This window comes from Pseudomonas sp. E102, assembly GCF_052660185.1.
This window is the reverse complement of the sequence record NZ_CP084025.1, coordinates 2,521,580-2,578,212: the sequence shown is the minus strand read 5'-3', so window position 1 is coordinate 2,578,212 and position 56,633 is coordinate 2,521,580. Positions and strand designations below refer to the sequence as shown.

Here is a 56,633-nt window from a genome sequence, read left to right as displayed (position 1 = left end):
GGTTGATCCAGGGGCCGAGCAGGCAGACGTCAAGCGGCGCCACCTCTGCCGTCTTCGCGAAATAAGCACAGGGTGGTGTCTTCATGTAGGGGGAATACCTGGATTCCCCATTAAACAGCGTCCTTTCCTTCGCTTTTCAGCCACAGGGTGATCCTTAGCGATCAGCCGTGACGTTTGAAGCGGGGAGGGAAGCCGCAGAATACCGTCCCACTGTATTCTTGAGTCAGTACCCAGCTTGCAGTGCCCGCTGACCCTTGTTCGCAAACTTCCTTCCTGGATCATCACTCCCTCAACCTACTGCTGCCGCGAATTCTTGAACTGCGACCAAGTGACGTCATAGCGCGTGTGGTAGCCGTGAGAGCGCAATTTACTGAAGGTTTCGGAGTAGGGCGTGAAGTAGTACACCAGCTCCTGGTGATGAGCTTGGTGAACACCGATCCGATAGCCGATATAGGAGCCAGGTACCAATGTACCTTGGTGCGAGTCCAGCTTAGAAATTCTCCTTCTCGTCAGGTCGCTCAAGGAGACCGCATGTATAAGAACGTGAGTTTTACGGCTCGCGAGCTATTCGATCGAGCCTGGTCTACGCCGGTTCTGAGGCTGGCGCGGGAGATTGGTGTTTCAGATGTCGCGCTGAGCAAGGCATGCAGGAAGGCTGGCATTTCACTGCCGGCTCGTGGACATTGGGCCAAGCCCGCCGAGAACCGCCCCAGCAAGCCCGCTCCGCCGAACTCTACCGAGCTGATTACGTTTCGCGTATTGGACAGGACGATGCTACCTCCAGCGCCGCCCAAACCGCCCAGCACTCCCAAGCTAGAGAAACTCAGTGTGCCGGACAAGTTAATAGACCCCCACCCGCTGGTGCGTAAATGGCTCCAGACGGTCAGGGCTGCGAAGGATGTTGAAGGACGGGTGGAGCTACGGCGCGAGCGGGTGTTGTATACCCGTATTTCGCGTGACATGGTCGATCGCGCTGCATTGCTTCTGGACGCCTTGATAAAAGACAGCTCAAAACGCGGATGCATTTGGACGGTGGATGATCACAACCGAACCACGGTAACGTTCGACGGGGAGATGGTTTACGTGACCCTGCGAGAGCGTATTGCAAAAGCAGTGAAACCTTCGCCACCCCCAGAGCCCCAGCCCAAGCGGCGCCGGATGCGTGAGCCGGTGATGTGGTTGGGGCGACGGGAAATCTACGTCTATAGCTCGACTGGAGAATTGACGCTGATTGCTCAAGAAAAGCCAGACGTAGGGTCGCAGAGGAGCTGGACAGACAGTAAGACGGGCCACCTGGAAGACAAACTTCATCAGTTCTGCACAGGTCTCGCCAAAGTAATAGAGCGGATGAGGGCGTATCGGGCGAGCATGGAGGAGTGGCGCCGTCAGCGTGAGAGTGAAGAAGCCATTCGACGCCAAGCCATCATGAAAGCAGAGCACCAGCGAGCGCTGCAGCTGCGTTTAGTGGAGAACATGGAGAAGTGGGAGCAAGCGGTACGCCTGAGAAGGTTCATTGATGCCGTAGCAGCTGGCATTGGCGAGGTCAGCGAGGAGGAGGGGCGTCATGTGAAGGCGTGGGTGGAGTGGGCGAGGGAGCACGTCGATGTACTCGACCCTCTGGGCAAAGACGCCACCACCTCGCTTGACTGAGCAACCCAGAGGGCCGCTGCTCTTTTGAAAGAGCGCTCATAGGTGGCGCCCTCAGGCGGCCGAGCTTGCTCCGCGCCTGGTTAGGATGATTGTCGGAATGGCAAGTCAGATTGACTGTAAACCACTTTTTCACACTGTAAACCAAGCTGGTTAACAGTATAGAAAGCAGGTTTACAGGTCTACGATTGGCTTCGGTTCACGGGTGGCTTGGCGGGCCGGCTAGCATCGCCTATCTGCGAAAGAGCTCCAGTACCGACTCATCGCAATCCGCAGCATCTGGTCGCAAAGCAGTCGACGACAATCAATGCTAGGCACAACCTCATGCCACGAGCTGAGATACAGCCAGAAAGAAGCGATCTTGCACGGCTCGTGCCGGCGAAGGGCAAACACCGATGTTCAAACTCAGGTCGGCGCTGCTACAACACCCGCTAGCGCAGCCTCGGCCGGTCTCCCATGGCCGACTACGCGACGCCCAACAGCTTTTCCAGCTGCGCATGTTCCCAGGTGCTCAGCAGCTCTACAGGATCAGTGCTGTACGACTGCATCGAGTCGAAAACGTAGGCTCGCCCCTCTGGGCTGTAACAGCTGTCGCAATAGTCAAGCGTGTCGCAGTCGTTATAGAACGTGAGCACCCAGCCATCGGCCTCGACTGTCATCAAACCGCAGTAGATTTCAGGCCACGACTGCTGACCTAGTCGTCTCATGCTACGAACCCCGAGAGCGATGTCCCGCAGGATCTGATAAGCCTCGCGGGCTGTCAGTGGTTTTGCTTCCAAAAGAACGGTACCTGTATCTGGGTGTTGTCGGTCTATTCGTGTCCGACCTGGGCTGACCGAATGGTAAATGAAACCTTGCGTGTTGAGCGTGTTGCGAGGGCATCACATGGAGTGTTGGGCTGCGAAGGAACGCAACATACCGGCCCAAAGGTGCTCAGCAGGTACGTACATGACGAATCGCTCAGTTCTCCGTAATATGTTGGCACAACGCCATACAGGAGTTTCAGCGTAATGCCTACAGCCTCCATCCCCGCATCTAAGGCAGTTTCCCCCCTGCTCGCAAGAAACGCTGTGCCAAGAACAGGTACCGATAATCTGCCAGGCTATTACTCGACTCAGCACGATATGTGGGTTGTTGAGACACCTAATGGTACTCAACCCGTTATTGCTCGTGGAGCGCTGGACGAGCTTCTCACCAAGACGAAGGTCAATAGCGAAGAGGATGACGACTCGTTCGTGACGCTCGAAACGCTCACAAAAACATACTCCAAGCCCGAAAGTGACGACGATCTCACCTCCAATGGGCAGGCCTCTCATCTGCTCCAATTGATGACCAAGACTGATACGGTGATCGAAGAGGATGACCCGGGCGACAGCTACGCCATGCTGGAGCTGATGACCAAAACCGAGGCAGAGCTTGAGCACGATGATCCAGGGGATATGCAATTTGGCCTCGATGAGCGCTTTTACCTGGATTGAGGCTTTCCACCATGTTTCTACTGGTCACTAATCGCCGCGACATAACGATGGACTTCGTCGTCGCAGAGCTCCAACGGCGAGGCTTGCCTTATTTCAGGCTTAATACTGAACTGCTCCCTCTGTCCCGAAGCACGTTGGGCGTGAGTGCCATGGATGATTGGGCAATTGAGCTGGAAGGGAAACGAATTACGGGGCGTGACGTTACCGCTGCCTATTTTCGCAGGCCTGGCGCGCCACAAGCACCTGAGGCAGTCTTGGACGCGGGTGAGCGTGCCTACATTGAGGCGGAATGGAGCAGCTTCCTGAAGAGTCTCTATTTCCGATTGGAGGGTTGCTGGTTCAGTGACCCTACTCAGATCTTTCTGGCTGAAGATAAACCGCGACAGCTCCTAATTGCGCGGCATCTCGGTTTCAATATCCCTGATACCGCCATCACTAACGAGTTGAAGCCAGCCGAGTTACTGACAGCAGAGGGAAGGGCAATTGGGAAGCCTCTGCGGCAAGCGGTATTGCCGGGCGCGCTGGAGAAGGTGATGTTCACCTCACGGCTGCAGCCATTGACCGAAGCAGATGCGCCAGCCCTTGGCCTTGCCCCGTTGATCATTCAGGCTGAAGTGCCAAAAAAATATGATGTTCGCGTCACTGTCGTTGGCGCTCAGGTATTCGCCACTGCCATCTGGTCTCAGGATAACGAAGAAACCGAAGTTGACTGGCGACGGGGTAGCCGCCCTGACTTACGACACGAAGCTATTAGCTTGCCCGATCGAGTGGCTGCTCAATGCCGAGAGTTGGTACACCGTCTGAACCTGCGGTATGGCGCTATTGATCTGGTGTGCGACACAGATGAAAAACTGTGGTTCTTGGAAATCAATCCAAACGGTCAGTGGGCCTGGATCGAAAATCAAACCGGATACCCAATTGCTGCGGCAATCGTTGATGAGCTGGAGGTGATCCGAAATGGCCCGCTTTGATAGGCAGTTGTTTTGGCCGACCCTGGCTCCACCTACGCCTGAACAGGTTGTGGCAAATGATCAAATGCGCGCCGGATGGAAAGCATCCGTCAACAACGGCAATTGGGATCTGCAGAGCGAAATAGCGCTGGAAGAGGCGCGCCGGATGTACGACGCCGAACAGGAGCGTCGTAAAGGTGCTGACACGAAAGCAGGGGTCTATCTTGCGGCAGTAACCGCACTTATCCCGGTGTTGGTGTCGTTATTGCCGACCCTTTGGAGCGACAAGACCAGTAAAACCCTTGGCGCCGTGTCACTGGCGGTGTTTGCGCTTGCAGTGGCGTATGTCCTTCGAGCGGGGTACAGCGCGTTCTGCGTACTGCGCGTGAGCAATGCCCACACGGTGGGAGCCGCCGACATTTCGCGTTGCTGGAGCACGCAACAACCCGCCGCGAGCTTGGCAAAGTCTATCGCTATCACAGTCATCGAAAACTACCCGGGCACCAACGCCAAGGTGAGCCATATCAAGCTGGCGCATGACTACCTCCTGCGAGCGTTTTTCGTTTTCACCGTGCTGCTGGCTGTACAGGCATTGTGGCCTTGCGCGGCATGGGTGGTAGAAGAGATTGCCAGGCTTATGGCACCCGAGGTGAGACGACCGTTAATGATGTGCTTTTCCTGACCAAGCACTGCAAACGAGCAGACCTGACTCTATGTCACTGTGATAGCACAGGTGGCGCGGCTCAAATCCGGCTATCTAGCAATTTATGAAGAAGGGATGCTCATGTATTTACGTACGCTGGACGTTCAGGGATTCAAGTGCGTTGGGGAGACGTTCTCGATCGACCGTCCATGACGGCCTGAACGTTCTGATCGGAGAAAACGGGGCCGGCAAGACTGGCGTCGTCAGCGCGAAAAGGTCTTGGGGGAGGGCGACCTGACAGACGAGCGCATGCTGGAAGTCCTGACCGCTATACAGCGTGCCCGTACACTCGGTGCAGATGAAAACCCTGCCTTCCAAGGGCTTGCACACAAGCAATTGGGCCAGCTTGCCGAAGCACTCCAGGTCTATGAGGAGGCGCTGGCTTTGAATCCATTGGCTTCTTCCGGGAATGGCCGATCCTACTGTCGTAACTATCATCCTCCACGATTCAAGTAAGGTTGAATAACATTGAGCAGTTCCTACACCAAGATCCTTGATGAAAAACAAGCTAAAGACTCCGCCATTCAGGCTCTGTTCGGCGTGACCCTGGTGGTCTTCGTCATGTTTTGCATCGCAATTTCATGTAATAGCGGCGATGATCCTGAACCCGAAAAATTTGCCATTTTTATGTGTGGCGTCTTGCTAGGCTCGATTTATGTGTTCTTGGGCTTGGTAGAAGTCACTTTAATGCATCGCATCATGAATCTGAAATCAAGCTTGTTGTTGTGGGCCTTCTTCGTGGCATGCCTAGGCTACGTCGCTAGGACAAAGGCATCAGTGGACATCAACACCATATTCCACATGGAAGCCAACGCTTTTCCGATGACCTTGATAGCAGCCACTTTGTTGCATATGATCAACTCTCTGTTTTGGTTTTTCTTTATCTCAGGAATTGTGTGCTTCCTTCTGACCGGTAGCTCGGCCATGGAGGGGCTTCATCGTGGCAAAGGGGCCATGCTCATAACCTGCCAAGTCGTGACAGGGCTAGCATTTATGATCATTGCTTGGTTTTCGTATTTCAAGATTGACAAAGAGGGTGCGAGACATCAAATAATTTACAGAGTCGCCCACTCCGTAGATTTCAATACACACTCTCCCTGTGCAAATATAGACAGCTCCACGGCAGGCATGGTGTTTTTGGATGCCGACAAGCGCTTGGCTCTAATTGCCCCGACCATAGACGAGTTTGCAGGGTTCGAGTGGAGAATAGTGCCTTATCTGCGCTCGGTTCCTATTCCAGAAAACTTCAAGACCGTTGCATGTGAATATTCGGTCTCAAGCGAAAACCCGACAGCGGCTTGGAACATCGAACGGCATCAGTAGAGTATTTTTTGGTTTGAGCCTGGTCGGTCACTGCATTTCGCGGCCGGCCAAAGCTTAGAGCTAGGCTCGGCGCTAGGAGGTGGGGCTTTGGCCCCCATCGCGCATCATTCCGCCACGCAGTGATTGACCGAGCTCCTGGGCGTGCGAGTGGTTGCAGAGGTTATGGGTTGTGCTCAGGACGCAAGTCCATCTAGAAATCTGTTAGGCGCGTAACGCGGAGTCGAACGTTTCAAGGGCATGTTGGAACCAGTGTGAATCAGTTGCCTCTACGCCGTTCTTATGAGTTTTACCATCCCCTCACCGTGCGTTCGCACCACCGTCTTATCGAATACCGACTAGAGGAGGGTGCGCACTTGCCGGCAGGCCAACCTGAATGACCTCGCAGACTTAAGCAAAAGCGCCAGGTTATTCAAAGGCTCTCCAGCGTGGTTCAAATGCATGCAAGCACTGTCGCTGCGTGAGAGCAGCAAGGCCAGTCTGGCAAACAACGGGCGTGGAGCCGTAGCGAAGGGTGATGAGTGTTTTCTTCAATTTATAACCCAAACCTGAAAGACTGACGCTATTGCGGCAGCCAACACCTACCGCGGCGCGGTTGGGGAATAAGAGTTAAATACACTTAGTAGACTAATTTCTTTGCGCTCGAACAATGCGGTGGCAATGCGTTGATTTTCGGATGGTTTGCCATGACTTCAGGAAAGTACACTAAGTAGACTGTTTCATTAACTGAAATTTAATTGAATCAACCTAATTTGTGCCAGGCATAAGGAGACCTCACTAGTTGTGCTGAGCCCTTCTGGATATATAGCGAAAGCCACCTTGACAAGCCTTGCTATTGATCTACCCTCAAGACCGCGACGGGAAAATCAAACTGTCCACATAAACTCGGCAAGTACAGGGCTAAGATTAGATGAAAAACCATCAGAAAACCAGGCAAGTCAAAGGCTTGAATTTCTCAGGGAGGTCGGTAGAAAAAGAATTCAATAACCTTAACAGCGGACAAGCATTCAAATACCGTCATTTTGGTCAAAGGAGGCAGATGACCTTGGATAATGCTGGCGACCTTGCCACGAAAAATTTCGTGAAACTTCTTTTGGCTGAAACCAGAAGGAAGCGATAGCGATCCTGTCAGCGAGCGCATTTGCCCTCGCCCAGTAAACGGCGGGCGAGACACTATGTTGCGCCTAAGCTTTACTAATCAAGCTCAAGAGGCGATCCCATGCACACTTTTATGGAGGCACCAGTAATTGAGATGGGCCCCTTGGGAGTTATGGCGTATGAAAAGGATCGCGCGACAGAAATTGGCCGCCCGATATTAGTTTTCATGATTGACCCGATTTGTGGGTGTGTTATTCGTGAAGCGTTAAGTACATCCCGGAAACCGGCCGATGCTTTGATAGAGGCCCTGCGATCATGGCCGCCGTCAAAATCGGAGGTCGGGAAACTAACGGTTATGGCAGCAGGCTTTGGAAAGGAGTTGCGTGCCACCGCCGTTACGAGGGCCGCTAGAAGCGCAGGCTATGAAATTCAACATGGGTGCCTGCCTTGTTCGGGCACTGTGGAACGTGTTTTTTCAAACTTAACCCGATGGTGCGAGATGAGGTCAAGGCCGGGGCTAAAACTAAACAGCAAGCTCACCCTTGTTGAAATGCGACAGATCGTCTCGATCTCCGCTGCTATGTATAATCAGCGAAAATGGAGTATTACGGATCTCAACCAGGCAACCAATGCCCATAAGCCCCCTGGCTCCGGCATCCCACTTTTAGTTCGTAGTCTCTATTTCCGTGTGCAGCAGTCTTCCCTGAAGCACGGGTTCGACACTGAACAGGTGAGTTTTATCTGGCGAGCCGCGAGCTCAGTGTATTCTGTCCAAGAGATATCTTCGACGTTTGAAGGCATATTGGAAAAACTCTCATCGACAGAAAACTATCACGATTGCCTACGAGTTGATCCCATGTCGTTCTATTCAGCCTTTAATCAGCCAGAGGTTATGCTTGAAGGGAAGGGCGCAGTCGCAATAAGAACGCTGGCACATCTTAAAGTACAACGCGATCAACGGGCATTCCTCTGGTTTCCTGGCATGGATTGGAATTGTTCAGCCACCTCATGGGTCGACTTTACCTACGCACTATTGGAAAAGCTCGTAAAAGATGAACTGGTAACAGATACACTTCGTTGCAAGCTATTCGCGCGAGATCTTGGCCTGTAGTGCCAACAGCTCATTGTAAACAGCCGAATTCGACTGGTCGATTCAGGGCTTCACCAGGATCAGCTCGTCCTCTTCCGCTAGCGGATTTACATAGAGCTGGGGTATATGAGCCTCATCGGGGTATTTCATCTCTAGCTGCGTGGTGGCCCTATCAAATGCTTCGCGAACGTCCTGTCCGAAACCGATCGACGCGTAGAATCGCGCCGCGAAGTCTTTTGCTGCCACATCGGCGATAGCGCGATCCATGCCAATAGCGGCGAGAATGTGCTCGGAGCATTGCTGCGCCAATTCATGGGAGTGGCAGCAGTTGAACACGGCGACCTTTAGGTATCGCTTGCTTCCGACAACCGCGCGCAGCATCCCTTGCAACGGCACCACGTGGGGCTCACCGGTCGGTGTCTCCACCACTAGGTGTCCACCAGGGGTGCCATGCCCACTGAAGTGAATAACAGCAGGCTCGCTCTCATCCAGAGCTTGAAGTATGTCCTCAGCCTGCACTGCCCAGTGCGAATCTACCTTTAGGGCGTCGCGATGTTTCGACGCGCGAATATGGGCGTTTACCTGACGAATCTCGTTCTGCAGATCCAACGCTTTCTGAGATTTACGGCCGGGATCAGCACCGAAGAACAGAATCTGGATTTGCTCAGGCAGCTCCTGGAGCTTCGCCAGCTCCCGTTCAAGCTCATCAGCACGAGCCACTTGGTAGGCCAGGCCGACTTGAAGAGAACCGAGCTGGCGATTCTGCGCCTGGGCGTCCTGAAGAGTTTTCCGTTGAGCACGCGCCTGCTCAGCCTTGAGCTTACGAGCCTCGTTAATCTGCTCACGCTCCAGGGCCTTGTCTAGCCGCTGCTGATCGGCAGTGAGGCGAACCATCTCACGGTTAATATCAGCGACGATTTTTGCAGCATCGGTCTCGGCCTTGGCCCTTTGACCGTCGTACCGTTGAGCCTGCTGTTGCTTTGTTTTGGCGGTCGCAGCAGACTGAGCCCGGGTTGCATCCACCGCGGCCTTCCGTGCGGCTTCACTATGCTTTGCCGCTTCATGGATTTTTCGCGAATGCGCCTCTCTCAGGCGAGCGATTCGCTGCTGGTGGCCACGCACCAAACTGCGATAGTGATTTGAGCTCATGACTTTCCCTCAGCCCCATGGCTTTGTAGCGGCAGCTTGGCTTATCAGCGCTTCGCTTGACCAGTAGTTTTGAGACTCGCCGACCTTCAAATTGAAGGCGGCCAGACGGACACATTCATGGACGACACCCTGGCTTACCTGAAAGATCGCTACAAGGACGAGCAGGCCCGGTTCGATCACTTCGAGAACAAATGCGCTAAGTTTCTGACCGCTGTTTCGGTGGTGATCGCCGCATTGACGGCGCTCGTCAGCGCCAAGGGGAGGGTGCTCTTCACCCTTGACGGCCCTTGGGACTTCATTGCGCTTGGGTGCTTTTTTGCTGCAGCCTTCTGTGTAGTGTGCTCCTGGGGCCATGCCCTGAGCGCTCTGAGGATTCGGGACTGCCCAACGCTGCCATACAGTCGTCAGACTGTAGAATGGATGAAAGCTGCTGATGCACCAGATCACCAGCAGCATGTCTACAACTGCTACATAGATACGTTGGAAAAGCTGAAGTCGGCCATCGACGAGAAATCCATACCTCTAGATTTTGCCTACAGTGAGATGGTCTACGCCGCTTGGGCGTTGTCGCTGTTGGCAGTAATCAGCATCGGCAAGGAGCTATTTGTATGAGTAACGACCAGAAACCCAAGAATCAGGAAAACAAGACACCACCGCCGCCGACCACTGAGTATCACCGACGCTCCGAGGAGCGCCCGGTGAACCGAAAAGATCAGACAGACAGGCGTTGATCAACGTTTTGCGGTGAATGAGAGGCTGTGGGGCAGGAGGGCTTAGCCTGGGTCAGATGCACAAAAACCTGCCGGCGACTCGGCTGATTGAGGGGTGCTGCCGAGACTGCGGGCATCATGGGTTACGTAGTCGCCTCCTTGACTGCGATAGCAAGCGGAGCGCGCAGGCGTGAGGATGGAAGCCCGCCAGGGTCAAGACGCGCGCTCAGCGGGCGTCTTGATTCACGACAGCCGTGCTCGAAGAGCCACGCCCATGGCCGGTCGCCTGTACGCCAGGCTCGTGACTCAAAGCTAACTACTCGTGCGAGTGATGCACCACAGAGCCTCAAGTCCCGGGCGCAGCGCAGGTTGAATCCTTACATGAAGCGATTCGGCACAAAATGGGTGAGAGCGCTTGCACTAAAATCAGGGCTCAGACTTTTCAAGCGAAGACTTTGACAGCATGACCGCAGTCAGACGCCAGATGTCATCAGCCGCTTGGGTAATATTCGGGTTATCCGATGCCTTGGCTCGATCCGCGAGGCTCACCCGGATCGAGCACATCATGCGCCAGAGGCTTCTGAGGTCATGGCCGCTAGTCGAGTGCTCGTTAGGGAATAGATATGACGCAGGCAAAGGCTGCCCAGGATCAATATTCAGGTAAATCAGGTATCGATCAAACGCCTGGCCAAATGCCGACGGCAATCGGACTGGGCTGGCGGTCTTGGGATGGGGCTCCAACCATGTGCCGTGTCCATCTCGCGTGAACTGGTCGACGCGTCCTGGGTTTGATGAGCTCCCCAGCACTTGCCACAAGGGACGGACTGAATACCTCGCGATCAATAGGTACATCTGCAAGAGACGGCCGACATGCGGGCTTGTGGAGAGATCAGGGATGGTCTTGAGCATCCATTCAAGCACCTCATCGGAGATGGAGCCTCGGGCTTCTGGGCGCTTAAACACTAAGGATTTCGGCGTTTTCAATGCGACGTTTGCCCGGGAGACCTCAATGTCCTTAAGGTAGAAATCCATGAACTGCTTGACGCAGAGGATCTCGCGTTTCCACACGTTCCTGTCGATTTCTTCGGAAGAATCACCGTCAGAACTGGCACCACGGCTTCCTTGGAAAAGTGTCCAATTCGGGTTGATAGGCCAATCCCGGAAATCCATAGCTGCGCTGCCTAGGAATCGAGTTTGTTTGCTTGGAGCAACCCAGGCGCTAGTTGGGTTGAGGATGAAGGCCGCGTAATCCTCGAAATCGGCACGCGTCCAATCAAGCAAACAACGATCGCTCGCGAAGCTCCAGTTGAGCATCTTTTCCAAACCTTGGATGCAGGTGTTGTATTGCCGGTGGGGATTCAACGGGCTCCAGTTGTGGGCGATCCAGTTGATGAACCGGTCGGCGTACCAGGCACTAATGAACGGCTGGCTCTGAGTGTTGACTTCGCTCAGGCGTGCGGAGACCTGAAGGTTGCCGGGGAAACTGGTTGCACTTTTAGGGCGCCAGTGACTGTAAGGAGGAAAGATCGGGAATGGGATGAACGGCCGCGTCATTGGTGAACCCGCGCGCTAAGATCTCTGAGTGGTGTATCTACGTTTAGCAGACGTACCTGGTGCTAGCCAGTTTTCAGCGCGCCAGGTGTAGAAACGGATATTCGTGACAGGCAGACCTAAGGAAGGATGTGAGGATGGTAACGCAAGAGGCTGATTTTTCACCGTCCGGGGTTTTGTGCAAAACCGACCGGGGGTTAGTGGAAGTGGACAACAGGAAGGGAGCGGATACGTAAACATCGTGTTTAACATAATATACATTATGTGAACCTTCGTATGGAGTTACCTGGGGCGTGGGCAGACAGATTTGAAGCCACGATCGCCACCTCAGCACGTTCACACTGAGCATGAACGGTCACAGCGTCATGCAACCGGACAGCAACTGTAATGAGCTGCATTGCAAGGACTGCGGACTTGAACAGTCAGGATTTTCGACGACACATGACACGCACTGGTCGGCACATGGATCTGCTCGGTCCACAGTACGAGCCCCATCGGTCATGCTCGGCCTGCGTTATTCGCTCTGACGCAACAGGATGTAGCAAGCGACTATAGCCATTTACCTGATCACCGGAAACGATCAAAATCGCCCCCATTCGTCTACCCTCACAACGCGCCCGGCAAGAATGCCAGGTGATTGAACCTTTTTGCTTTCACGCACCGGAGATTTCCATGCTCAAGCGTTCCCTGGCTTTGGCCGTCGGTTTCACCCTGACCCTGAGTTCTGTCCTGGCGCAGGCCGCCGACACCCTGAAAGTCAGCGCGATTCCCGACGAAGCGCCGACCGAATTGCTGCGCAAGTTCAAGCCGCTGGGTGCTTATCTGGAGCAGCAGATCGGCATGAAGGTCGAGTTCGTACCGGTGAGCGACTACCCCGCGGTGGTCGAGGCATTGGCCACCGACCGCATCGACATGGCCTGGCTGGGCGGTTTTACTTTCGTCCAGGCTCGCCTGAAGACCGGCAACGCCATTCCATTGGTGCAACGTGAGCAGGACGCGCAGTTCACCAGTAAATTCATCAGTGCCGACCCGGCCGTCAAATCCCTGGCCGACCTGAAGGGCAAGAGCTTTGCCTTTGGCTCTGTTTCGTCTACCTCCGGCAGCCTGATGCCGCGTTACTTCATGCTCCAGGATGGCATCAAGCCGGAAACCTACTTCAGCCGCGTGGGCTACTCCGGTGCCCATGACGCGACGGCCGCGTGGGTCCAGGCCGGCAAGGTCGACGCCGGCGTGCTCAACGCCAGCGTCTGGGAAAAACTGGTGGCCGCCGGCAAGGTCGACACCAGCAAGGTCAAGGTCTTCGCCACCACCCCAGCGTATTTCGACTACAACTGGACGGTGCGCGGGACCCTCGACCCGGCGGTGGCCGCCAAGATCAAGGCCGCGTTCCTGGCGCTCGATCCGGCGAACCCAAAGGACAAGGAGATCCTTGATTTGCAAGCCGCCAGCCGCTTCATCGAAACCAAGCCCGAGAACTACAAGGGCATCGAAGAAGCCGCACGCGCCGCTGACCTGCTCAAATGACATTGCGTTTGACCCAGGCCAGCGTCATCCACGCCAACGGCGCCCAGGCGTTGCGCGGCGTGGACCTGCACCTGCGCGCAGGGGAACAGGTCGCGATCATCGGCCCGTCCGGCGCTGGCAAGTCGAGCCTGCTCAACGTCCTTGCCACCGCGCTGCGGCCAGGCAACGGTGAAGTAGAAGTGCTGGGCGAGCGGGCCTGGCAGCTGTCGGCGCGCCAGCGCCAACGCCTGCGTGCGCGCATTGGCTTGATTCATCAAGCGCCTCCCCTGCCCCCGCGCCAACGTGTGGTCACCGCAGTACTGGCTGGCAAGCTGGGACAATGGGGTATCGGTAAAAGCCTGCTGAACCTGTTCCATCCGCTGGACGTGCGCGGGGCTCGGGCAGCCTTGGCCCGTCTGGACCTGGGGGAAAAACTGTTCGTGCAATGCCAGCAATTGTCCGGCGGGCAGCTGCAACGCGTCGGCATCGCCCGCGTGCTTTACCAGGCGCCGGAGGTGTTGCTGGCGGATGAACCGGTATCGGCGATGGACCCGGTGCTCGCCGAGCACACGCTCTCGGTGCTCTGCCAGCATGCCCGGGAGCAGCAGGTCACCCTGGTGACCAGTCTGCATGCGGTGGACCTGGCACTTGCGCATTTTTCGCGAATCATTGGTTTGCGTGACGGCCAGATTCTCTTCGACTTGCCGACCGAAGCGGTTGATCGCAAGCAGCTCGATGCACTTTATGCCAATGAGCAACTGGAGTCGCTGTCGAGCCCACCGCCGCCGTCGAGCGTGCAGATTCCCCGATGCTGACGCGTGACGCTCGGGACCCCGCCGCCCTCCCTCGCCTGTTCCTTGGCCTGCTGGCCATTGCGCTGCTGTGGCCGGGTATCCATTTCAGCGAATTGGACCTGGGTGTGCTGCTGGCCAGCGATAGCCAAAGCGAGATGGGCCGGTTCGCCGCCGCGTTCTGGCCGCCGGCCCATGACGAAACGTTTGTCGAATTGCTGCTGCAAGCCACACTGCAGACGCTCGCCATCGCTACCGCCGGCATGACCTTGGCACTGCTGTTGGCGGTGCCCGCGAGCCTGGTCGCCAGCCGGGCGCTGTCGTTGTCCGCCGCGTACCGCGCAGGCAGGCCTGGCCTTTGGGGTCAGTGGCTGCGTTGGCCGGTCCGTGGCCTGCTCATCTTCCTGCGCAGCGTGCCGGAGATCGTCTGGGCGTTGCTCTTCGTCCGGGCCGTCGGTCTTGGCCCCACCGCCGGGGTATTGGCCATCGCCATCACCTACAGCGGCATGCTGGGCAAGGTCTACGCGGAAATCTTCGAGTCGGTTGACCAACGCCACGCACACGCGCTGATGCAAGCCGGAAGCGGTCGGCTCGCCGCCTTCTGCTACGGCATCTTGCCCAACGTCGCCGCCGAGCTGCTGTCGTACACCGTGTACCGCTGGGAATGCGCCATCCGCGCCTCGGTGGTGATGGGCTTCGTCGGCGCTGGTGGACTGGGCCAACAGATGGACCTGTCGTTGCGCATGTTCGCCGGCGGTGAAGTCGCCAGCCTGCTGCTGACTTTCCTGATATTGGTGCTGCTCGCCGACCAGCTCAGTCGCGTGCTGCGCTGGAGGTTGGCATGAGTCGCCTGCTCAACGCGCTGTTGCTGCTGTGCATCGGCGCGGCCGTGGTTGCCTCGTTCGTCTATCTGGGTATCGACCTGGACGCCCTTGGCGATCACTCGAATCTCAGGCAAATGGCCGCTTATGCCCAGCGTTTCCTGACCCCTGACCTGAGCCCGACCTACCTCAAGGCGATCGGCCATGGCGCGCTGGAAACCATCGCCATGTCCGCCCTTGGCACACTGCTCGCGGCAGTGCTGGGTTTGGCCTTGGCGCTGCCCGCCGCCGGGCGCCTTGGCTGGCCGTTGCAGAGCGTGTCGCGCCTGTTGTTGAACGCCTTGCGCGCGGTGCCGGAGCTGGTATGGGCCGCGCTGATGGTGCTTGCCGCCGGGCTTGGCCCCAACGCCGGTACGCTGGCGCTCGCCCTGCACACGGTCGGCGTGCTCGGTCGATTGTTTGCCGAAGCCTTGGAAAACACTCCGTCGCAACCCGCCGATGCCCTCCGCCTGCAAGGGGCCAGCGCCCTCTGGGCGTTCTGCTACGGCACGCTGCCCAACCTGATGCCGCAACTGTTGGCCTACACCTTGTACCGCTGGGAAAACAACATCCGCATGGCCAGCGTTCTAGGGTTCGTCGGCGCCGGCGGCCTGGGCCAGATGCTCTACGTCAGCCTCAGCCTGTTCCAGGAGGCGCAAGGCAGCACGGTGATCCTGGCGATGTTGCTGCTGGTCTTCACCGTCGATACGTTGAGTAGTTGGAGCCGTCAGCGATGGGTCAAGGCTTGACGGCCTGGGGACTCACCACAACGCCATCGTATAGCTGACGATCAAACGGTTCTCATCCAGGTCATTGCCGAAGTTCGAACGCACCGTTGCATTGCGCCATTTGAAACCCAGCCCTTTCAATGTGCCGTCCTGGATCACATAGGCAATGTCGGTGTTGCGCTCCCATTCCTGGCCCTCCCCTGGCGCGCTGCGTTGCACATTGTCGCCACTGATGTAGCGGGTCATGAATGTCAGGCCCGGCACACCGAGGGCGCCGAAGTTGTAGTCGTAGCGGGCTTGCCAGGAGCGTTCGTCGGTGTTGGCGAAGTCGCTGATCTGCACGAAGTTGACCAGATAGGGATCGCTGCGGGAGATGTAGGGGAACGGATCGTCGCCGTTCATGCGCTGATAGCCCAGCCCGAACCCGTGGCCAGCGAGGCTGTAGGTGAACAGTGCGCCGAACGCTTGGTTATCGATCCTGCGGAAACTGCCGTCCTCGGTGCTGCGCGAGTAACGCACGTCGCTTTTCAGTGACTGGCCATCGCCCAGGTCCAGGGTGTGGACGAAGCCGAGGTAGTTCTGCTGGTAGATATCCTCGAGCTTGCCGTAGCGGTACTGCGCCGTGAGATTGGGCAGAAGCTGATAGTCCGCCCCGGCGAACTGGAACCTGTCGCTGGTGCCGCCGATGCGATTGGCGGTCATGTCTTGATAGTCGGTGGAATCGACGAAATTGATCTGGGAGAGCTGCCCGGCGGTGAGCTTGAGGCGGTCAATTTCCTGCACGTTCAACAGCCCGCCCTTGAAGGTGCTCGGCAATAGGCGCGTGTCGTTGGAATTCACCACCGGGTCCTTGATCTGGAGCGTCCCGGCTTTCAGCGTGCTGTTGGACAAGCGCATTTTCGCGGTGAGGCCGACTTCGCCGTAGCGATCCTGGGAGCCGCCGGACAGGTCCGCCGGCAAAAGATTGGTACCCGCCGTGCCGCCGCCCGAGTCCAGCTTGATGCCGGCCATGGCCAAGGCGTCGAGACCAAAACCCACGGTGCCGGCCGTGTACCCCGACTCCAGGCGCAACAAGAACCCTTGCGCCCATTCCTCGGCCTTGTCCCGAGCGCCCTCCTGCCTGAAATCGCGGTTGAAGTAAAAATTGCGAGCTTCCAGGCTGGCCTTGCTGTCGCCAATGAAATCGGCGTGGGCCACCGGCGCGCCGATCAGGCCCAGGCCGAGCAAGGGACCAATGGGCGAACGGCTCCAGTGGGTATCGATGAAACAGGGCATGGCGTGCTCCTTTTTGTGAGCGCGAACGATCCCTTCGGGGACGGCGTACGCGCCTCGCTTATTATTTGGGGCAGTGCGGATACTGTGGCGAGTGAGCTTGCTCCCGCTGCGCCGGTCCGACGCCTCGGGCGCAGCGGCCCCATTCACGGTGAGCGCTGCGCGCTTGAGCGAGCAAGCTCCCTCGCCACGGGGCGGATTCTTCGCAGTGGCGCGATACAGCGTCAAACGGGAAAAACCCAGGCGCGTACATAAGAAAATTTGATGCGCGCCGAAGCCCTATCTGGAGTAACAATTGCAACGATAAGAACGATAAACGCCAAGAGAGCCACCATGAACCTCAAGTTCCTCGAAACCTTCGTCTGGGTCGCTCGCCTGCAAAGCTTCAGCCTGACCGCCGAAAAGATGTTCAGCACCCAGGCCGCGATTTCCAGCCGGATCGCCTCGTTGGAAGACGAGCTGGGCCTGCGCCTGTTCGTGCGTGATTCACGGGGCGTGTCATTGACCCCGGAAGGCACCAAGGTCCTTGAATATGCCGAGCGAATGCTCGACGTCCAGCGCGAGTTGAAGCAGTCCCTGGACAACAGCACCCCACAGCAAGGCCTGGTGCGCATCGGTGTGATGGACACGGTGATTCACACCTGGCTGAGCCCGTTGATGTCGATGCTGATGCAGGCGTTTCCCGCCGTGGAGATCGAAATCACCGCCGACGCGGCGCGAAATCTTTGTGAGCAGCTGCAAAAAGGTTACCTGGATATCGCCTTCCAGACCGACCTGGTCCGCCACGAAAGCGTGCGCAATCTCGAGCTGGGGCATTACCCGATGCACTGGATCGCCGCCAGCCAATCGATTTACGCCCGGCCCTACGCCTCGCTGGCGGAAATGGCGAGCGAGCGCATCATCACTTTCGTCAAGCATTCACGGCCTCACCAGGATGTGCTCAACCTGCTGTATGCCCATGGCGTCGGTACGCCGAGGGTCAGTTGCGTCAATTCGGTATCGGCGATGACGCGACTGATACGCGACGGTTTCGGCATTGGTGCGCTGCCCGCGGCGCTGGTGACCAAGCCGCTGGCCCGTGGCGAGTTGATCCAGCTGGAACCGGGCGCGCCCCTTCCCCAGCTCGATGTCGTCGCATCGTGGCGGGCCGGCGTGGGGCTCGAACTGATCGAAAGCATCGTGCACATGAGCCGCCAAGTGGTCTGCCAGTACGCCACGGACGTCGGACCGCAACGCATGGTCGCGGCACCGGGGCTGTCGACGGTCGAATAACTTTTACTTGTCAGGGGGTAGCAATTTTCCTTGTTGGACGCCATCGCCGGGATTTTCTAAAAAGGACTCACTCAGAAAAAGAACCCAACGGAGCCCCTGCGATGAGTCCATCAGCCCTGTCCCTCGAGCAACTGCAGCAGTGTTCACCGCAAGCCTTGCGCCAGAAAATCGCCGCCGGGCAATACCACGGCCATACCAGCGGCCTGGGCCAGGGTCGGGTCCAAGCCAATATTGTGATCCTGCCGGGAGACTGGGCCGACGAGTTCCTGCGCTACTGCACGCTCAACCGTCAGGCTTGTCCGGTGCTGGACGTGACGGAACCGGGTGACCCCTTCCTGCGCAACCTGGGCGCTCCCATCGACATCCGCCACGAGGTCCCAAGCTACCGGGTCTTTCACCACGGAGAGATAAGTGAGCAACCTTCGGACATCGAACACCTTTGGCGCGATGACCTGGTGACTTTCGCCCTCGGCTGTTCGTTTTCTTTCGAGCAACCGTTGCTTGAGGCCGGCATTCGGATGAGGCACATCGACCTGAGTCGCAACGTCGCCATGTTCCGCACCAACATCGACACACGCCCCACCGCGCGACTGTCGGGCAAAATGGTCGTGAGCATGCGCCCGATGAAAGCGGCGGCGGCGATCCAGGCGATCCAGATCACCGGGCGCATGCCCGGCGTCCATGGCGCCCCGGTACACATTGGCGATCCATCGCTGATCGGCATTGAGTCCCTGGAGACGCCGGACTACGGCGATGCGGTACCGGTCGAAAGCGATGAAATACCGGTATTCTGGGCCTGTGGCGTGACGCCGCAATCGGTGGTCCAGGCGTCGCGTCCGCCGCTGTGTATCACTCACGCGCCGGGTTGCATGCTGGTCACCGATCTATGGAACAGCGCATTGTGATGTATCGACCCGGAGACGGAGATTTGATGAACAGCCCGCGACGATCGATCGAGCAGTACATCCGCGCCAAGGACGGCAACCGCCCCCACCTGCTGGACCAGGCGTTTACCAATGACGCGACCCTGGACATGGTTGTTTGCACCGGATCCATTTCATTCCCCGATCATGTCGAAGGCCGTGGCGCCATCGGTGATGTGCTGGTGAGCCGTTTCAACCAGACCTTCGAGAACGTCTACACGTTTTGCCTGGACGCTCCTCCTGCGTCCAACGCCGAGACGCTACAGTGCCGTTGGATGGTCGCCATGGCGGACAAGCACAGCGGTGAAGTCCGGGTCGGGTGTGGCCGGTATGACTGGCGATTCAGGCCCCAATCGTGGTTGGCTGAGGGACTCACCATTACCATTTCACACATGAAAACCTTGCCTGCAGACGATCTATCGGTAGTCATGGCCTGGGTGTCGCGTTTGGCGTACCCGTGGTGCAGCGTTGATGACGCCATGGATGCGGTGCCGGATTCAAGCGCGCTCAAAGACGTGATCCAATACCTGTCAGTCAGGCGTGATCGAACGGTTTGATCTCCCTTGGATTTCCCTGCCTCTTCGTTTCAAGGAGCTGCCCGACATGAATATCAAGTTCCTGGAAACCTTCGTCTGGGTCGCCCGCTTGAAAAGCTTCCGGCTGACGGCGGAAAAGCTCTTCACCACCCAGGCGTCGATTTCCAGCCGTATTGCGGCCCTTGAAGATGAAATGGGCGTGCGCTTGTTCGTCCGCGATCCCAAGGGCGTGTCGCTGACATCCGAAGGCCTGCGGGTGCTCGAATATGCCGAGCGCATCATGGAAACCATGCAAAGCATGAAGGCGGTGATCAAGGATCCCCGTCAGGTGCGCGGTCGGATCCGCATCGGCGCGATGGACACGGTGATCCATACCTGGCTCAGCCCGTTGGTGACACGGCTGATGGAATGCTACCCGGCCCTGGAAATCGAGTTGTCGGCCGATACCGCGAGCAACCTGTGCTCGCAGCTGGAAAAAGGCTATCAGGACATCATCTTCCAAACCGACATCCTGCGCCTGGACAGCGTGCGCAATACGCTTTTGACCCGTTATCCGATGCATTGGGTGGTGCGCACCGGCTCCGCCTATGACCGCGATTATGCTTCGCTGGAAGAATTATCCCAGGAGCGCATCGTGACCTTTTCGCGCAACTCGCGTCCGCACCAGGACATCCTCAATTTGCTGCACTCGGCCAATATCGTCTCGCCGCGCATCAATTGTGTGAATTCGGCGTCGGCCATCACGCGGCTGGTGCGCGACGGCTTTGGCATAGGCGCCATGCCCGCGGCGCTGGTTCAAGGCGAACTGGCCCAGGGCACGTTGAGGCTGGTGGATGGCGTGCCGCTGCCCTCGGTGATGGACGTGGTCGCCAGCTGGCGCACCGGCGCGGGCATGGAACGGGTCGAAGACATCGTCACCCAGACCCGGGAGGTGGTTGAAGAATTCAGCGCGCAACTGCCTGCCCAATACCGGCTGGCGGCGGACCCTGCCCCGGCAGGCTGTCAGTGAACTGCAACATCCCCGCCCTATCCTGAAACGAGCGCACCGCGGTGTACCGCTGGGTGCGGCGGCTCGGGATGGTCCAGGGAGTTCGCCATGAAGATCAGCGTGTTCGGCAGTGGTTACGTTGGATTGGTGCAAGCCGTCGTGTTGGCCGAGGTCGGTCATGACGTGGTTTGCATGGACATCGACGAGCAAAAGATCGAGAACCTGCGCCAGGGCCAGGTGAGTATTTTCGAACCCGGCCTGGCGACGCTGGTACGCGAGGGGCTCGATGCCGGGCGCCTGCGTTTTACCAGCGACGAACAAATGGCCGTCCGGCATGGGCAGGTCGTGTTCATCGCCGTCGGCACGCCGTCCAGGGAAGACGGCTCGGCGGACTTACGCCAAGTCCTCGCCGTCGCTGAAGCCGTTGCCCGCTACGGCGAACAGCCGCTGGTGGTGGTGGAAAAGTCCACCGTGCCGGTGGGCACTGGCGATATCCTGCGCGCCCACATCGATAAGTGCCTGCTCAAGGCCGGGCGCCTGCTGCAATTCGATGTCGTGTCCAATCCCGAATTTCTCAAGGAGGGCTCCGCGGTCTCCGATTGCCGGCGTCCCGATCGCATCGTGATCGGCTGTGAGCGCGAGGAAGTTCGGGAAACCATGCGCGAGCTGTATGCGCCATTCAACCGCAACCACGACCGGATCCTGTTCATGGACGTGCGCAGCGCCGAGCTCACCAAATACGCGGCCAACGGCATGCTGGCGACCAAGATCAGCTTCATCAACCAGATCGCCGAACTGGCCGAACACCTTGGTGCCGACATCGAGTCGGTGCGCCAGGGCATAGGGGCCGACTCGCGCATCGGCTATCACTTCATTTATCCCGGTTGCGGCTACGGCGGTTCGTGCTTCCCCAAAGACATGCGGGCCTTGATCCATACAGCGCAGCAAGCCCATTGCGCCAGTGACCTGCTGCAGGCGGTGGAGTCCATCAATCTGCGGCAGAAACACAAACTGTTCGAACGCATCAATGCTTACTACCAGGGCGACTTGCACGGCAAGACCTTTGCCCTGTGGGGCCTGGCCTTCAAGCCCAACACCGACGACATGCGCGACGCCCCCAGTCGCATGCTCCTGGAAGCGTTGTGGGCGGCTGGGGCCAACGTCCGCGCGTTTGACCCCGAAGCAATGCAACAGACCCAGCTGCTCTACCCCAACGAGCCGAAACTGATGCTGATGGGAACGCCAGAGTCAGTCCTGGCCGGCGCCGATGCGTTGATCATCTGCACCGAATGGCAGTCGTTCAAGGCCCCCGATTTCCAGCTGATCCGGCAGCGCCTGAACGCACCGGTGATTTTTGATGGGCGAAACCTCTATGAACCGGAACGCATGGCGGACAGAGGTTTCGTCTATTTCCCGATGGGCCGCGGACAGTCATGCAGCTTGCCCATTGCCCATTGCCCACCAGCCTTGGTTACAAGCCAGAAGCGCTTGATCAAACTGCAAAATAAATGAACTCAACCAGCATTAATATGAATTTGTAAGCAAGAGAGCCGAGCGGCACACTGTGCTCCGTTCCTCCCCCAAATGTTGGAACAGTTAAAGGGCTTTCTGGGATTCTCCCGTAAGCCCCTTTTTTTGTTGGCTTTTTGGATCTCCGCTTAATGTTTTTTCGCTGGTTCCCCGCTGCTATCAATACCCGTCCCACCGAATGGAGCCGTGCCGCGATCGGCATGGCTTTAGGAACAATGTTCAGTGTCTGGCTCTGCGGCCAGGTGTTTGGCCTCGAAGTGGCGCAACACCTGATCGGCCCTCTCGGGGCCTCGGCGGTATTGCTGTTCGCCGTGTCGTCGGGCGCCCTGGCCCAGCCTTGGTCGATTTTTGGCGGTTACCTCTGTGCTTCAGTCGTGGCGTTGCTGGTCGCCCATGTGCTCGGCCGAACACTGGGCAGCGCTTGCCTGGCGGCGGGCATGGCGCTGGTTCTGATGTGCTGGCTGCGTTGCCTGCACCCGCCGGCGGGGGCCTTGGCGGCCACGCTGGTGCTGGCGGATCATTCGATCATTGCCCTGGATTGGCAGGCGCTTGGCGCTTCGATGCTGGCCGGCTCCGGTCTGCTCGCCTTCGCATTGGCCTACAACAACCTGACGCGCGTACGCTACCCCAAGCGCGCCAGCGAGCCGGTCGCCGCCATTCCGGCCGCCCACCCGCCCGTGGATCGCCAGGCCATCACCGCCGAAGACTTGAAGCTTGCGCTCGAGGAAATGGAAGCATTCTTCGACGTAACTCCCGAGGATCTCGAACAATTGATCCACGCCAGCGAGCGCCATGCCAAGCGCCGCAGCATCACGGAGGTGCTGTCGGGTCGCGGTTGAGCCTGTGGCTGCTATAAATATGCAGACAGGACCTGCACGTATCCCGGTTGTGCAATGCAAATTTGCACTGTTACGATCCCAACCGGGTACGCGCGACATTATTTATAAAGACAATAAAAGCAGGGAGTTAGCGATGACAGCTCAGGTTTCATCCCAAGCTGCGGACGGCGTCGAGACCGCGCCATACGAGGTGCTGTTCGAAGTCCGCAACCACATTGGCCACTTGACCCTGAACCGCCCCGCCGGCCTCAATGCCCTTACCTTGGGCATGGTGCGCAGCATTCAACAGCAACTCGATGCCTGGGCGCAGGATGCGCAGATTCGCGCGGTGGTCCTTCGCGGTGCCGGCGACAAGGCGTTCTGTGCCGGCGGTGATATCCGCTCGCTGTACGACAGCCACAAGCAGGGCGATACCCTGCATGAAGACTTCTTCGTCGAGGAATACGCCCTCGACTTGACCATCCACCACTATCGCAAGCCCATTCTGGCCCTGTTGGACGGTTTCGTGCTGGGCGGCGGCATGGGCCTGGCGCAAGGCGCCGACCTGCGGGTAGTGACCGAGCGCACTCGCCTGGGCATGCCTGAAGTGTCCATCGGTTATTTCCCGGACGTGGGCGGCAGTTATTTCCTGCCGCGCATTCCCGGTGAGCTGGGGATCTACCTGGGCGTCAGTGGTGTGCACATCCGCGCCGCCGACGCGTTGTACTGTGGGCTCGCCGACTGGTACCTCGATAGCCGCAAGCTTGCCCAGCTCGATGAGCGTCTCGATCGACTGGAGTGGCGCGATACCCCACTCAAGGACTTGCAAAGCCTGCTGGCAAAAATGGCGGTTCAACAGCTACCTGCCCCGCCCCTCGCCGATTTGCGGTCCGTCATCGACCATTTCTTTGCTCTGCCCGATGTGCCGAGCATGGTCGAGCAGTTGCGTCAGGTCACGGTTGCCAACAGCCATGATTGGGCGATGGAAACCGCCAATCTGCTGGAAACCCGCTCGCCATTGGCCATGGCGGTGACCCTGGAAATGTTGCGTCGCGGCCGTCATTTGAGCCTGGAAGACTGTTTCGCCCTCGAGCTGCACCTGGACCGCCAATGGTTCGAGCGCGGTGACCTGATCGAAGGCGTACGCGCCTTGCTGATCGATAAAGACAAGCGCCCGCGCTGGAACCCGCCGACCCTGGAGGCGCTGGACGCCTCGGTCGTGGCGAGTTTCTTCGACGGCCTCGACTACCACGGGAATTGATCATGCAAGACCTGGAGCTGACCGAAGAACAAGTGATGATCCGCGACATGGCCCGTGCCTTCGCCCGCGGTGAAATCGCGCCCCACGCTCAGGCCTGGGAGAAAGCCGGATGGATCGACGACGGCCTGGTGGCGAAGATGGGCGAGTTGGGCCTGCTGGGCATGGTCGTGCCGGAGGAATGGGGCGGCACCTATGTCGATTACGTGGCCTACGCCCTCGCCGTGGAAGAAATCTCCGCTGGCGACGGTGCCACGGGCGCATTGATGAGCATTCATAACTCAGTGGGTTGCGGGCCGGTCCTCAATTTCGGCACCGATGAGCAGAAGCAGACGTGGCTGGCGGATCTTGCCAGCGGCCAGGCGATTGGCTGCTTTTGCCTGACCGAACCCCAGGCCGGCTCCGAAGCCCACAACCTGCGCACCCGCGCCGAGCTGCGGGACGGCCAATGGGTGATCAACGGCGCGAAGCAGTTCGTCAGCAATGGCAAACGGGCGAAGCTGGCGATCGTCTTCGCTGTGACCGACCCGGACCTGGGCAAGAAAGGCATCTCGGCGTTCCTGGTGCCGACCGATACCCCGGGCTTCAACGTCGATCGCTCCGAACACAAAATGGGCATTCGCGCTTCCGACACCTGCGCGGTGACATTGAGCAACTGCACCGTGCCCGAGGCCAATCTGCTGGGTGCCCGAGGCAAAGGCCTGGCCATTGCGCTCTCCAACCTCGAAGGCGGTCGCATCGGCATTGCCGCCCAGGCACTAGGCATCGCCCGCGCAGCGTTCGAAGCGGCCCTGGCCTATTCCCGCGATCGTGTGCAGTTCGACAAGCCGATCATAGAGCACCAGAGCATCGCCAACCTGCTGGCCGACATGCACACCCGCCTGAACGCCGCCCGCCTGCTGATCCTCCACGCCGCGCGCCTGCGCAGCGCTGGTAAACCGTGCTTGTCGGAAGCGTCGCAAGCCAAGCTATTTGCTTCGGAGATGGCCGAGAAAGTTTGCTCGTCGGCGATACAGATCCATGGGGGGTACGGGTATCTGGAGGATTATCCGGTGGAGCGCTACTACCGGGATGCGCGGATTACCCAGATCTACGAAGGATCTAGCGAAATACAACGCATGGTCATTGCCCGCGAACTCAAGCACTACCTGGCGTAACGGCGGGAAAAACATGGCGAGCTAGCTCGCTCCCACAGGGTTTGGAGGCGTACGCAATGGCGCGTACACCTCAGATCCACTGTGGGGGCGAGCTAGCTCGCGATGGGGTCAGTCGGAACGCCGCCTTACTTGTCCTGGAACGCCGCCGCCCGCTTGGCCACGAACGCCGCCATGCCTTCCTTCTGGTCCTGTGTCGCAAACGCGGCGTGGAATACCCGCCGCTCGAAACGCACGCCTTCGGACAGGCTGACTTCAAAAGCGCGGTTGACGCTTTCCTTGATCATCATGCTGATAGGCACGGACTTGGAGGCGATCAGTGCCGCCGTCTTCATTGCATCGTCCAGCAGCTCATCAGCCGGCACGATCCGCGCAACGATGCCGCAACGCTCGGCCTCGACCGCATCGATAAAACGCCCTGTGAGGCACATTTCCATAGCCTTGGCCTTGCCCACGGCGCGGGTCAGACGCTGGGTGCCGCCCATGCCCGGCAGCACGCCGAGGTTGATTTCCGGCTGGCCGAACTTGGCGTTGTCACCCGCCAGGATGAAGTCGCACATCAACGCCAACTCACACCCGCCGCCCAAGGCAAAACCGTTCACCGCCGCAATGATCGGCTTTCGGCGATTGGCAACGCGGTCGCTGTCGCTGAACAGATCGTCCAAATAGATTTGCGGGTACGTCAGCTCGGCCATCTCTTTGATGTCGGCGCCAGCGGCGAAGGCTTTTTTCGAGCCGGTCAGCACGATGCAACCGATCTGCGGGTCCGCCTCCAGGCTGTCCAGCGCCTGGTTCAGCTCGCTGACAATCTGCGCATTGAGCGCATTCAGCGCCTGAGGACGGTTTAGCGTGATCAGGCCGACGCGGTCCTTGATCTCCAACAAAATCGTTTCGTAATTCATGCAGGATTCCTTGTTCAAAGATTGCGCGAAATGACCATGCGCTGGATATCGCTGGTGCCTTCGTAAATCTGGCAGACCCGCACGTCGCGGTAGATGCGCTCCAGCGGGAAATCGTTGAGGTAACCGTAGCCGCCCAGGGTTTGCAGCGCCATGGAGCAGACCTTCTCGGCCATTTCCGAGGCGAACAGTTTGGCCATGGATGCTTCCACCAGCGCCGGCTGGCCGCCATCGCGCAGGGCTGCGGCATGATGAACCATCTGCCGTGCCACGGCGATCTGAGTCGCCATGTCGGCCAGGCGGAACGCCACGGCCTGATGTTCGATAATCGGTTTGCCGAAACTCTGGCGCTCACGGGCATAGTCGCGCGCCGCTTCGAATGCCGCGCGTGCCATGCCCACCGACTGCGCGGCAATGCCGACCCGCCCGCCTTCCAGGTTCGCCAGGGCGATCTTGTAGCCCTCGCCCTCTTCTCCCAGGCGATTGGCCGCGGGCACCTTCAGGTCCTCGAAGAGGATCTGGCAAGTGTCGGAGGCGTGCTGGCCGAGTTTGTCTTCGACCCGCGCCACGCTGTAGCCCGGCGAGTCGGTGGGCACGATGAAAGCACTGATACCGCGCTTGCCGGCGCTGGGATCGGTGACCGCAAACACGATGACCACCCCAGCGTTCTGCCCGGACGTGATGAACTGCTTGCTGCCGTTGAGCACGTAATGGTCGCCCTCCAACCGCGCCCGGGTCTTCAAGCTGCTGGCGTCGGAACCGGCCTGAGGCTCGGTCAGGGCAAAGGCGCCGAGCATCGTGCCGCTGGCCAGGGGTGTGAGGAACCTGGCTTTCTGCTCGTCAGTGCCGAATTTCAGGATCGGCACGCAACCCACCGAGTTGTGCACACTCATGATGGTCGAGCACGCGCCGTCGCCGGCGGCGATTTCTTCCAGCGTCATCGCGTAGGCCAGGTAACCGGTGTCGCAGCCGCCCCACTGTTCCGGCACCAACATGCCGAAAAAGCCCAGCTCGGCCATTTCACCAATGGCCTCCTTGGGAAAACGATGCTCGCGGTCCCATTCAGCCGAGAACGGTTTCAAACGCTCCTGGGCGAATTGCCGAGCCATGTCGCGGATTTGTGTCTGTTCTTCAGTCGGGAGCATGGCAGTTCCTTAGTACAGGCATTCGACGGCCATGGCCGTGGCTTCGCCGCCGCCGATGCAGATGGCCGCGACGCCGCGCTTGAGGCTCTTCTGGCGCAGGGCCGACAACAAGGTCACCAGGATCCGTGCGCCGGATGCACCGATCGGATGGCCCAGGGCGCAGGCGCCCCCATGGACGTTGACCTTGTCATGGGGGATTTCCAGCTTGTCCATCGTTACCACGCCCACCACGGCAAAAGCTTCGTTGACTTCGAACAGATCAACCTCGCCCAGCGACCAGCCAGTCTTGCCCATCAGCTTCTTGACCGCGCCAATCGGCGCCGTGGGAAACAGGCCCGGGGCGTCGGCAAAGGCCGCATGGCCATGGATGACCGCCAGCGGTTTGAGGCCGCGCTGTTGCGCCTGGCTCTGGCGCATCATCACCAGGGCTGCGGCGCCATCGGAAATCGAGCTGGAGTTGGCCGCCGTCACGCTACCGCCTTCGCGGAACGCCGGTTTGAGCGTGGGGATCTTGTCGATGCGTGCCTTGGGCGGTTGCTCGTCGTGGCGAACGGTGACCTGTTCCTTGCCGACCATGACCTGCAACGGCACTATTTCGGCATCGAAACTGCCATCCTCGATTGCCTGTTGCGCGCGGGTGGTGGACGCGATGGCGAAGGCATCCTGGGCCTCACGGCTGTAGCCGTTGGCCTCGGCGCAGTCTTCGGCAAAGGTGCCCATCAGGCGCCCCTTGTCGTAGGCGTCTTCGAGGCCGTCGAGGAACATGTGGTCCAGCACCTTGCCGTGGCCCATGCGCAAGCCGGCGCGAGCACGGTCCAGCAGGTACGGGGCGTTGGACATGCTTTCCATGCCGCCCGCCACCACGACGTCGGCGCTGCCGGCGACGAGCATGTCATGGGCGAGGATCGCTGCTTCCATGCCCGAACCGCACATCTTGTTGAGTGTGGTGCAACGGGTCGATTTGTCGAGCCCGGCGCCGAGGGCTGCCTGCCGTGCCGGCGCCTGGCCTTGGCCTGCGGCGAGCACACACCCGAACAACACTTCTTCAACCGTGTCCGGTGCGATGCCGGCACGCTCCACGGCAGCCTTGATGGCGGCGGAACCCAGCTGCGGCGCGGTCAGACTTTTGAGTTCGCCCTGGAAGCCGCCCATCGGGGTGCGGACAGCGCTGACGATGACAATTGGATCATGGGACATGACAAATCCTCCTATTTGGCGGCCATGCGCAAGGCGCCGTCGAGACGGATCACCTCGCCGTTGAGCATGCTGTTTTCAATGATATGCCGGACCAGCGCCGCGTACTCGGCGGGTTTGCCCAGGCGCGGCGGGAACGGCACGCCGGCGGCCAGGGAGTCGCGCACTTCCGGGGTCATGCCGGCCATCATCGGGGTTTCGAAAATGCCCGGCGCGATGGTCATCACACGGATGCCGAAGCGTGCCAGCTCACGGGCGGCCGGCAGGGTCAGGCTGGCGATTGCGCCCTTGGATGCGGCATAGGCTGCCTGGCCGATCTGGCCGTCGAAGGCCGCCACCGACGCGGTATTGATGATCACACCGCGCTCGCCGTCGGCGTTGGCTTCGGTTTCGGCAATGGCCGCAGCGGCCAGGCGCAACAGGTTGAAACTGCCGATCAGGTTGACGTTGATCACCTGGCTGAAACTGGCGAGGGCGTGAGGACCGTTCTTGCCGAGGATCTTCTCGCCGCGCACGATCCCTGCACAGTTGACCAAGCCGTTGAGGCCACCAAACGCATCGACCGTGGCCTTGACCGCCGCTTCGGCGGCTGCTTCGTTGCTGATGTCCGCGACCACGCTCTGGCAGCCAAGCTTTTGCGCCTGGGCGGCCACGGCGTCGGCGTTGAGGTCCAGCAGCATCACCTTGGCGCCGGCCTTGACCAGCATTTCACCGGTGGCCGCGCCGAGGCCGGAAGCGCCACCGCTGACGAGGAATATCTTGTTGTCGATCTGCATCATGGTTTCCTTGGATTCAAGCTGAAACGTTCTTCGCCGCAGTCTCTTGAGCTTTGGCGATTTCCTGGTTGCGCAAGATAAAGCGCTGCAATTTGCCGCTTGGGGTTTTCGGCAAGTCGCTGACAAATTCGATCTCTCGCGGATACGCATGGGCAGCGAGGCGCTTGCGCACGTGCAGCCGCAGTTCTTCGGCCAGCTCTGGCGCGGCGCGGTACTGGGCGCTGAGCACCACAAAGGCTTTGACCAGCTCGGTACGTTCCGGATCGGGCTTGCCGACCACGGCAGCTTCGACCACCGCCGGATGCTCGATCAACGCGCTTTCCACATCGAACGGGCCAACGCGATAGCCGGACGTGGTGATCACGTCATCGCTGCGCCCGACGAAGCTGATGCTGCCGTCCGGATTGAACTCGACGGTGTCGCCACTCAGGTAATAATCGCCGACGAAGGCCTTGGTCGGCCCGCCCTGGTAGCCGGCGAACCAACACATGGGTGACTGGCTACGGTCGACCGCAAGAATGCCCGGTTGGCCGACGCCCAACTCCTGATGGCTTTCATCCAGCACCACGATGCGATGGCCCGGCGAGGCAAAACCCGCGGCGCCCTGGTGCACCGGATGCTTGAGGCCGTGGTGATTGCACAGCACCATGCCCAGTTCAGTCTGGCCGTAATGGTCGTGGATCACCACGTCCAGGTTGTCGGCGAACCAGCGGATCACTTCCGGATTCAGCGGCTCGCCGGCGCTGCTGACGATGCGCAGCTTGCCTTTGATTGAGCGGGCGAACTGCTCGCCGCCAGCGATCAGCAGGCGATAGGCCGTTGGCGAGCCCGCGAGGTTGGTGATGCCGTATTTATTGATGACCCGGCAGGTGCTGTCCAGGGTGAACGGGCCGTCGTAGAACGTGATCGGATGCCCCATCGCCAAAGGCCCGGTCACGCCAAAATAGATGCCGTAGGCCCAGCCGGGATCGGCAACGTTCCAGAACGCGTCTTCGGGGCGCAGGTCCACGGCGTCGCGCATGTAGCTCTGGAACGCCACGATCGCCTTGAGCGGCACCGACAACGCCTTGGCCGGGCCGGTGGTGCCAGAGGTGAACATCAGCAGGAAGGGGTCTTCGCCAGTCAGCATCAGGGGTTCGCACTGGTTGGGCTGATTGGCGACTTCGGCCCAGAAGCTGAAATCGCCACGAACGATGCCCTCGCCCTTTTTCCCGCCGACCGTGACGACGATGGGGCAATCGGCAACCTCAGTGAGTTTTGGACGGTTGACGGCGTCAGTGACCACAACCCGTGCCCCGGAGCTGCCGAGGCGGTGTTCGATGGCTTTCGGGCCGAACGCGGTGAACAGCGGCTGGTACACCGCGCCGATGCGCCAGGTGGCGAGCACCACGATCAGTAATTCGGCAGTGCGCGGCAACAGGCCGGCCACCCTGTCACCCTTGCCGACGCCCTGGGCGCGCAGGAAATTGGCGAAGCGCGCCGCGTTGTCCTGCAGGTCACGGTAAGTCCAGGTCGCGTCACTGCCGTCACGGCCCTCCCAAAACAAGGCGATGCGCCCCGGCAAGGTGTGCCTGTCGCAGCATTCGACGCAGGCATTGAGCGCTTCGAGCGAGCCGTGCAACGAGGCATTGACGGTGTTCAGGTAATCGAACTGCGACGTGGCGGACGAATAATCGCGCATGACCAGAATCCCTCTGTACTTTTTATTGGTGGGGGGAACCGTGAATAGCAGGGAAATACTCGCGCCGAAGAGGCGGCGCGGCAATGGTCAAAGCCTTCAAGTTGCTTGACTGGTTTGGCCATGGACCAAAGTAGGCGTTGGCTGTGCGGGCCGTCAGCCCGCCTCGTTGAGAATCAAGCTGCGATAGTGCCCAGGATTGGACCCGGACCACTTGCGAAACGCCTTGTAGAACGAGCTGGCGTCGGCGAACCCCAGGCGCGAGGCGATTTCCACGAAACTGATGGAAGGTTCGGCCAGCCAGGCAATGGCCAGTTCCTTGCGGACGCCGTCCTTGAGGCCCTGGTAGGTTTGCCCCTCCTCTGCCAGGCGTCGGCGCAGGGTCGAGGCGGAAACGCATAACCGCTGGGCCAGGGCCTCGGTTTCCGGCCACTGCTCGGCGGGCAGCTGGCGCAGGTCATGGCGGATGCGGCTGGAGAGGCTTTGCGGGTCGCGGTACTTGACCAGGATATTCGCCGGTGCCTGGGCCAGGAAGCGCTTGAGCTCCTCGGGACTGCGGCGGATGGGCAGGTCCAGGCAGTCGGCGGAAAAGATCATCCGCGTACGGGGCCGGTCGAAGCGCAGGTTCTGGGAGAACATGACGCGGTAATCATCACAGAAGTCGGGCTGCGGGCACCGCAACTCGATGGACAGGATCGGAATGCGTCGCCCGGCCAGCCAGCAGGCCACGCCATGGACGATCATCCAATAGGTGAAATACGTGAAGGCCCGGCGCGGTGTCTGGTCTTCTTCGAGCAGGACAATTTCCGCCAGGCTTTGTTGGCGAGCCCATTGCGCCGGCAGGTGTTCGAGCATCAGCGAAAGGAACCCCAGCCCCGCCGTCAGCCCGGACGCCAATGTCGGCTGGGCCATGGCGCAGCGGCACAGAAAGGCCAGGCTGCCGGACTTGAGCTTGCGCGGGTCCATACCGAAAAATTCATCATCCAGGCGCCTCGCCAGCAGGCGCCAAAGCTGCGCATAGGCATGGGCCGGGACCCGCGCCTGGGCATCGCCGAGCAACGCCGGGTCGATGCCGACTTTGCGCAGCACCTCGTCGGTCGCAGCGCCAGGGGCACAGCTTTGCAGCAGTGCTTCGCGCACCAACTGGACCGAGATGGTGTCTTTTTCCGACATGGCCTGGGTTTTCACAGGATCCGGTAAAGCAGACGCTCTATTCGCACCCGGCTGACGCGCTTGAGGAACTTGCCCACCGCTGCGGGGTAATCCGGCAGGGTTTCCAGGTCCAGGTAGCGTTCGATTCGCTGGGTGTGCCGATAGATCCGCTCGAGCTCGGCCTGGCGCGGTCCCGACAACTCGCCCTTGGGATCGTCCAGCAACAGGGCATTTTCCAGGTCCAGGCGAAACGCCCGTGGGTTGAGGTTGTTGCCGGTGAGCAAGGTATAGCGCTCGTCCACCCACATGCCCTTGAGGTGGTAGGTATTGTCGCCGTCTCGCCACAGGTGCAGGTTCAACTGGCCGCTGTCGATGTAGCGCTGGTGCCGCTTGGCAAAGCGACGCAGGCTGATTTCGTACAGGTAGGGCAACGCAGCGATGATCTTGAACGGCTCGCTCGCAGGAATATAAAAATCGTTGGCGGTCTTGTCGCCAACGATGATGTCGATTCGCACGCCGCGAGCCAGGGCACGGTTGATTTCCCGCGTTACAGCCAATGGCAGGTTGAAATACGGCGTGCAGATGGTCAGTTGCTTGCGGCTGCCGGCGATCAGTTCACCGATCACCCTGCTCAGCGGGTTGTTCTTGCCGACGCCCAGCAACGGGCTCACCGACAGGCCATTCTTGTCGAGGCTGCCCGCCGTGGTGTCGTAGGCCGCGTACTTGAGGCGGCTGCGCAGGTCGCCGATGTCCTTGCGCAAACTGCGGGTGCTGGGCAGGTCCGGCAGGTCAAGGCGATGCACGGCCCTGGAGGCGATCAGGCCATGTTGCACCAGATGATGCATCGAATCGGCCAGCGGGGCGTTCTGCAGCAGGTGATAACGGTCGTAGCGGTACTTGTCGAACTTGTGCAGGTAGACGTTGTTGAGGCTCGCACCGCTGTAGAGCACACAGTCGTCGATCACGAAGCCTTTGAGGTGCAGTACCCCGAACAGCTCGCGGGTCTGCACCGGCACGCCGTAGATCGGCACTTCGCTGGCATGGGCGCGGGTCTGTTTTTGATACCACGCCGAGTTGCCCGGCTGTTTTTTGGCCCCGATCAGCCCACGTTGCGCCCGCAACCAGTCCACCACCACCGCAATGTCCAGTTCGGGACGTGCGGTTTTGGCGGCATGCAAGGCATCGAGGATTTCCTGGCCGGCCTCGTCCTCTTGCAGGTAGAGGGCGACGATGTAGATGCGCTGGGTGGCCTGGGCGATTTTCTCAAGCAGGCAACGGCGAAACTCGGCGGCACCGTCGAGGATCGTCACGGCGTCGGCGGTGAGTGGAAAGCTGCGCAGCTTGGGCAGCAAGGAACGTTTGAAAAGCGACGGCATAGGGCTCGCAAAAAGTCGATTCCGAAGAACCGATGAGCTTACACCATGACGCGTGGCTTGGGGTCTCCCCGTCGAGATGAAAAATATTTGACCAAGGAGAATGACCGTTCTACTTTAAGTCGCATGAACGAAATCACTGGCACTGAAACACGAGACATCATCCTTGATGTCGCCGAAAAGTTGATCTACAGAAGTGGCATCGCGGCCACCGGCATGGATCTTCTGGTAAAAACCGCCGGCGTCTCCAGGAAGAGTATCTACCGCTACTTCGCCAACAAGGAGGAGCTCGTCGTCGCGGCGCTCAAGCGCCGTGATGAACGCTGGATGCAGTGGTTCAGCAGCGAAGTGGGCAAGGCGCCGACGCCCCTCGCACGTTTGCTCAGCCTGTTTCCCGTGCTCAAGGGCTGGTTCCAGAGCGAAGGCTTTCGTGGTTGTGCATTCATCAACACCAGCGGCGAAACCGGCGACCCTCAGGATCCGGTCCGCCAGGTTGCGAAAATGCACAAACAGGCATTGCTCGACTATGTGACCCGCTTGTGTACCGAACAGGGTATTGAGCAGCCGCACGTGCTTGCCCGACAGCTGCTCATCCTGATTGACGGCGCCATTACCCTCGCGCTCGTCATGGGCGATCACGATGCTGCCGATCAGGCCCAAGACGTCCTGAAGATGTTGTTGGCGATTGAATAAGCAACACGTGTAAACCGCAGGACCGCTCGTAAAGACCCTCGCTGTAAAGCAATCGTGCAACCCACGTTCATTATCTGGAGATTGGCCATGTCGTCCTCTGCCGAAGTTCGCCCACCGCTGCCACCTTTCACCCGTGAAACTGCTATCGAAAAAGTTCGCCTGGCCGAAGACGGCTGGAACGGTCGTGACCCGCAGAAAGTATCGCTGGCCTACACTCTCGATACTCAATGGCGTAACCGCGCTGAATTCGCCCATAACCGGGAAGAAGCGAAGGCCTTTTTGACCCGCAAGTGGGCCAAGGAACTTAACTACCGGCTTATCAAGGAGCTCTGGGCCTTTACTGGCAACCGTATTGCCGTGCGCTACGTCTATGAATGGCACGACGACTCGGGCAACTGGTTCCGCTCCTACGGCAATGAAAACTGGGAATTCGATGAGAACGGCCTGATGGCCAACCGCTACGCCTGCATCAACGACATGCCGATCAAGGAAAGCGAACGTAAATTCCATTGGCCGCTGGGCCGTCGGCCGGACGATCACCCAGGCCTTTCTGAGCTGGGGCTGTAACCAAACCCTAGTGGGAGCGAGCCTGCTCGTGAATGCGGTGTATCAGCCAATGCAATATTGGATGGGCCGCCGCCTTCGCGAGCAGGTTCGTTCCCACATTGATCCCCGTGGCGTCAGGCACTACGTCGATTCGACAAGAATTCCAGCAATGTCACCGCGCAAGCCTCGATACTGCCTTCCACGATCAGCTCATAGCCGTGGGTATTTTCGGTCGGGATTGCGATACAACCGCCTTGGGCGGACGCCCCGCTGCTCATGATCGCACTGGCGTCACTGGCGAAATCCGCCAACAAGGCAAATTGTGGTGTCAGCCCGCTGCGTTTACCGGCCTGGTACAGCTGGTCGACGAGCCCACGGTGGTAACAGCCATTCTTGTCACCCGTGTTGATGATCGGATCGACGCCCAATCGGGTGGCATATTCCGCGACCACGGGGCCGACCTCGACCGCCACCGTGGCGTCCCCGGGCAAATGGCTGGCGGCATAAAGGGCGCCGGCATTGGACTCTTCTTCCTGGGTGGTAAAAACAAAATAAACGTCGTGTGGCAGCTCTTTACGGCGCTCGGCCAAGAGCTTGGCGGCCTGGAGCGCAGCCACCATGGGCGCGCGGTCGTCCAAGAAATGCGCGGCGATGGCGTCGCCGACCCGGAACGGTCGTCGCCAGTGCTGGCTCAACACCACCCGCGTGCCGGGGCGTACCCCATGGGCCTGCAATTGCTCGCTCGTGCGACGGGTAATCACATGGACGTCACCCCAATTGACGTTTCCCGACAACACGTCCGCGCCCTGGTGGGTTTCACCGGTGCTGTGCATCGACCCGAACGACAACACGCCAGGAATGAAATCCCGGTCGCCAAGAATGTCCACTGGGCAGACCCCGAAGTTGATCGGATTGGCACCGCCCAGGGCCACCACTCGCAACGTGCCGTCAGACTCGATGCGTTTGACCAGCATGGCGATCTCGTCCAGGTGCGCCATGATCCGGATCGACTGATGCGGCTTCGTGTCCGGCCGGGCGCCCTTGATCAGCCCGATGACATTGCCCGCCGGGTCGACCCAGGTTTCGTCGCAATGCGGTTTCAGCTCCCGAAGGCAGATGTCGCGCACTTCATGCTCCTGCCCGCCGGGCCCACGGGCCATCAGCAGCTCTTCCAGCAGCGGCAAGGTAGACGGATTGGGTTGCATCAAATGGGTTCTCCTTTTTCCAGGCGCGGCCCACTGACGAAGCGGGCCGCGACGTGTCTGTCTTCTTGAACACGCCTGGCCTTGGAAAATTTGATCGGATCCTGGCGAAACTGACGAGCGGCCCCCCATGAAGTGCGGACAGGCGGCCTTCCCGAAGGGTTGACCGACACGCCGTCAGGCATCACATTGCCTGGATCGTCCCTACGCCGAAGGCGGTTTGTCGTGTTGCAGAGCTTGTGGAGCCCATGACCGCGTCGATGCCCATCCGCCCCCCCTGCCCGCCTGGTGTCTGTGATTGCGGGCGTGATGCGTTGCTGCAAACGCCGGGCAGCGATCTGCGCATCCTTTGCCTGAATCGCCAGGAAGAGAAACGCCTGCTTGAGCGATTGGAAAATATCCAGAGCCTGGACGAGCTTGAACGGTTGCAGCAGCGGCTGTTCGAGAACCTGGGTGTGCGGGTAACCATCGAGCCCGGCTATAACGAGGTTCGGACGATGCGCGGTATTGCCATCGAATTCCAGGAGCAGCCGGGGCTGTGCCGCAAGATTCGCCAGTCGATCCCGGCTGCGATTCGCCGGGGGCTGGAGAAGCGGCCTGAGATTGCCTGGCGGTTGCTGGACTCGCGGGATCTGTTTCGGGGTGGTTGAGGCTGCTCTTGGCCGGTTTGTATATCCGTCATCCTGGTAACGGATATACCTCCACTTCAGAGAACCACATTCAAAAATCCACGGTCGCCGAAACCAGATAAGTCCGAGGCGTCGCAGCGTCAACCCCGGCTCACTGTCATCCGAAGCCCCCGCCGAACTTCAATACCGCTTATCCCCGACGTTCTCGACATTGGCGCGCAAACCTTGGCGCAGAGTGGGATGTGCCGACGGTGCCGGGGCTGACATATGACAAAGGCACCGGCGGTCTCAATGGCTGGCGTGGAGGGTCTTGGGCACTTCAGGCATGGCCGATGAGTGATGGTTGATGATTTTCCACTGCCCGTCGAGTCGTTCATAGAGGAAGGTGTACCGCGCCTGGACCTCTCGCTTGGAACCGTCGGCCTGGGTCAGCGTGAACGTGTAGACCCCGCTGTCCATCGCAGCGTCGGCGCCCAGGTGACGGATCTCCCGGTAGTTGATTACCCCGACCGGCTTGGCCGCCAGGAAGTGCACGAAGTAATCCTGGATCTGGTCCGGTGTGCTGCGCACCTTGTTGGAAACAGTCGGTTGCAATACCGCATCCGGCGCGTAGAGGGCGGTCACCGCGCTGGCGCTGCCGGTTTGCAGTGCTGCGTTCCAGCGGTCGAAAAGCCCCGCTATTTCCCGGTCGGTTTGCTTTTGCGGTTGCTCGACGACGGTGCGATAGACGAACGGCGCGGTCTCCGCAGCCTGGACAAAGGGAGCAGCCAGCACGAAAAAAGCGGCGATGGCACAGGTTTTCATTTTCATCGTTGTGGTCCTTTGGGTTTCAATGGCCCCACTTTGCCAATCCCCGCAGCGCTCGCCATCGGCCAACCGGTGCTGATCGCCTATGCCATTCGGCAGATAGGCCAGGTGCCGATCCCAAGGTCTAATGTCGCCATCGCGAACCAGGCCGGTTCACGTCCACGCTGGAGTTCCCCCATGCAAAGCCCACCCCACGACCCTGGCAGCGCCCTGGCGATCCGCAGCCAATACCGCCAGTCGCAAAGCCGCGCGGCACGTTTGGGCCTTCTGTTGGGCACCGGGCACGAATTGACCCGCCTGCCCTTGGCGCAAATGCGCGAGCGCGCGGTGCAGCCAGCGTGCGCATTCGTCGCCATGGACCATGGCTTGTTGCTGGAGTGGACGCCGCAAGCCACGTTGCAAACCGTTGCCAGTCACGGCAGCGGCGATGGGCTCGATTTGCTTGCCCAGCTCGCGCAGCCGTCGGCGCCCGAACCGCAGTGGTTGGACTGTCCGGGGAAAACCCTGGCGCAGGTTCTGCGCGTGCCGCTGCGAGGCGCGGACGGCATCGTGTTCGGTGCCCTGCTGCTGGGTAACAGCGTGCCCCTCGGGGCCCCCGACAACGAGGACATCGAGTCGCTGCAATTGCTCGCGACGCTGCTGGCGGCGCACCTGGAAAACAGCCGGCTGCTCCAGGCGCTGCAAGCCCGTGAGCGGACCATGTCCGAGCTGGTCCATCGGCTATTCAGCGCCCAGGAAGACGAACGCAAGCGCGTGGCCTATGACCTTCACGATGGCCTTGCGCAGAACCTCGCGGGGCTGCATCAGCGCCTGCAAGGTTTCGCCGGCCGCTGCCCGCCGCTGTCGTCGACGCTGGACAGCGAACACCAGGCCATCCTCGACCTGGCCCAGCGTTGCGTCGGCGAGAGCCGGCAGTTGATCGGCGGCCTTCGCCCCCATGTACTGGACGATTTTGGCTTGTACACCGCCATCGACAAGGAAGCCGATCGCCTGCGTGACGCCGGGCTGGCGGTGGACTGGGTCGAGCACAGCGCTGCGCGGCTGTCGGGAAACGCCGAGATTGCCCTGTTCCGCATCGCCCAGGAAGGCATCAACAATATCCTCAAGCATGCCCAGGCCAGGCATGTTTGCCTTGGCTTGGTGGTGCGTGACGGACGGGCAACGTTGCGGGTCGAGGACGATGGCCGCGGGTTTGCCCTCGAACCGCCCATCGAAAGCCATGGCTCCAGCCACCTGGGCCTGGCGGCCATGCAGGAACGTGCCAGCCTCCTGGGAGGCCATCTGGACTGTCGCAGCGAACGCAACGGTGGTACTCGCCTGTTGGCCAGCGTGCCCCTGCCAACCCATGGAGGCCAATCATGAACCGTCCTCTGCGCGTGCTGTTGGCCGATGATCACGAAGTGACCCGTACCGGTTTCATTTCAATGCTTTGCGGTATCGAGGGCTTCGAGGTGGTCGGCCAGGCCAGAGACGGCCAGGAGGCACTCGATTTGTGCCAGCAGCTGCAACCGGACATCGCGATCCTGGATATTCGCATGCCGGTGCTCAATGGCCTCGGCGCGGCGCGCATCCTGAAACAACGCCAGCCGCAGCTCAAGGTCATGATTTTCACCATGGACGACAGCCCCGACCACCTGGAAGCGGCCATCGGCGCGGGCGCCGTCGGTTATCTGCTCAAGGATGCCAGTCGCGCCGAGTTGATCGACGCGCTCAGAAGGGTCGCCGAGGGAGAGGAAGCCTTGAACAGCTCGGTCAGCGCCCGCCTCTTGCGGCGCATGGCCGAGCGCGGCGCCGGAGGTACGGCTCAGGTCCAGGCCCTGACCGCCCGTGAGCGGCAGGTGCTCGGCCTGGTCGCCAGTGGTTTCAGCAATCGTGAAATCGGCGAAAAACTCGGCATCGCCCCCGGCACCGCAAAGGCCCATGTCGAGCGGGTCATCGGCAAGCTTGGCGCCGCCGACCGCACCCAGGCCGCGGTGCGCGGTGTCGCCCTGGGGTTGGTCGCGCAACCGTCGGGGCAATGGCCATGAAGATCCTCGCGGCCCGTCGCTGGGCCGACCTGCCCTTGCGGGGCAAGGCATTGGTGGTGATTTCCCTGCCGCTGGTTGTCCTGTTGCTGTCACTGGTGCTGATCTACATCACCGAGCGCCAGACCGCACGCGCCGAAGAGGATGTGCGCCGGGTGCTGCTGGTACAGGGCGACATCCAGGCGGTGCACACCCTACTGGCCGAAGCAGCCGCCAGCGTGCGCGGTTACCTGCTGACCCGCCGCGAAGATTTCCTGCCCGGCTACGAACAGGCCACCCCAAAGATCCAGGCCGCACTGCAACGCCTGGATCATAATATCCGCGACGCCAGAATGCGCGAGCACCTAAAGACCATCACACCGCTGATCACTGAAAAGCTCAACGGACTGGTCTCCCTGCGCACCGGCAAAGGCGACGACACCGCGACCATCACCGCCATCCTGATCGAAAACAAACAAGTGCTGGACGTGCTGCGCGAGCAGATCAGCGCCATGCGTATCCGTGAGGACGCCCTGCTCACCGACCGCAGCGCCGCCGCTTCCGCTACGCGCATGCGCCTGTTGTTCGCGACTCTGCTGGCGGCGCTGTGCGGACTGTTCGGCGCCATCGTTGCAGTGCTGTTCCTGTCCAAGGGCATCGTCGCCCGGGTCCAGAAGGTGCAAGGCAACGCCCAGCGTCTGGCGCTGGGCCAACCGCTGTTGCCACAACCACCGGAGCGCGATGAGATCGGCCAGTTGGGCACGCGCCTGGTGGAGGCTGGGCAATTATTGGCCGAGCGGGAACGAGCCTTGCGCGACAACGAAGAACGCCTGCGGCTGATCATCGATGGGGTGAAGGACTACGGGATCTTCGCCCTGGACGCCCAAGGCCACGTGATCACTTGGAACGTCGGCGCCGAACGGATCAAGGGCTATACCGAACAGGAAGTGCTCGGCCGGCATTTCTCGTTGTTCTACCTGGCCGAAGAATGCCCGGCGCATCCGGACATGGCCTTGCTCGCGGCCACCCGCGAAGGTCATTACATGGAAGAAGGCTGGCGATGCCGCAAGGACGGCAGTCGTTTCTGGGCCAGCGTGGTGATTACCGCCCAATATGACAGCACCGGCGCCCTGCGAGGCTTCTCCAAGATCACCCGGGACATCACCGACCGACGTGCCGCCGAGATAGCCCTGCGCACGGCCCGTGAAGAAGCCGAAAGCGCCAGTCGCGCCAAGAGTGAGTTCTTGTCGCGCATGAGTCATGAACTGCGCACGCCGTTGAATTCCATCCTGGGCTTCGCGCAACTGCTGGACATGGATTCCATTGCCGGCCAGCGCCCGCAAGTCAGCCACATCCTGCGCGCCGGTCAGCACTTGCTGGCGTTGATCAACGAGGTACTCGACATCGCCCGGATCGAAGCCGGCCGCCTGCCTCTGAACATCGAACCGATCGGATTGCCGGCGGTGCTGCACGAGGCGTTGACGCTGGTGTCGCCGATGGCGGCCGACGCCGGGATCCATCTGGCCGAGCTTGCATCGCTGCCCGAGGGCAGCGGCGTGCTTGCCGATCGCCAGCGCCTGGTGCAGGTATTGCTGAACCTGCTGTCCAATGCCATCAAATACAACCAGCCGGGTGGCGAAGTACGCATTGAGGTCACGGCTGAAGCTCCCCATGTCAGTATCGCCATCAGCGACACCGGGCGTGGCATCGCCCCCGAGCTGTTGGATCAGCTGTTCAAGCCATTCGAGCGCCTCGGCGCGGATCCCCAGGTCGAAGGCACCGGGCTCGGCCTTTCGCTGAGCAAGAGCCTGCTGGAGATGATGCAAGGCAGCCTGCAAGTGCGCAGCGATCCGGGACAAGGCTGTTGCTTCACGTTGCGACTGCCCGGCGCCCGGGTATCCGGCGCTCACCTGCCGCCCATGGTTGCGCTGGAAGTGGCACGCCCACGCACCGAATTCGACGGCAAGGTGCTGTGCATCGAGGACAACCTGTCTAGCCTCGCCCTGATCGAGACCCTGATGCAACGCCGTCCAGGCATTCAGTTGCTGTCCAGCATGCAAGGCCAGATGGGCCTCGACCTGGCTCGCCAGCACGCGCCGCAATTGATCCTGCTGGACGTGACGTTGCCCGATCTGGATGGCCTGGAAGTTCTTCGCCGCCTGCGCCAATCCCCGACCACGGCCTACACGCCGGTGTTGATGATCACCGCCGATGCCAGCGACCTGTCCCACCGGGCCCTGCTTGACGCCGGCGCCACGGCGATCCTCACCAAACCCATTCATATCCAGGCCTTCCTTGGCCACCTTGAGCGTTATCTACCGGAGTCCGCATGAATCGCGACCTGCGCATCCTGATCATCGACGATCAGCGCCCCAACCTGGATCTGATGGAGCAATTGCTCGCCCGCGAAGGGCTGCACAATGTACTGAGCAGCACCGAACCGCTGCGCACCCTTGACCTGTTCAACAGTTTCGAGCCGGACCTGGTCATCCTGGACCTGCACATGCCTGCGTTCGATGGCTTCGCAGTGCTGGAGCAGCTCAACCGGCGGATCCCGGCCAATGATTACCTGCCGATCCTGGTCCTGACGGCCGACGCGACCCGCGACACCCGCCTGCGTGCCCTGGCGCTAGGCGCGCGCGACTTCATCAGCAAACCCCTCGATGCGCTGGAAACCATGTTGCGCGTGTGGAACCTGTTGGAAACCCGCGCCCTCTATAAATCCTTGCGCACCTTGATTCCCGCCCAACAAATCGAATTGTTGCGCCAGCACCGGCCAAGCGCTGATGCGGCCCAGCACGGAAGCGATTGAATGGCTCTCTTGCCACAAGGGCACAGCAGGTGCTCAATGCCCGCGAATGTAATGCTCCAACTGCCGGATCAGGTCCGCTTGTTCGACGATCGCTTCCTTGACCAGGTCGCCAATGGACAACAGCCCGATCAGCTCGCCGTTTTCCAGCACCGGCAAATGCCGCAGGTGGCTGTCGGTCATGACCGCCATGCAGCGGTCGATGCTCTGCTGGCTGTCGGCGGTGATCACCGGCGTGCTCATGATGGTGCGCACCGCAGTGCCCACGGATGAACGGCCCTTGAGGACCATCTTGCGCGCGTAGTCCCGCTCGCTGAACACCCCCACCACCTGCCCGCCTTCGATCACCGGCAGCGCACCGACATTTTTCTCGGCCATGATCTGCAACGCTTCGAGCACGGTCTGATCCGGTGCGATGCTGTGGACCTGCTGGTTCTGTACGCTCTTGAGCCTTACCAGTTGCGCGGCGGTCTTCATTGCTAATCCCCAATCTCAAACAAAAGTGGCCGCTGTCGTGGCGAGGGAGCTTGCTCCCGCTGGGCTGCGCAGCGGCCCAAAAAATCTTACGGTCGCTACGCAACCGAGCGGGGATAAATCCCCTCGCCACAATCAGGCAAGCTAATCAGCCCTCGCCTATTTCCACCACATCGCCATTCAAGCGCACCGGCCAGACGCGCAAGCGCTGCTCCGGGTACTCCAGGCAAAGGCCGTCTTCCAGGCGGAAATGCTGTTTGTACATCGGCGAGGCAATGACCAGTTCGCCCTTGATATTGCCCAACAGGCCGCGGCCGATGACGTTGGCGCCGGACTTCGGATCGCGATTATCGACGGCGTACAGTGGCTTGTCCGCATGCTCTGGGAGATAGAGCAGCGCCACTTGGCTGCCGTCGTGCCAGGCGACCACGCCGGAGTTGGGCACCAGGTCCTCGCGGCTGCACAGGGCACGCCATTGCACGGATTCTTGGGCGATACGAACGACGTTTGGCTGGCTCATCAGAGCACCTCCTCGGTGACGGGAATCAAGTGAAGTTCGCCGGCATGCACCGGCCGGCGCTGGCCGCGTTCGCGGACGAAATGAACGTCTGGATCGCCGCGCTTGTCGTTGACGAAGGTGCGGAAGCGCTTGAGCTTTTCCGGGTCCTTCAGGGCGTTGGCCCATTCGCATTCGTAGCGATCGACCACCAGTTGCATCTGCGCTTCGAGCTCGGCGCCCAGGCCCAGGCTGTCGTGAATGATCACGTCCTTGAGATAGTCCAGGCCACCTTCCAGGCTCTCGCGCCACACCGAGGTGCGTTGCAGCTTGTCGGCGGTGCGGATGTAGAACATCAGGAAGCGGTCGATGTAACGGATCAGCGTCGCATCGTCCAGGTCGGTGGCGAACAGTTCGGCGTGACGCGGACGCATACCGCCATTGCCGGCCACATAGAGGTTCCAGCCCTTTTCAGTGGCGATCACGCCGACGTCCTTGCTCTGGGCTTCGGCGCACTCACGGGTGCAGCCAGACACCGCGAACTTGAGCTTGTGGGGCGAGCGCAGGCCTTTGTAGCGATCCTCGATGGTCAGGGCCATTTGCACGCTGTCCTGCACGCCGTAGCGGCACCAGGTGCTGCCCACGCAGGATTTTACCGTGCGCGTGGATTTGCCGTAGGCGTGGCCGGTTTCGAACCCGGCTTCGATCAATTCGGCCCAGATGTCCGGCAACTGGTGCAGCTGCGCGCCGAACAGGTCGATGCGCTGTCCGCCAGTGATCTTGGTGTAAAGGTCGTATTTCTTGGCAACCACGCCGATGGCGATCAGTTTGTCGGCGGTGATTTCTCCACCGGCGATGCGCGGCACCACCGAATAGGTGCCGTTCTTCTGCATGTTCGCCATGAAGGTGTCGTTGGTGTCCTGCAACGGCACCAGGTGCGGGTCCATGATCGGCTGGTTCCAGCACGACGCCAGGATCGAGCCCACGGCCGGTTTGCACAGGTCGCAACCGGTGTGGCCACGACCGTGTTTGGCGAGCAATTCTTCGAAACTGATGATGCCTTCCACGCGCACCAGGGCATACAGTTCCTGGCGGGTATAGGCGAAGTGCTCGCACAGGCTCTTGTCGACGCTGACGCCGCGGGCGATCAGTTCGTGCTCGAAGACTTGCTTGACCAGCGCCGCGCAGCCGCCACAACCGGTGCCGGCCTTGGTGTCGCACTTGAGCTGGCCGAGATCGGTGCAGCCGCCGTCGATGGCCGAGCAGACCGCCCCCTTGGTGACGTTGTGGCACGAGCAGAGGGTGGCGGTCTCGGGTAAAGCCGCCGGGCCCAGTGTCGGGGCGCCTTCGGACGATGGCAGGATCAGGCTGGCGGCGTCCTTGGGCAACGCGATGCCGTTCTGCATGTACTGCAGCAAGGTGTCGTAGTAGCTGTTGTCGCCTACCAGCACCGCGCCGATCACGCGCTTGCCGTCAGCGTCGATTACCAGGCGACGGTAGCTGGCGCTGGTTTCGTCGATGAACTGGAAGCTGCGCGAACCCGGCGTGTTGCCGTGTGCGTCGCCGATGGAGCCGACGTCCACGCCCAGCAGTTTGAGCTTGGTGGACATGTCCGCGCCGGTAAACGCCTCGCCGGCTTCGCCGCACAGGCGCGACGCGACGTTGCGGGCCATCTGGTAGCCCGGCGCGACCAGGCCAAAAATGCTGCCGTTCCACGCCGCACATTCGCCGATGGCGTAAATGTCCGGGTCGCTGCTCTGGCAATGGTCGTCGATTACCACGCCACCGCGGGGGCCGATCGGCAATTGGCATTGACGGGCCAACGCATCCTGGGCGCGAATACCGGCGGAAAACACGATCAAGTCGGTTTCGAGGAAATCGTCGTTGCCGAAGTTCATCCGATAACGGTACTGCTCGCCCGCGCTGATCGATTGGGTGCCCTTGGACAAATGCACGCCAACGCCCAGTTTCTCGATGCGCGCCTTGAGTGCCAGGCCGCCTTGCTCGTCCAATTGCACGGGCATCAACCGGGGGGCGAATTCCACGACGTGAGCTTCCAGGCCGAGGCTCTTCAAGGCATTGGCCGCTTCCAGGCCCAACAATCCGCCACCGACCACCACGCCACGACGGGCGTTGCTGGCGGCGGCGCGGATCGCATCGAGGTCTTCGAGGGTGCGGTAGACCAGGCAAGAATCACCCTCGGCGCCCTGGATCGGCGGCACGAACGGATAGGAACCGGTGGCGAGCACCAGCTTGTCATAGCCGAGGCGTTCAGTGGCGGTGACCACCTCACGCGCCTGGCGGTCGATTTCCAACACCGGCATGCCCAGGTGCAACGTCACACCCGGCGTCTGGTACAACGTCGCTTCGCCAAGGGCCAGGGATTCGGCGTCTCGCCCAGAAAAATATTCGGACAGATGCACGCGGTCGTAGGCCCGCATCGGCTCTTCGCTGAAGACATGCACGCGGTAATGGTTGAGGGCACCGCGCTCGATCAGTTGCTCGACGCAGTGATGGCCGACCATGCCATTGCCGATCACGATCAGCGTTTGCAGTTTGTTCAGGGAAGCAACGTTGGAATTCATAAAAGCACCCGACAAAAGCCCATCACGGTTTTTTGAAAGCAAAAAAAAGACGCCTGAAACCTTGCGGTTCCAGGCGTCTTTGCCTGTTCTGTGCGGTATCGACCCGGCGGCTGCGCCCTGATCTACCGTTATCCCCCGGCCTGCTGGCGCTCGATCTTCGTTGACCGACGGGGCTACCCACTCGATTGTGTTCACGGTGGGCCTGGACAAGGTCTTGCAGCGAGCGTGCCAAACCTCATCAGCAATCGCATATTCGCCGCCAGCCCCCTGTGGGAGCGGGCTTGCTCGCGAAGGGGTCAGCTCGGCTACCCGAAACCCGTGGGCGACATCCGCCTGTTCCTTTGCCTTGCGATGGTGCGATCGGGCACCGACGGCTTCATATAAGTGCAACCCTGAGAGCCCGCGCGCAAAAAATCCTGAACCTACGCTGGCCGGGATTTTCACAATAACTGGAACCCAACAGCGCCAGAGGGCGCAGGCTATTGATCGGATGTGAACGCAATGGATGAGCGAAACCCACCTGTCGTTGTCATCAGTGGATCCACCGCCGGCGTCGGTCGTGCGACCGCCCACCGGTTTGCCGCGGCGGGCTACCGCGTCGGGTTGCTGGCCCGGGGCGAACAAGCCTTGGCGGCTACCGCAGAAGAACTGAACCAATTGGGTACGACGTGCCTGGCGATCAGCGTCGATGTCGCCGACGCCGATGCAGTCTTCGAAGCGGCCCAGCGGATGGAGCGCGAACTGGGACCTGTCGATGTGTGGATCAACTGCGCAATGGTCACGGTGTTTTCGCCGATCCGTCAGTTGAGCGCCGAAGAAATCCACCGAGTCACGAAGGTGACTTACCTGGGCACCGTCCACGGCACCCTCGCAGCGCTGGACCTGATGAGACGACGTAATCGCGGGGTGATCATCCAGGTCGGCTCGGCACTGTCCTACCGCGCGATTCCCCTGCAAGCCGCTTATTGCGGAGCCAAGTTCGCGGTGCGTGGCTTTACCGATTCATTGCGCTGCGAACTGCTTCATGAGCACAGCAAAATCAAGGTCTGCATGGTGCAACTGCCGGCGGTCAACACGCCGCAGTTCGATTGGGCCCGGAACAAGCTGGGCAAGCGCCCGCAACCGGTGCCACCGATTCATGATCCGGACGTGGCCGCCCGGGCGATATTGAGCGTGGTCAAGCGCACGCCCAGGGAATTGTGGCTGGGTGCGGCGTCGCTCAAAGCCATTGTCGGCACGTGTCTGATGCCTGGGCTGCTCGATCGCCTGTTGGCCCGCAACGCCTGGTCGGGGCAAATGACCAACGAGGATGACGACAATCAGCGCCCGGACAATCTGTTCGAGCCGCAGGAGTCCATGCATCGTACCCGCGGGCGCTTCAACGGCCGCTCCCGGGACTCTGCGCTGGCCCTGAGCTCGACACAGGTGTCGGCCCTGCTGTTGGCCTGTGGCGGGTTGTTGGCGCTCGTGCTGCTACTGTTCTGAGCCACCGCGCCGGAACCAGCGATACCCGTATCCGTTCAGCGCCAGCTTCGATTGCGCCGGGGCCGGGTACGGGCTGTCCGAGAGCACTTCCTCGAAACCCTCCAGGTCCAGCTCGCGCAACTGCACGGTGACCGCGTCGGTGCCGAGATTCGCCAGCATCACCGAGGTGGCTCTGCATTCATGCGCGATGGCGAACACCGCTGGATGATCGACCGTCAACAGGCGCGCCTTGCCGTCGCCCACTTCACCCAACCGCCTGCGCGCCAACAGCAATCGACGGGCGCGAGCCAGCAGCGAATCGGGGTCATCCAGCTGCGCTTCCACGTTCAGTCGCGTATAGGCGAACGGCCCTTCGTCGATCAGCGGCGCGGCCAGGCGCTGGGCCGATGAGAACCCGGCATTGGCCTCGTCGCTCCATTGCATGGGCGTGCGCACCGAAAGGCGCTCGGGACGGGACAAGTCCTCGCCCATGCCGATTTCTTCGCCGTAGCGCACGATCGGCGTCCCGGGCAGTGACAACAACAATGCCTGGGCCAAGGCCTGGCGCCGGACATCGCCGCCGAGCATCGGCGCCAGGCGCCGGCGGATGCCTCGGCCGTACAGGCGCATGTCCGGTTCCGGGGCGAACGCCTGCATCACTTCCTCGCGTTCCTGCTCACTCAAGCGCTCCAGATCGAGTTCGTCATGGTTGCGCAGCCAGACCGCGTAATTCGCACCATCCGGTGGCGCCGGACGCCGGATGATGGCCCGCTGCAAAGGCTCGGCCTTGCCACGGGCCAGTGCCAGGAACAGATGATTGTTGACCCAGAAATCCAAGACCAGGCCCAAGCGTTCCCCGGTACCGAAATAGTGGCTGAAGCGCTCCGGCTCGACATCCACTTCGCCCATCAGCACGCCTTCGGGGTTGATGCGGGTCATGCATTTGTAGAATCGGTCGAGCACCCAGACGCCCTGCTCTTCATCGCCGCCGCCAGCCTGCTCCACCAGGTGTGAAGCGGCATCGAGACGAAAGCCGGCGATGCCCAGCTCGAGCCAATGGACCATGATGCGCTCGATCTCCTCGACCACGCGAGGGTTCGCCAGGTTGAGGTCCGGCTCATGGCGGTAGAACAGGTGTCGATAGTACTGTCCGGCCTGTTCGTCCCAGCGCCAGATACTGTCCTCCACCGATGGGAAGATTGGCTGGTTGCCATCGTCCACCGGCGTGTCGGACCACAGATAATAATCTCGATAGACGCTGTCCTTGTCCCGCCGCGCGCGAAGGAACCAGGGGTGCTGATCGCTGGTGTGCTGCACCACCAATTCAAGGATCACTCGAATGCCGCGCTCACCGGCCTGGACGATCAACTGGCGCAAGTCGTCTTCGCTGCCAAAGCGCGGGTCCAGTGCCATGAAATCGCTGACGTCATAACCGGCGTCCTTGAACGGTGACCGATACAGCGGCATCAGCCAGAGCGCACCGACGCCCAACGCCTGAAGGTAGTCGAGCTGGCGAATGATGCCCTTAAGGTCGCCCCGGCCATCGCCGTTGCTGTCGTAGAACAAGGATGGATCGATCTGATAGATCAAAGTGTTTCGGTGCCAATTGGCTTTCATTGATCACTCCTTATCGACACAGGATCACGGCCTGCTCGGCAGCCAGAAGACCGCTGAACGGCTGGCCTTCGTCCGCCCCATCACTGGCGACTTCCACCCGCCAGGGATCGGCCAAAGGAAAGGTGTGTTCGTTGTCGGCAAAGTTGATGCAGACCAGGCGCTCGTCGCCTTCGCAATGGCGACGATAGGCCAGCACTTGTGGATGGGACGGCAGTTCTTCCCAGCCGCCCAGGCGCAGCGCCAGGCTACTGCGACGGCAGGCGAGCAAACGGCGATAAAGGGCCAACACCGAATCGGCGGCACGTTCCTGCGACTCCACCGACAACACGCCGGCGTCTGCTGCAAATGGCAGCCACGGCGCCTGCCCCGACCAACCGTGCGGCGCCTGGGACGTCCACGGCAACGGTGCCCGGCTGCCGTCCCGTCCGCCAGGATCGACGCGGGTCTGGGCGGTTACTTGGGTGTCTTCCAGCCCCAATTCCTCGCCCTGGTAGATGAAGGGTGTGCCCCGCAGCGTCAGCAGCATCACTGCCGCGGCCCTCGCCCGGCGCAACGAGCCACCATAGCGACTGCGGTGACGGCTGTTGTCGTGGTTGGACAGCACCCACGTGGGCCAGGCCTGCAAGGGGCCAAGGTCGTTTTCCACCTCGCGGATGCACATGCGAAACACCACCGGGTCCCAGGGGGCGTCCAGGGGTGGAAAATTGAATGACATGTGCAATTCGTCACTGGCGCCGTAGTAGGCCGCCACCTGCGCCGTGGAGCGAATGTTCACCTCACCGATCAGCACCCGCTCGCCGGGATAGCTGTCAACGAGGCGTCGCAACCCTCGCAACACTTCATGGCTATAGGGCTGGTCGTTGATCTTGACCATCGTTTCACCGGCCATGCAGCGCGGGTCGTCGGCGAAACTCGGGTCCTTGCCGACGCAATGCACCACGTCGACGCGAAACCCGTCCACGCCGCGCTCGAGCCAGAAGTGCAGGACTTGGTGCATGGCGGCCACGACTTCGGGATTGTGCCAATTGAGATCCGGTTGTTGCGGCAAAAAGAAGTGCAAGTAGTACTGCTGGCTGGTCTCGTCCCAGGTCCATGCGCTGCCGCCATCGATCGAGGCCCGCCAGTTGTTGGGCTGGTCGCGCCAGATGTACCAGTCGCGCTTGGGGTTGTCGCGGCTGGAACGTGATTCGAGGAACCAGGGATGCTGGTCGGACGTATGGTTGGGCACGAAGTCGAGTAGGACCTTCAAGCCTCGTTCGTGGGCCTGGGCAATCAATGCGTCGAGGTCGGCCAGGTTGCCGAAGAGCGGATCGACATCGGTGTAGTCGCAGATGTCGTAGCCTGCGTCACACATCGGCGAGCGGTACACCGGCGACAGCCACAATGCATCGACGCCCAGACGTTGCAGATGGTCCAGACGTGCCGTCAAACCGGGAAGATCGCCAATGCCATCGCCGTTGGCATCGGCAAAAGAGCGAGGATAAACCTGGTAGATCACAGCGTTCTTCCACCAGGGCGAATGGAAGGAGTTGGGCATGTCGCCTCCTTTGATCGCAGTGTTTGGTGGGCAAGACCGCGGCCCCGCCTGATGTCCCTGTTATCAAGGGACATCAGTTAAGAACCGAAAAACGAGCCTGGGGTTCGTTTTTTCTTGGTGGACAATCCTTGGAGAGAGGTTGAATGTGTTGCCGCCATCGCGAGCGGGCTCGCTCCCACATGGGGTTGTTCCGTTCACAAGACTTTGAAAGCGAGCCTGCTCGCGATAGCGGTTCAGTTTGAGGCATTTCCGGCAGCCCGCTCGACCATCGCAACGATGGTCAGGAACAACTCCCGCTTGGCCTCCTCCGCGCTGACCTCTGCATTGGCCGCCGCATCGGACAACGCCTCCGCCGCCCCCAGCATCGCCCGCAGGCTCGCTTGGGAAAGGCGTCCGGTTCCGGCGAAGGGTTCGAGGACCGATCGGCATTTTTCCAGGAAGCTTCGTTCACATTCCCTTTTTATGGACTCAAGTTCAGGCGTGCCGCTCAGCGCCGCGCTGACGCCCGGTATGTCCCTTCCCTGAAGCAGCACGCAATCCACAAAGGAGCCAGCAATCACCTGCGCGCGGCTTTCCAGATCCGGCTCGCTGGCGTCGATCGCGGCACCTATCAACGCGGTCTGACGGACATCGAAATCCTGATAAAGCGCGGCCAGTAGCCCTGATCGCGTGATGAAGTGGTTGTAGACGATGGGTTTGGTCACGCCAGCCTGTTCCGCCAGGCGGCCAAGGGTCAGCGCCTCGCTGCCTTCTTCGCGCACCATGCGCCAGGCAACTTCCAACAGCTGCCGCTGCCTGTCGGCGCGCGATAGCCGCCGCCGGGGTGCAGCGCCGGGGCGCCCATTTTCTTCGTGGGTTGACATGTTAACTATACCAACGGTAACTTACGTTCAGTAACTTAGCTGATCATACGCGCTTGTTAATGCGCGATACCAGAGGAAATCCATATGCATGCCGTTATCGTTGTTGCACACCATAACCCGGGTTCTTTGACCCATGCCCTCGCCCAAGCCATTGGCAACGGGATCAATCAAGCCAATCCGACGGATACGTTCGAGATAGCCGATTTGGCGGCCGAAGGATTCGACCCACGCTTTGATTACGCCGACGGTGCGGTTCATCGCCGCGTTGCAGCACCGCCCGCCGATGTTCTGGCCGAGCAGGCCCGGATCGACCGTGCCGACGCATTGGTCGTGGTGTACCCGATCTACTGGTGGTCGATGCCGGCATTGCTCAAGGGATGGATCGACCGGGTATTTTCCAACGGCTGGGCGTTCGATTACATCCCCGGTCAACCATTTGTCCAGAAACTCCAGCGGCTGCGGGTTCATTTGGTGGGCGTCGGCGGCGCAGATGCCGGCAGTTTCGAACGCCACGGCTACGACAAGGCGATGGTCACGCAAATCGAACACGGCATCTTCGACTACTGCGGCGCCCACGTCGTGAGCTCCGACAGATTGCTCGAATCGGAAAGCCTCGATCCGAAGCTACATCTGCAAACGGCAGAGGCCCTTGGCCAACGGCTCTTTTCGACAACTGACGAGACGGCCCATGTAACGGGCGAAGCGGCCTGCGCCTGAGCCCCCTGTGCTCAGAGCGCACGGCGGTCAGCGGCAGACAGGGCGATATCGCGTTGGTAGATATCCGGGATATACACCGCCCGGCCCTGGCTGTCCGCTTGCACTGTCCAATAGCCCAGCAGGATCGGCACGGGCTTGGCCAGCCTGAATTCATGGGTCAGCTCGCTTGCCAGCAGCGTGTCGGTCCGCTTGCGTTCGGCCGGGGTTACGAGCAAGTCCCGCATGTGCATGACCTGCTCGATGCGCACACAGCCAGAGCTGAAGGCCCGCGGGCCTTTGCTGAACAAAGCCTGGCTGGGCGTGTCGTGCAGGTACACGGAAAACGGGTTGGGAAAGCGCACGACCAGTTTGCCCAAGGGATTCTTCGAGCCGGCATCCTGGCGCAGCATGAGATCGCCGGGGTGCTCCCAGTCGATACTCTCCGCTGCCACCGGCAAGCCGTCCCGATCGAGCACACGGAGATTGTGCCGAGTGAGAAATTCCGGGTCGCGACGGATTTCGGGCAGTTTGTCCTCGCGCATGATGGTCGGCGGGATCGTCCAGGTGGGGTTCAGCGTCAGGCGGGTGATACGCGATTTGATCAGCGGCGTCTGGCGTTCGGCACGCCCCACCTGGGTGCGGGTTTGCCACACTGGAGCGCCGCCCTGGTAAACCGTCAGTTGCGCCGCCGCCACGTTGACCAGCACGCTGTCCGGCTCCAGGTCCTGGGCCAACCAACGCATGCGCTCCAGGTTGATGCGCAACTGCTCGCGACGCATGGCCGGGCTGATGTTGAGCTCGGAGACGGTCCAGGGGCCTACTACCCCATCTGCTTGCAGCGAATGGTCAAGTTGGAAATTCTTCATCGCGTCCACGAGGCTCGGGCTGTAATGCTCATCGGCATCGAGTGGCGGCACGCTCAGGTAGCCTTCGTTGAACAAGCGCCGCGCGAGTGCCGGGACGCGGGCGTCGCGCTTGTCTGGCTGCAAAAGCGGACCACCGGGCACCGATTGCCAGTCCGCCAGGGGTTGCTGCCGCTGCCGGACGTAAAGCTCGCGCAGGTTGCGATAGAGCGTCAGGCTCGGCCGAGCCAGTTCGAAAGCCTCTACCGGATTGTGCAGGCCCGCGATGGCGAAGTGCAGCACCATGGATCGACGATCCGGCGCTTGCGGATTGGCTTTCCAGATCGGCTCCAGGCGGTTCTGTGGCAGATAACCGAAGCGCAAATCATGCAGGGCTTGCAGGTAGCGTTGGCTGATGGCGATGTCGGTACAGGCCGCATTCGAATAGGCGCCCTGGCCCGGTAGGCTGTAGCGGGCCGGATCCATTCCATCATCCGCCAGTTGTTGCAATTGGATTTGTAGCGCCTGTAACCGCTCATCGTCCATCCAGATCGCCTGGCCTGCGTTTTGCTGGTACAGGGACTGCAAGCTCATGACTGTCGGAAAATCAACGCTTGCAGCCAACTCAGGGCAGTTGACCGACAGCTGCGCCAGCGTGGTTTGTGCCTGCCCCGGATCGCCGTCATCGGCCGTAGCGACCAATGGCGCAACGAGCAATAAAAGGCTCAGGTAACATGCGGGCTTTTTAAACAACTGCTTTACTCCAATCCATGGCCGTCTCGTTGACGGTGAATTTTGCGACAGGTACGACCCGCCATCATGCAGACAAACGAAACCGGACGGGATGCCGCAAACGAACGCCACCATAAGCTGTTTTCGCCTGTATCGGCCTACTTGCGCCGACTTTGCCTGGTCATGACCAGCCTGGGCGTCGTGTGCAGCCCCGCGCTGGCCGAAAAGCCCAAGACCCAGCCTCTTTACAACAGCCTCGCCCACGCCGCGCCGGAACTCAATCCCCAGGCGCTGAAAAGTGCCCTGAGTGCGATGCAGTGCGCAGTTGCCAACGGCGCTGGACAGGCCCGCCACCTGGCGGTGATCGACTATTCGCAACCGTCCACGGCCCGCCGGCTATGGATTTTCGACCTGCGCCAGAAAAAGCTGGTGCTGCGCGACCTGGTGGCCCACGGGCAGAAATCCGGGGAAAACTTCGCCACGCAGTTCTCTAATCGCCTGGGCAGTTATCAGTCCAGCCTCGGGTTGTTCCGTACCCAGGAAAGCTACCAGGGCGCCCATGGCTACTCCCTGCGCATGGACGGCCTCGAACCCGGTTTCAACGACTTGGCCCGGGACCGGGCGATCGTGATCCACGCCGCCGATTATGTGAATCCGCTGTGGAGCGCGCGCCAGGGTCGCATCGGCCGCAGCCTCGGCTGCCCCGCCGTACGCCCGCAAGTGGCGCGCCAGGTGATCGACAAGCTCAAGGGTGGGCAATTCATGTTTTCCTGGTACCCCGACCCGGCGTGGCTCAAGCGTTCGGCCTATCTCAATTGCCAGCCGCAGCAGGTGGCGAGCATCCTGGCGACCAGCGGCGGTTAGTAGCAACCCCAATCGTGTGAGCGTTTCGCACTCAAGCGCGAGCAAGCTTGCTCGCCACAGGGATTGCACCCGGTTCGCCGGTGGTTAAAATGCCGGCCTTTCGAGTCGCTGGCGTTTTTCCTGATGAATCCTCAAGCCCTTCAAACATTGCAGAGCCACTTGTCGACGGCGCTGGGATCGGTGCCCGACGAAACCCGTCGCCTATTCCACGGTCGCGGGCGCTGCTGGCCAGGGCTGGAGCAAATCACTGTCGACTGGCTGCAAGGCGTGGTGCTGGTTTCGCTGTTCAAGGAGCCCGATCCAACGCAACTGGATGACTTGTTCACCATGCTGCGCGCCCTCGCCGCCTCGCCCGCCTGGCAACACAGCGGCGCCCATACCCTCGCCGTGCAGTATCGATACCTGCCCGACAGTCTCACCCAGTGGCTGATAGGCGAACCGATCGATGAATGGACCCTGACCGAAGGCGGCCTGCGCTACCGAATCGATCTGGGAAGGAAGCAGAACAACGGCCTGTTCCTCGACATGCGCTACGGGCGCGACTGGGTGCGGGCCAATGCCTCTGGCATGCGGGTGCTGAACCTCTTCGCCTACACCTGCGGTTTTTCGGTAGCGGCCATTGCCGGCGGTGCGCACCACGTGGTCAACCTGGATATGTCCCGCGCGGCCTTGAGCCGTGGACGCGACAATCACCGGTTGAATGGCCATGACCTGGGCCAGGTCAGTTTCCTCGGCCACGACTTGTTCAAGTCCTGGGGCAAGGTCATCAACAACGGGCCGTACGACCTTGTCATCATCGATCCACCCACTTTCCAGAAAGGCAGCTTTCTGCTGACCAAGGACTATCAGCGTGTACTGCGCCGCCTGCCGGAACTGTTGACGCCTGCCGGAACCGTCCTGGCTTGCAGCAACGATCCGGCCACCGGCCCGGACTTCCTCATCGACGGTGTCATGCGCGAAGCGCCGGGGCTGTTATTTGCAGAGCGGCTGGCCAATCCCCCGGAGTTTCCAGACGCTGATCCGGCCTGTGGCCTCAAGGCCCTGGTGTTCAGGCGACAGGCCTCAGGCAAGGGTATGGACGCTATTGAGGCCGCAACGGCCACCATGGATCGACCAGATCGGTAGTCACGCGACGAACCAGGGTGTCGATCTCCCGAGTCCTCACTGAGCGGTAGATCGCCATGGTGCGCCGGAACTGATCATCATTGAGTGCCACCGGCTGGCCAGCAGTCCACTCCACATCGTTCACGGCCTCCAGGGTCGCTCGGCGCCAAACCATCTGGCCATCCACCGGAGCGTGCTCCCAGGCACTCGGTAGATCGGCGGCCGGATGCCTGAGGTTGTCCAGCAGCGCTTGCGGCCAGCCGGCCGGGTCCACCGGTTCGCTGAAGGCATCCGACAGCTTCTCGTCCACGCTTTCCCAAATGGCCGCTCCTTCAGTCCAATCCCGGGACATCAGGCCAAGGTACGGCCGCCAAGTGGTTTCCCCTACGCGAGCGACTTGATCAGCATCGTTGAAAATGTCCTGGGCCGTGCAAAGCCAGTCGATGAACGCCTCCCGGCTCATCAGTGCGGCACGCTCGGCAACAGTGAGCGGCCTGAGCGATAGCGAGTAATTCCAGAAGTCGTATTGAATTCTCATGAAACTGGCAAAAGGCACGGGTTCATTCAAAAGGCGGGCGCGCTGTACCGTAATGAACATGGATATGTGTACTTCAAGCTCTGACAAATCAGGCGATACCCTGTCCAGGATGCGCTGCTGCAAGCGGCTGCGCAGCGCTGCCAGTTGTGGATCAAAGTCTGTCAGTCGGCTCGGAAGCTCGGCATAAATGTCCTCGAAATTCGTGTAATGCTGGAGCACGGCGGCTCCCCTGGAACGAGCATTGGACGGCAGCCCCGGGTCGGCACTGTTGATATCGCTGGTCATCCGGACTGAAAACCAGTCAATGAACCGCCTGTTCCCGGGCTCATCGCGCGCCGCCTCCAGGGAGCCTCGAAAAGAGTCAAAGCCCTCCAACCAATCATCGGCTGTGTAGCGAAAGGCCTCCGGTCGCAAGACGCGAAGCGCTTGGATCTGGGCGCTCGGCAACGGATTGTTCTGAAGGAGTATTGCCAGCACATCAGGTGTTGGCTCACCGCCCAATAGAGGCAGCAGGTCATCCTGGATATTGCTGATCCGATTATTCATGAGGTCGAGGGTGATATGCGAGGCGGATGGATTGGACAGC

52 protein-coding genes and 1 pseudogene (1 of these 53 cut by a window edge) are annotated in these 56,633 nt (G+C 60.5%); 32 read left to right on the top strand and 21 right to left on the bottom strand.

Features of this window, described 5'->3' with window-relative positions; all coding sequences use genetic code 11:
• The first annotated feature begins 531 nt into the window (after positions 1-531).
• Positions 532-1,650, top strand: a complete 1,119-nt coding sequence (locus DOCECA_RS11450) for a hypothetical protein (protein ID WP_445572002.1) — start codon at positions 532-534, stop codon at positions 1,648-1,650.
• 461 nt (positions 1,651-2,111) lie between these two features.
• On the opposite strand, the gene DOCECA_RS11445 is transcribed toward DOCECA_RS11450, so the two are convergent.
• Entirely contained in the window at positions 2,112-2,426 is a 315-nt protein-coding gene (locus DOCECA_RS11445) for a DUF7693 family protein (RefSeq protein WP_445572001.1), read from the bottom strand.
• Between the two features lie 231 nt (positions 2,427-2,657).
• On the opposite strand from DOCECA_RS11445, the gene DOCECA_RS11440 reads away from it, so the two are divergent.
• From DOCECA_RS11440 to DOCECA_RS11410, 7 genes and pseudogenes are all read left to right on the top strand, one after another.
• Positions 2,658-3,125 (top strand): hypothetical protein, encoded by a 468-nt coding sequence (locus DOCECA_RS11440; protein WP_367862165.1) that lies wholly within the window; start codon positions 2,658-2,660, stop codon positions 3,123-3,125.
• An 11-nt stretch (positions 3,126-3,136) separates the two neighbouring features.
• Positions 3,137-4,096, top strand: a complete 960-nt coding sequence (locus DOCECA_RS11435) for a hypothetical protein (RefSeq protein WP_367862164.1) — start codon at positions 3,137-3,139, stop codon at positions 4,094-4,096.
• Entirely contained in the window at positions 4,083-4,757 is a 675-nt protein-coding gene (locus tag DOCECA_RS11430) for a hypothetical protein (RefSeq protein ID WP_445572000.1), read from the top strand. The genes DOCECA_RS11435 and DOCECA_RS11430 overlap by 14 nt, the downstream gene beginning before the upstream one ends.
• A gap of 102 nt (positions 4,758-4,859) precedes the next feature.
• Positions 4,860-4,995 (top strand): annotated as a pseudogene (locus DOCECA_RS11425) (AAA family ATPase); the annotation flags it as partial.
• 32 nt (positions 4,996-5,027) lie between these two features.
• The gene (locus DOCECA_RS11420) at positions 5,028-5,234 is read left to right on the top strand and encodes a tetratricopeptide repeat protein (protein WP_445571999.1); all 207 of its coding nucleotides are present in this window, start codon (positions 5,028-5,030) and stop codon (positions 5,232-5,234) included.
• 12 nt (positions 5,235-5,246) lie between these two features.
• Entirely contained in the window at positions 5,247-6,101 is an 855-nt protein-coding gene (locus tag DOCECA_RS11415; RefSeq protein ID WP_367862161.1) for a hypothetical protein, read from the top strand.
• A gap of 1,216 nt (positions 6,102-7,317) precedes the next feature.
• The gene (locus tag DOCECA_RS11410; RefSeq protein ID WP_445571998.1) at positions 7,318-8,307 is read left to right on the top strand and encodes a hypothetical protein; all 990 of its coding nucleotides are present in this window, start codon (positions 7,318-7,320) and stop codon (positions 8,305-8,307) included.
• 42 nt (positions 8,308-8,349) lie between these two features.
• On the opposite strand, the gene DOCECA_RS11405 is transcribed toward DOCECA_RS11410, so the two are convergent.
• A complete protein-coding gene (locus DOCECA_RS11405; protein ID WP_445571997.1) occupies positions 8,350-9,435 on the bottom strand; it encodes a hypothetical protein in 1,086 nt (361 codons plus the stop codon).
• Positions 9,436-9,552: 117 nt separating this feature from the next.
• Between DOCECA_RS11405 and DOCECA_RS11400 the strand changes: the two genes are divergently transcribed.
• Entirely contained in the window at positions 9,553-10,047 is a 495-nt protein-coding gene (locus DOCECA_RS11400; protein WP_367862158.1) for a hypothetical protein, read from the top strand.
• A gap of 524 nt (positions 10,048-10,571) precedes the next feature.
• On the opposite strand, the gene DOCECA_RS11395 is transcribed toward DOCECA_RS11400, so the two are convergent.
• The gene (locus tag DOCECA_RS11395) at positions 10,572-11,699 is read right to left on the bottom strand and encodes an integrase (RefSeq protein ID WP_445571996.1); all 1,128 of its coding nucleotides are present in this window, start codon (positions 11,697-11,699) and stop codon (positions 10,572-10,574) included.
• A gap of 669 nt (positions 11,700-12,368) precedes the next feature.
• On the opposite strand from DOCECA_RS11395, the gene DOCECA_RS11390 reads away from it, so the two are divergent.
• From DOCECA_RS11390 to phnE, 4 genes are read left to right on the top strand one after another with little or no spacing between them, the layout of a single operon-like run.
• The gene (locus DOCECA_RS11390) at positions 12,369-13,220 is read left to right on the top strand and encodes a putative selenate ABC transporter substrate-binding protein (RefSeq protein ID WP_434564044.1); all 852 of its coding nucleotides are present in this window, start codon (positions 12,369-12,371) and stop codon (positions 13,218-13,220) included.
• Entirely contained in the window at positions 13,217-14,014 is a 798-nt protein-coding gene (locus DOCECA_RS11385; RefSeq protein WP_434674833.1) for a phosphonate ABC transporter ATP-binding protein, read from the top strand. The genes DOCECA_RS11390 and DOCECA_RS11385 overlap by 4 nt, the downstream gene beginning before the upstream one ends.
• Positions 14,008-14,835, top strand: a complete 828-nt coding sequence (locus DOCECA_RS11380) for a PhnE/PtxC family ABC transporter permease (protein ID WP_445571995.1) — start codon at positions 14,008-14,010, stop codon at positions 14,833-14,835. The genes DOCECA_RS11385 and DOCECA_RS11380 overlap by 7 nt, the downstream gene beginning before the upstream one ends.
• Complete coding sequence (gene phnE / locus DOCECA_RS11375) at positions 14,832-15,599, top strand: phosphonate ABC transporter, permease protein PhnE (RefSeq protein WP_445571994.1); 768 nt, start codon at positions 14,832-14,834, stop codon at positions 15,597-15,599. The genes DOCECA_RS11380 and phnE overlap by 4 nt, the downstream gene beginning before the upstream one ends.
• A 12-nt stretch (positions 15,600-15,611) precedes the next feature.
• Here phnE and DOCECA_RS11370 read toward each other — a convergent pair whose 3' ends face one another.
• Positions 15,612-16,853 (bottom strand): OprD family porin, encoded by a 1,242-nt coding sequence (locus DOCECA_RS11370; protein ID WP_445571993.1) that lies wholly within the window; start codon positions 16,851-16,853, stop codon positions 15,612-15,614.
• 330 nt (positions 16,854-17,183) lie between these two features.
• On the opposite strand from DOCECA_RS11370, the gene DOCECA_RS11365 reads away from it, so the two are divergent.
• The 8 genes from DOCECA_RS11365 (at position 17,184) to DOCECA_RS11330 (ending at position 25,332) form a co-directional block, all read left to right on the top strand.
• Entirely contained in the window at positions 17,184-18,122 is a 939-nt protein-coding gene (locus DOCECA_RS11365) for a LysR family transcriptional regulator (RefSeq protein ID WP_434564048.1), read from the top strand.
• A gap of 101 nt (positions 18,123-18,223) precedes the next feature.
• Positions 18,224-19,027: a putative hydro-lyase gene (locus DOCECA_RS11360; RefSeq protein WP_434647373.1), complete on the top strand. Its 804-nt coding sequence runs from the start codon at positions 18,224-18,226 to the stop codon at positions 19,025-19,027.
• A 26-nt stretch (positions 19,028-19,053) separates the two neighbouring features.
• Positions 19,054-19,602, top strand: a complete 549-nt coding sequence (locus DOCECA_RS11355) for a hypothetical protein (RefSeq protein WP_445571992.1) — start codon at positions 19,054-19,056, stop codon at positions 19,600-19,602.
• Positions 19,603-19,648: 46 nt separating this feature from the next.
• On the top strand, positions 19,649-20,590 hold the full coding sequence (locus tag DOCECA_RS11350; RefSeq protein ID WP_434564051.1) for a LysR family transcriptional regulator: 942 nt from the start codon (positions 19,649-19,651) through the stop codon (positions 20,588-20,590).
• 87 nt (positions 20,591-20,677) lie between these two features.
• The gene (locus tag DOCECA_RS11345; RefSeq protein ID WP_445571991.1) at positions 20,678-22,081 is read left to right on the top strand and encodes a UDP-glucose dehydrogenase family protein; all 1,404 of its coding nucleotides are present in this window, start codon (positions 20,678-20,680) and stop codon (positions 22,079-22,081) included.
• 149 nt (positions 22,082-22,230) lie between these two features.
• Positions 22,231-22,938, top strand: coding sequence for an HPP family protein (locus DOCECA_RS11340; protein WP_445571990.1), 708 nt, complete (start codon positions 22,231-22,233; stop codon positions 22,936-22,938).
• A gap of 133 nt (positions 22,939-23,071) precedes the next feature.
• A complete protein-coding gene (locus DOCECA_RS11335; protein ID WP_445571989.1) occupies positions 23,072-24,178 on the top strand; it encodes an enoyl-CoA hydratase/isomerase family protein in 1,107 nt (368 codons plus the stop codon).
• A gap of 2 nt (positions 24,179-24,180) precedes the next feature.
• Positions 24,181-25,332, top strand: a complete 1,152-nt coding sequence (locus DOCECA_RS11330; protein WP_445571988.1) for an acyl-CoA dehydrogenase family protein — start codon at positions 24,181-24,183, stop codon at positions 25,330-25,332.
• Positions 25,333-25,457: 125 nt separating this feature from the next.
• On the opposite strand, the gene DOCECA_RS11325 is transcribed toward DOCECA_RS11330, so the two are convergent.
• The 7 genes from DOCECA_RS11325 to pssA all read right to left on the bottom strand — a co-directional run bounded on the left by DOCECA_RS11325 (position 25,458) and on the right by pssA (position 33,549).
• Positions 25,458-26,231 carry an enoyl-CoA hydratase gene (locus DOCECA_RS11325; protein WP_420763945.1) on the bottom strand — a complete coding sequence of 258 codons (774 nt, stop codon included), beginning with the start codon at positions 26,229-26,231 and terminating at the stop codon, positions 25,458-25,460.
• Positions 26,232-26,245: 14 nt separating this feature from the next.
• Positions 26,246-27,373, bottom strand: a complete 1,128-nt coding sequence (locus DOCECA_RS11320; RefSeq protein ID WP_445571987.1) for an acyl-CoA dehydrogenase — start codon at positions 27,371-27,373, stop codon at positions 26,246-26,248.
• Between the two features lie 9 nt (positions 27,374-27,382).
• Positions 27,383-28,570 (bottom strand): acetyl-CoA C-acyltransferase, encoded by a 1,188-nt coding sequence (locus DOCECA_RS11315; RefSeq protein WP_434700795.1) that lies wholly within the window; start codon positions 28,568-28,570, stop codon positions 27,383-27,385.
• A gap of 11 nt (positions 28,571-28,581) precedes the next feature.
• Positions 28,582-29,343: an SDR family NAD(P)-dependent oxidoreductase gene (locus tag DOCECA_RS11310; RefSeq protein ID WP_434564055.1), complete on the bottom strand. Its 762-nt coding sequence runs from the start codon at positions 29,341-29,343 to the stop codon at positions 28,582-28,584.
• A gap of 16 nt (positions 29,344-29,359) precedes the next feature.
• Complete coding sequence (locus DOCECA_RS11305) at positions 29,360-31,024, bottom strand: AMP-binding protein (RefSeq protein ID WP_434611460.1); 1,665 nt, start codon at positions 31,022-31,024, stop codon at positions 29,360-29,362.
• 153 nt (positions 31,025-31,177) lie between these two features.
• The gene (locus DOCECA_RS11300; protein ID WP_434647383.1) at positions 31,178-32,194 is read right to left on the bottom strand and encodes an AraC family transcriptional regulator; all 1,017 of its coding nucleotides are present in this window, start codon (positions 32,192-32,194) and stop codon (positions 31,178-31,180) included.
• Positions 32,195-32,205: 11 nt separating this feature from the next.
• Positions 32,206-33,549: a CDP-diacylglycerol--serine O-phosphatidyltransferase gene (gene pssA, locus DOCECA_RS11295; RefSeq protein ID WP_420763939.1), complete on the bottom strand. Its 1,344-nt coding sequence runs from the start codon at positions 33,547-33,549 to the stop codon at positions 32,206-32,208.
• Between the two features lie 123 nt (positions 33,550-33,672).
• Between pssA and DOCECA_RS11290 the strand changes: the two genes are divergently transcribed.
• Entirely contained in the window at positions 33,673-34,239 is a 567-nt protein-coding gene (locus tag DOCECA_RS11290; RefSeq protein ID WP_434564105.1) for a TetR/AcrR family transcriptional regulator, read from the top strand.
• Positions 34,240-34,326: 87 nt separating this feature from the next.
• Positions 34,327-34,806, top strand: a complete 480-nt coding sequence (locus DOCECA_RS11285; RefSeq protein ID WP_434647386.1) for a DUF1348 family protein — start codon at positions 34,327-34,329, stop codon at positions 34,804-34,806.
• Between the two features lie 113 nt (positions 34,807-34,919).
• Here the strand turns inward: DOCECA_RS11285 and DOCECA_RS11280 are convergent, their stop codons facing one another.
• Entirely contained in the window at positions 34,920-35,990 is a 1,071-nt protein-coding gene (locus DOCECA_RS11280; protein ID WP_434647389.1) for a M28 family peptidase, read from the bottom strand.
• Positions 35,991-36,235: 245 nt separating this feature from the next.
• Between DOCECA_RS11280 and DOCECA_RS11275 the strand changes: the two genes are divergently transcribed.
• On the top strand, positions 36,236-36,637 hold the full coding sequence (locus DOCECA_RS11275; RefSeq protein WP_420763936.1) for a hypothetical protein: 402 nt from the start codon (positions 36,236-36,238) through the stop codon (positions 36,635-36,637).
• A 267-nt stretch (positions 36,638-36,904) separates the two neighbouring features.
• Here DOCECA_RS11275 and DOCECA_RS11270 read toward each other — a convergent pair whose 3' ends face one another.
• The gene (locus DOCECA_RS11270; RefSeq protein ID WP_420763935.1) at positions 36,905-37,426 is read right to left on the bottom strand and encodes an SgcJ/EcaC family oxidoreductase; all 522 of its coding nucleotides are present in this window, start codon (positions 37,424-37,426) and stop codon (positions 36,905-36,907) included.
• Between the two features lie 174 nt (positions 37,427-37,600).
• On the opposite strand from DOCECA_RS11270, the gene DOCECA_RS11265 reads away from it, so the two are divergent.
• Genes DOCECA_RS11265 through DOCECA_RS11250 form a run of 4 tightly spaced genes read left to right on the top strand, consistent with a single transcriptional unit; the run spans position 37,601 to position 42,238 of the window.
• A complete protein-coding gene (locus tag DOCECA_RS11265) occupies positions 37,601-38,785 on the top strand; it encodes a sensor histidine kinase (protein WP_445571986.1) in 1,185 nt (394 codons plus the stop codon).
• Positions 38,782-39,450 carry a response regulator gene (locus DOCECA_RS11260; protein ID WP_434647394.1) on the top strand — a complete coding sequence of 223 codons (669 nt, stop codon included), beginning with the start codon at positions 38,782-38,784 and terminating at the stop codon, positions 39,448-39,450. Before DOCECA_RS11265 ends, DOCECA_RS11260 begins: the two co-directional genes overlap by 4 nt.
• Positions 39,447-41,759 (top strand): ATP-binding protein, encoded by a 2,313-nt coding sequence (locus DOCECA_RS11255; protein WP_434647397.1) that lies wholly within the window; start codon positions 39,447-39,449, stop codon positions 41,757-41,759. The genes DOCECA_RS11260 and DOCECA_RS11255 overlap by 4 nt, the downstream gene beginning before the upstream one ends.
• Positions 41,756-42,238, top strand: a complete 483-nt coding sequence (locus tag DOCECA_RS11250) for a response regulator (RefSeq protein WP_420763931.1) — start codon at positions 41,756-41,758, stop codon at positions 42,236-42,238. Before DOCECA_RS11255 ends, DOCECA_RS11250 begins: the two co-directional genes overlap by 4 nt.
• A 33-nt stretch (positions 42,239-42,271) precedes the next feature.
• On the opposite strand, the gene DOCECA_RS11245 is transcribed toward DOCECA_RS11250, so the two are convergent.
• The 3 genes from DOCECA_RS11245 to nirB all read right to left on the bottom strand — a co-directional run bounded on the left by DOCECA_RS11245 (position 42,272) and on the right by nirB (position 45,790).
• Entirely contained in the window at positions 42,272-42,712 is a 441-nt protein-coding gene (locus DOCECA_RS11245) for a CBS domain-containing protein (protein ID WP_434647400.1), read from the bottom strand.
• Positions 42,713-42,857: 145 nt separating this feature from the next.
• Positions 42,858-43,229, bottom strand: coding sequence for a nitrite reductase small subunit NirD (nirD, locus tag DOCECA_RS11240; protein ID WP_420763929.1), 372 nt, complete (start codon positions 43,227-43,229; stop codon positions 42,858-42,860).
• Entirely contained in the window at positions 43,229-45,790 is a 2,562-nt protein-coding gene (nirB, locus tag DOCECA_RS11235) for a nitrite reductase large subunit NirB (RefSeq protein ID WP_434647403.1), read from the bottom strand. The genes nirD and nirB overlap by 1 nt, the downstream gene beginning before the upstream one ends.
• 501 nt (positions 45,791-46,291) lie before the next feature.
• Between nirB and DOCECA_RS11230 the strand changes: the two genes are divergently transcribed.
• A complete protein-coding gene (locus tag DOCECA_RS11230; protein WP_434647406.1) occupies positions 46,292-47,275 on the top strand; it encodes an SDR family oxidoreductase in 984 nt (327 codons plus the stop codon).
• Here DOCECA_RS11230 and DOCECA_RS11225 read toward each other — a convergent pair.
• The 3 genes from DOCECA_RS11225 to DOCECA_RS11215 all read right to left on the bottom strand — a co-directional run bounded on the left by DOCECA_RS11225 (position 47,264) and on the right by DOCECA_RS11215 (position 51,271).
• Positions 47,264-48,871, bottom strand: coding sequence for an alpha-amylase family protein (locus DOCECA_RS11225; RefSeq protein WP_434647409.1), 1,608 nt, complete (start codon positions 48,869-48,871; stop codon positions 47,264-47,266). The genes DOCECA_RS11230 and DOCECA_RS11225 overlap by 12 nt on opposite strands.
• A gap of 10 nt (positions 48,872-48,881) precedes the next feature.
• On the bottom strand, positions 48,882-50,408 hold the full coding sequence (locus tag DOCECA_RS11220; protein ID WP_434647411.1) for an alpha-amylase family glycosyl hydrolase: 1,527 nt from the start codon (positions 50,406-50,408) through the stop codon (positions 48,882-48,884).
• Positions 50,409-50,641: 233 nt separating this feature from the next.
• Positions 50,642-51,271 (bottom strand): TetR/AcrR family transcriptional regulator, encoded by a 630-nt coding sequence (locus tag DOCECA_RS11215; protein WP_434647414.1) that lies wholly within the window; start codon positions 51,269-51,271, stop codon positions 50,642-50,644.
• Between the two features lie 84 nt (positions 51,272-51,355).
• Between DOCECA_RS11215 and DOCECA_RS11210 the strand changes: the two genes are divergently transcribed.
• Positions 51,356-51,988, top strand: a complete 633-nt coding sequence (locus DOCECA_RS11210) for an NAD(P)H-dependent oxidoreductase (protein WP_434611488.1) — start codon at positions 51,356-51,358, stop codon at positions 51,986-51,988.
• A gap of 11 nt (positions 51,989-51,999) precedes the next feature.
• Here DOCECA_RS11210 and DOCECA_RS11205 read toward each other — a convergent pair whose 3' ends face one another.
• Positions 52,000-53,562, bottom strand: coding sequence for a L,D-transpeptidase family protein (locus DOCECA_RS11205; protein ID WP_434647417.1), 1,563 nt, complete (start codon positions 53,560-53,562; stop codon positions 52,000-52,002).
• Between the two features lie 162 nt (positions 53,563-53,724).
• Here DOCECA_RS11205 and DOCECA_RS11200 point away from each other — a divergent pair, with 162 nt between their 5' ends.
• Positions 53,725-54,405, top strand: a complete 681-nt coding sequence (locus DOCECA_RS11200; protein ID WP_434564106.1) for a murein L,D-transpeptidase catalytic domain family protein — start codon at positions 53,725-53,727, stop codon at positions 54,403-54,405.
• Positions 54,406-54,528: 123 nt separating this feature from the next.
• Positions 54,529-55,530 carry a class I SAM-dependent methyltransferase gene (locus tag DOCECA_RS11195; RefSeq protein WP_434647419.1) on the top strand — a complete coding sequence of 334 codons (1,002 nt, stop codon included), beginning with the start codon at positions 54,529-54,531 and terminating at the stop codon, positions 55,528-55,530.
• On the opposite strand, the gene DOCECA_RS11190 is transcribed toward DOCECA_RS11195, so the two are convergent.
• Positions 55,487-56,633 carry the 3' portion of a dermonecrotic toxin domain-containing protein gene (locus tag DOCECA_RS11190; RefSeq protein WP_445571985.1) on the bottom strand. The gene runs 3,959 nt beyond the window's last position, so the window shows 1,147 of its 5,106 coding nt (coding positions 3,960-5,106); the start codon falls outside the window, past its right edge; its stop codon occupies positions 55,487-55,489. The two genes, DOCECA_RS11195 and DOCECA_RS11190, sit on opposite strands and share 44 nt — an antisense overlap.

Excerpts from the sequence above, each read along its gene's own strand:
- DOCECA_RS11230 (WP_434647406.1), top strand. The coding sequence starts at position 46,292 with ATGGATGAGCGAAACCCACCTGTCGTTGTCATCAGTGGATCCACCGCC.
- pssA (WP_420763939.1), bottom strand. The coding sequence starts at position 33,549 with ATGCCGTCGCTTTTCAAACGTTCCTTGCTGCCCAAGCTGCGCAGCTTT.
- DOCECA_RS11315 (WP_434700795.1), bottom strand. The coding sequence starts at position 28,570 with ATGTCCCATGATCCAATTGTCATCGTCAGCGCTGTCCGCACCCCGATG.
- DOCECA_RS11335 (WP_445571989.1), top strand. The coding sequence starts at position 23,072 with ATGACAGCTCAGGTTTCATCCCAAGCTGCGGACGGCGTCGAGACCGCG.
- DOCECA_RS11340 (WP_445571990.1), top strand. The coding sequence starts at position 22,231 with ATGTTTTTTCGCTGGTTCCCCGCTGCTATCAATACCCGTCCCACCGAA.
- DOCECA_RS11300 (WP_434647383.1), bottom strand. The coding sequence starts at position 32,194 with ATGTCGGAAAAAGACACCATCTCGGTCCAGTTGGTGCGCGAAGCACTG.
- DOCECA_RS11330 (WP_445571988.1), top strand. The coding sequence starts at position 24,181 with ATGCAAGACCTGGAGCTGACCGAAGAACAAGTGATGATCCGCGACATG.
- DOCECA_RS11350 (WP_434564051.1), top strand. The coding sequence starts at position 19,649 with ATGAATATCAAGTTCCTGGAAACCTTCGTCTGGGTCGCCCGCTTGAAA.
- DOCECA_RS11220 (WP_434647411.1), bottom strand. The coding sequence starts at position 50,408 with ATGCCCAACTCCTTCCATTCGCCCTGGTGGAAGAACGCTGTGATCTAC.
- DOCECA_RS11310 (WP_434564055.1), bottom strand. The coding sequence starts at position 29,343 with ATGCAGATCGACAACAAGATATTCCTCGTCAGCGGTGGCGCTTCCGGC.
- DOCECA_RS11450 (WP_445572002.1), top strand. The coding sequence starts at position 532 with ATGTATAAGAACGTGAGTTTTACGGCTCGCGAGCTATTCGATCGAGCC.
- DOCECA_RS11435 (WP_367862164.1), top strand. The coding sequence starts at position 3,137 with ATGTTTCTACTGGTCACTAATCGCCGCGACATAACGATGGACTTCGTC.
- DOCECA_RS11210 (WP_434611488.1), top strand. The coding sequence starts at position 51,356 with ATGCATGCCGTTATCGTTGTTGCACACCATAACCCGGGTTCTTTGACC.
- DOCECA_RS11365 (WP_434564048.1), top strand. The coding sequence starts at position 17,184 with ATGAACCTCAAGTTCCTCGAAACCTTCGTCTGGGTCGCTCGCCTGCAA.
- DOCECA_RS11250 (WP_420763931.1), top strand. The coding sequence starts at position 41,756 with ATGAATCGCGACCTGCGCATCCTGATCATCGACGATCAGCGCCCCAAC.
- DOCECA_RS11260 (WP_434647394.1), top strand. The coding sequence starts at position 38,782 with ATGAACCGTCCTCTGCGCGTGCTGTTGGCCGATGATCACGAAGTGACC.
- DOCECA_RS11400 (WP_367862158.1), top strand. The coding sequence starts at position 9,553 with ATGGACGACACCCTGGCTTACCTGAAAGATCGCTACAAGGACGAGCAG.
- DOCECA_RS11410 (WP_445571998.1), top strand. The coding sequence starts at position 7,318 with ATGCACACTTTTATGGAGGCACCAGTAATTGAGATGGGCCCCTTGGGA.
- DOCECA_RS11420 (WP_445571999.1), top strand. The coding sequence starts at position 5,028 with ATGCTGGAAGTCCTGACCGCTATACAGCGTGCCCGTACACTCGGTGCA.
- DOCECA_RS11215 (WP_434647414.1), bottom strand. The coding sequence starts at position 51,271 with ATGTCAACCCACGAAGAAAATGGGCGCCCCGGCGCTGCACCCCGGCGG.
- DOCECA_RS11325 (WP_420763945.1), bottom strand. The coding sequence starts at position 26,231 with ATGAATTACGAAACGATTTTGTTGGAGATCAAGGACCGCGTCGGCCTG.
- DOCECA_RS11440 (WP_367862165.1), top strand. The coding sequence starts at position 2,658 with ATGCCTACAGCCTCCATCCCCGCATCTAAGGCAGTTTCCCCCCTGCTC.
- DOCECA_RS11270 (WP_420763935.1), bottom strand. The coding sequence starts at position 37,426 with ATGAAAATGAAAACCTGTGCCATCGCCGCTTTTTTCGTGCTGGCTGCT.
- DOCECA_RS11370 (WP_445571993.1), bottom strand. The coding sequence starts at position 16,853 with ATGCCCTGTTTCATCGATACCCACTGGAGCCGTTCGCCCATTGGTCCC.
- DOCECA_RS11430 (WP_445572000.1), top strand. The coding sequence starts at position 4,083 with ATGGCCCGCTTTGATAGGCAGTTGTTTTGGCCGACCCTGGCTCCACCT.
- DOCECA_RS11195 (WP_434647419.1), top strand. The coding sequence starts at position 54,529 with ATGAATCCTCAAGCCCTTCAAACATTGCAGAGCCACTTGTCGACGGCG.
- DOCECA_RS11345 (WP_445571991.1), top strand. The coding sequence starts at position 20,678 with ATGAAGATCAGCGTGTTCGGCAGTGGTTACGTTGGATTGGTGCAAGCC.
- DOCECA_RS11405 (WP_445571997.1), bottom strand. The coding sequence starts at position 9,435 with ATGAGCTCAAATCACTATCGCAGTTTGGTGCGTGGCCACCAGCAGCGA.
- DOCECA_RS11225 (WP_434647409.1), bottom strand. The coding sequence starts at position 48,871 with ATGAAAGCCAATTGGCACCGAAACACTTTGATCTATCAGATCGATCCA.
- nirD (WP_420763929.1), bottom strand. The coding sequence starts at position 43,229 with ATGAGCCAGCCAAACGTCGTTCGTATCGCCCAAGAATCCGTGCAATGG.
- DOCECA_RS11385 (WP_434674833.1), top strand. The coding sequence starts at position 13,217 with ATGACATTGCGTTTGACCCAGGCCAGCGTCATCCACGCCAACGGCGCC.
- DOCECA_RS11265 (WP_445571986.1), top strand. The coding sequence starts at position 37,601 with ATGCAAAGCCCACCCCACGACCCTGGCAGCGCCCTGGCGATCCGCAGC.
- DOCECA_RS11285 (WP_434647386.1), top strand. The coding sequence starts at position 34,327 with ATGTCGTCCTCTGCCGAAGTTCGCCCACCGCTGCCACCTTTCACCCGT.
- DOCECA_RS11390 (WP_434564044.1), top strand. The coding sequence starts at position 12,369 with ATGCTCAAGCGTTCCCTGGCTTTGGCCGTCGGTTTCACCCTGACCCTG.
- DOCECA_RS11290 (WP_434564105.1), top strand. The coding sequence starts at position 33,673 with ATGAACGAAATCACTGGCACTGAAACACGAGACATCATCCTTGATGTC.
- phnE (WP_445571994.1), top strand. The coding sequence starts at position 14,832 with ATGAGTCGCCTGCTCAACGCGCTGTTGCTGCTGTGCATCGGCGCGGCC.
- DOCECA_RS11245 (WP_434647400.1), bottom strand. The coding sequence starts at position 42,712 with ATGAAGACCGCCGCGCAACTGGTAAGGCTCAAGAGCGTACAGAACCAG.
- DOCECA_RS11275 (WP_420763936.1), top strand. The coding sequence starts at position 36,236 with ATGACCGCGTCGATGCCCATCCGCCCCCCCTGCCCGCCTGGTGTCTGT.
- DOCECA_RS11200 (WP_434564106.1), top strand. The coding sequence starts at position 53,725 with ATGACCAGCCTGGGCGTCGTGTGCAGCCCCGCGCTGGCCGAAAAGCCC.
- DOCECA_RS11395 (WP_445571996.1), bottom strand. The coding sequence starts at position 11,699 with ATGACGCGGCCGTTCATCCCATTCCCGATCTTTCCTCCTTACAGTCAC.
- DOCECA_RS11305 (WP_434611460.1), bottom strand. The coding sequence starts at position 31,024 with ATGCGCGATTATTCGTCCGCCACGTCGCAGTTCGATTACCTGAACACC.
- DOCECA_RS11320 (WP_445571987.1), bottom strand. The coding sequence starts at position 27,373 with ATGCTCCCGACTGAAGAACAGACACAAATCCGCGACATGGCTCGGCAA.
- DOCECA_RS11255 (WP_434647397.1), top strand. The coding sequence starts at position 39,447 with ATGAAGATCCTCGCGGCCCGTCGCTGGGCCGACCTGCCCTTGCGGGGC.
- nirB (WP_434647403.1), bottom strand. The coding sequence starts at position 45,790 with ATGAATTCCAACGTTGCTTCCCTGAACAAACTGCAAACGCTGATCGTG.
- DOCECA_RS11280 (WP_434647389.1), bottom strand. The coding sequence starts at position 35,990 with ATGCAACCCAATCCGTCTACCTTGCCGCTGCTGGAAGAGCTGCTGATG.
- DOCECA_RS11355 (WP_445571992.1), top strand. The coding sequence starts at position 19,054 with ATGAACAGCCCGCGACGATCGATCGAGCAGTACATCCGCGCCAAGGAC.
- DOCECA_RS11360 (WP_434647373.1), top strand. The coding sequence starts at position 18,224 with ATGAGTCCATCAGCCCTGTCCCTCGAGCAACTGCAGCAGTGTTCACCG.
- DOCECA_RS11380 (WP_445571995.1), top strand. The coding sequence starts at position 14,008 with ATGCTGACGCGTGACGCTCGGGACCCCGCCGCCCTCCCTCGCCTGTTC.